Raw genomic sequence first — 57,671 nt, 5'->3', positions numbered from 1 at the left:
TGCTGCCGCGCAATATGGCGGTCTGTGACCAACGTGTGGCACTGGATTACTTCCGTCTCTCGGCCGACAACCGCCTGCTGTTTGGCGGTGCCTGCCACTATTCAGGGCGAGATCCAAAGGACATCGCGGCCTACATGCGGCCAAAAATGCTCGAGGTCTTTCCGCACCTGAGCGATGCTCGCATCGACTTTCAATGGGGCGGCATGATCGGTATCGGCGCCAACCGATTGCCGCAGATCGGGCGGCTGAGCGCGCACCCCAACGTCTACTATGCGCAGGCCTATTCCGGCCACGGCGTCAACGCGACGCACCTTGCTGGAAAGCTCCTGGCGGAAGCGATCGCAGGACAGGCGCAGGGGCGGTTCGATCTCTTTGCCGGCGTCGCGCATCCCACGTTTCCGGGCGGGCGCTACCTTCGCTCTCCGTTGCTGGCGCTGGGGATGCTGTGGTACCGGCTAAAGGAGCTGGTCTAAGCGGGTTTGAGATACCTTCGTCGTTACCAAGCAGGAACACCTGTCGCCTGCCCTCCATACGCGCTCAATAATCTTCTCTATCCGCCCGCCGTTGGCCACATCGGATGGCCACGTTCGGCATGCTGACCACCGGCGGCGCGCGGCAGTCGCCGAACCGCGGCGACTACGTCATCGCCTACGCCCTGCTCGACGAGGAATAACCGCGGTGGTAACGCAGCCCGTTGTCGCCTCCCAGGTGGCAGCGGGCTTTTTTTGCGTTGCGGGCAGCCTAGCGAAACAGTCGCCAGATAGGCACGAGCGCTTCTTTCAAAGCCTGCTCGCGGGTCAAGCCAATGTCCTTTAGCGTGGCATCGTCCATGTTCAACAACGCCCGGCGCGTACTTGCTCGTTGCCGCAGCCGCTGCCAGAAGCCTTGTTTCTTCCAGGGGTTCTCGGAAGCAGGCGAGGTAAGATCGGGCGCTTCGCGGTGGCTCCGGTCGGCGTCCAGCTGGGTGTCCTGGCGTATGCGTCGGTCGCGTCGTTCGTCATATTCCTCATCGAGGCCGCACTGCTGACGCGGGTTCATTCTCTGTGGCTCGCTCTGGCGCGATGCCGGTTTCAAACGTGGGCTCCTGCCGGGAATAACCTCAATCCGCTTGATCGTGCTCGGGGGGGTGGCGTTCATTTGTTTCACCTGTGCAGTTGCGCAGTTTTCTCAATTACGGCCAGCGGTCGGTGGGTGGCAGTGAACGTTGTCCCGGTTCCGTCGCGCGCCCTTGCGTCGCGGCATCTTGCAACACGCCCAAGCGGGTCTCATCATGCCGGACCATACAGATTTCTCTAGATCCTCTACTTTAGTAAATCGCCCATACAGAAACATCGACACGCGATGCGAATAGCTAACCCGAAGCCCGAGCGCATCGCTTCCCGCCGCTGGAGCTGCCGCGAATGACCCTGTACGAAAACCTTGCCGAAGCTATCGAGACACGCATTCGCCAGGGTCTCTACCGACCCGGCGACCGCCTGCCGTCCGTACGTTCGCTTGGTATCGAACATGGAGTCAGCCTCAGTACCGTGCAGCAGGCCTACCGAGTCCTGGAGGACAAACGGCTCGCTGTTCCACGCGCCAAATCGGGCTACTACGTGCCCGAGACGCGCCAGGTACCGGAACTGCCGCAAGCGACTCGCGGAACGCAGCGACCCGTCGATGTCTCGCAATGGGAGCAGGTGCTCGACCTGATGAGCGAAGAACCCAGCGAGCACCTGACCCAATTTGGCCGGGGTCGACCCGATATCGACAGCCCGACTCTCAAGCCGCTGACCCGTGCCCTCTCGCGCTTCGGCCGCCAACAAAGCCTCTCTGGCCTGACGTACGGCAGCATTCAGGGCAACCTGCAGTTGCGTGAACAGATTGCGCGTCTGATGTTGGATTCAGGCTGCCAGACGCCTGCCAGTGAATTGATCATCACCAATGGTTGCCACGAAGCGCTTTCCACCGCGATCCGTGCACTGTGCGTTCCAGGTGACGTCGTCGCTGTGGACTCGCCTGCGTTCCATGGCGTGATGCAGGCGCTCAAGGGCTTCGGGCTAAAGGCCCTTGAACTGCCCACTGACCCCATCGAGGGAATCAGCCTCGAAGCCCTGGAAATGGCCCTGGAGCAGTGGCCCATCAAGGTGTTGCAGCTCACACCGAGCTGCAACAACCCGCTGGGTTACAGCATGCCGGACCACAAAAAGCGGGCACTGTTGGCACTCGCCCAACGTTATGACCTCGCCATCATCGAGGACGATGTGTATGGCGACCTAGCTTATCGATACCCCCGCCCGCGCACGATCAAATCCTTCGATGAGGATGGTCGCGTGCTGTTATGCAGCTCATTTTCCAAGAGCATCGCGCCGGGGTTACGCACGGGCTGGATTGCGCCCGGCCGCTATTACGACCAAGTGCTGCACATGAAGTACATGGGCAGTGGCCCCACCGCGACCCTGCCGCAGCTGGCCATGAGCGCGTTCATCGAAGGCGGCCACTTCGATCCGCACTTGCGCCGCATGCGCCACCTGTACCAGCGCAGCCGGGATCAGATGATTGAGTGGGTTGGCCGTTACTTCCCGGAAAACGCCAAAGCCAGCCGCCCGGAGGGAAGCTTCATGCTGTGGGTCGAGCTTGAAGAGGGGTTCGACAGCCTACGGCTGAACAAGCTATTACGGCCCAAAGGCATACAGATCGCGCCGGGATCGATCTTCTCGGCCGCTGGCAAATACCGCAATTGCCTGCGCATGAGCTATGCGGCGCGGCCCACGCCGCAAATCGAGGCGGCGGTTCGCGAGGTCGGCGAGGTTGCCAAGACGCTACTGACCTCGCACGACTGAGCCGCTGGCCGGGTGTTAGCGGGCCTCCTCCGAGGGCAGCTTGACGACCACTTTGATTTCGAATTGAAACCCGTACAGCCACGTGACGCCGACGCAGGTGATATTTGGGTACGGCGCATCGCCCCAATATTCAGGCACCACCTCCCAGATCGTTTCGAAATTCGCCTCGGGATCGACGATGAATACCGTCACGTCCACGACATCGCCGAAGGACGCATCCGCCGCCTTCAGTACCGCGTTCAGATTCTCGAACGCCAAGCGTACCTGCGCCTGTAGACCCGGCTCGGGTGAGCCATCTTCGCGGCTACCGACCTGCCCGGAAACGAAGAGAAAACCGTTGGCGCGGACGGCGGGTGAATAGCGGTTGCGTTCATAGAGCGCCTGGCGGCCCGCCGGAAAGACAACATCGCGTTGATTCATGATCGATCTCCCGTTGCAAAGGGTCGACGCGAGATAGCGTCGACGACGGGTGCACTGTAGTGACGGCCACGGCGGGGATAAACTCGCAAACGCCGCTATCACTGTTTGTAATAGCCAAACAATCTGGGATGCAGAATGGACCGGTTCGATGCAATGCAAGCGTTCGCAAGGGTGGTGGAAACGGGCAGCTTTACCAAGGCGGCTGAGACGCTCCACTTGAGCAAGACCACCGTTACCCAGTTGATCCAGCAGCTCGAAGCGCGTCTGCGTGTTCGCTTACTCAACCGCACGACGCGCAAGGTGAATGTGACTGCCGACGGTGCCGCCTACTACGAGCGCGTCGTGCGCCTGCTGGGTGACATGGACGATGCAGAGACCAGCCTGTCCAACGCCTCCGCTGTACCGCGCGGGCGCCTCCGTATTGACGTCCCGAGCCCGTTTGCCCGCCTGATCCTGGTACCGGCCCTACCCGCCTTCCATGCCCGGTTTCCCGACATACAGCTCGACATGGGTGTCAGTGATCGCGTGGTGGACCTGATCGGCGAGAACGTCGACTGTGTCGTGCGCGGCGGAGAAATCAAGGAGCAGTCGCTGATCGCGCGTCATGTGGGCGATTTGAAACTCGGCGTTTACGCCGCGCCCCGTTATCTCGAACAGTTCGGCATGCCCTCACATCCACGGGATCTGGAGGACACGCAGCACCGCATCGTCGGCTTCCTCTGGGCCAGAAATGGCAAACCCGTCCCCTATGCCATGCGACTCGACGACCAGAGCGTCAATGTCCGGGGACGTTACATGCTTGCCGTCGACGACGGAAACGCCTATCTGGCGGCGGGGCTCGCCGGGATGGGCATTCTCTGGCTGCCGGATTACATGGCGAACGAACACCGCCAGTCCGGCGAACTGGTGCCACTCTTTACCCAATGGCGGCTCGACTCGATGCCCATGTACGTCGCCTTCCCACCGAATCGGCATGTCAGCGCGAAACTCAGAGTCTTCATCGACTGGATCGTCGAACTCATGGCTCAGCACGCGCCGCTCGAACTGCCTGCCCGGTAACAGAGCCAAATCTAAGGGCTCGCTTACATGCGGAACAACCGCCAAAACGGTCGATAGGCTTCCTCCAGCGCCTGCTGCCGAGTCAGGCCAACGTCACGCAGTGTTGCCGCGTCCATTTCACGCAACGCGTGCCGCGTACTCAGACGCAGCCAGAAGCGTGACCAAGCGGAGCGCGGCAGACGTGACGCGCCAGCGGTTTCGAAGCGCCGCGTTTCGCTCTGCGTCTGACGTTCGAATAGATGTAAGAAGGGTTGGTTGAAATCGCTCATAACGGCTCCGTGCGGTAGTAGTCGCTAGGAACCTATAGTGGGCAACCATACAGACCGATAAAATATTCACGTTCTGTCTTTATGATGCATACAGATCGGGCACTTTTCGAACTGAACGGTGATTTTATTTAGGATCTGTATGCCTGACTGAACCTTGCCGTACAGTTCAGCACAAAAGCAGCGGCACAGTTCGACTGCTTGCGCTTTCAGTGCCCGCGGCCGCGTTCCGCGAACATTATTCAGCACCTGACGTCCAAGCGCTGTTCATTCACAGGAGAAATGCGTTGCCAGTGCTCTTATTGCTGCTACTGGTGCTGCTCAATGGATGCAGCAGCGCGTTACCGGTCCAGCCTTCTTACACCTTGCCCGCCGATGGCACGGTGCTGAGTTCCCACATCGCGCGCCAGGCGGAGCTGCATGCCAAGGGGCTATCTGGCGTAAGACTGCTGCCCAACAGTACTGACGCGTTCACCGCTCGCGCCGAGCTCGCTCGCCAGGCGCAGAGCAGCCTCGATCTGCAGTACTACATCGTGCAGGACGGCTTGAGCACACGCACTTTGCTCAAGGAAGTGCTGGCCGCCGCTGATCGCGGGGTTCGGGTTCGCATCCTGCTGGACGACACCACAGCCGATGGCCAGGACACGCTCATCGCCACCCTGGCTGCACATCCAAACATCAGCGTGCGTCTGTTCAACCCGCTTCATCTGGGCCGCATGAATGGAGTGACTCGCTCACTCGGGCGCTTCTTGAACCTGTCCCAGCAGCACCGGCGGATGCACAACAAGCTGTGGATGGCGGACGGCAAAGTCGGCATCGTCGGTGGCCGCAACATCGGCGATGAATATTTCGATGCCGAGCCGCAGCTCAACTTCACCGATCTCGATCTGCTCACGGTCGGACCGGTCGCCAAGGATCTTGCTGGCAGTTTCGACGAATACTGGAACAGTGCCTTGAGCCTGCCGATCAAGACCTTCGTCTGGACGCTTCCTAGTCGGCGCGACTTGGCCCAGCGTCGCCGAGCGCTGGATCGATCACTGGTCGATGCACAGGCAGCGGATCCTGAGCTGTACCAACGCCTGACCCATTACCAGCGCACGCCACAGTTGCTTAACTGGTTGGATGACCTGATTTGGGTACCTGCTATCGCTATGTGGGATGCGCCAGCCAAGGTGCTGGCCAGTGATATGCCAGGGCCAGAGCTGCTGTTGGCCACCCGGCTCAGCCAAGAAATCGAAGCCGTACAGCACGAATTGATGCTCGTATCGGCCTATTTCGTGCCGACGCAACGCGGTGCGGACTATCTGGCCGAACGCGCGGAGAGCGGCGTATCCATTCAATTGCTGACGAATTCTCTGGAAGCCACCGACGTGCCCGCCGTACACGGAGGGTACGCGCCTTACCGCCACGAATTACTGGCAAGCGGCGTCAAGCTATACGAGCTTAGAAGACAGCCCGAGCAGAAGGTCGCGTTCAGCCTTACCGGGGACTCGGAGTCGTCACTGCATACCAAGGCCGCGATCATGGATCGGCAAAAGGTCTTCATCGGCTCGTTCAATTTCGACCCGCGCTCGATGCTCTGGAACACGGAGGTCGGCGTACTCGTGGACAGCAAGGTACTCGCCGAACGTGTACGACAGTTGACGCTGGAAGGGATGTCACCGGCCTTGAGCTACGACGTTCGCCTGGAGCGCGATGAAACCGGCGAGGAACGCCTGGTATGGTGGACCGAGCGAGACGGCAAGCGTTACCGCCTCTACCACGAGCCCGGTGGGGTATGGCGACGCTTCAATGCCTGGATCGCACGCACCGTAGGCTTGGAACGAATGCTGTGAGGTGTCGATCGACGAGAGAGATACCGTGAGCCAGCCCGATACCTCCATGACCATCGGTGTTATCGCCGATACCCACGGCCTGCTCCGGCCAGAAGCCGTCGACGCGCTGCGCGGAAGCGACCACATCCTCCACGCGGGCGATATTGGCGATCCGGAGATCCTTCGCGTGCTTGAGGCGATAGCGCCCGTTTCTGCGATTCGCGGCAACAATGACGACGCGCCCTGGGCCGCAGGACTGCCCGATGAGCTCCGACTGGAGCTGGCCGGTGTGAGCATTTACCTCCTGCATGACCGCAAGCAATTGGCTATCGACCCAGGGCAGGAAGGTATCGACGTCGTCATCGCCGGGCATTCGCACAAGCCCTTGCTGGAATATCGTGACGGTGTGCTTCACCTGAATCCAGGCGCCGCCGGCCGCCGGCGTTTCAAACTGCCGATCACCGTCGCGCTCATGCGCGTTCACCATCGCCAGGTTGAGGTGGAGCACATCGATCTGCTCGATTAAAAGGCATCTGTAGCGGCACATCCGCTTTGGCCGCGAATGCGGTATCAGCCGCGGCTTTTTGGTGCGCCGTACCGGCGCATTCGCGGCTAAAGCCGCCCCTACAAAAGCCGACGGCAAGACAGCCAGATGTCGCCTGCACGCGATCCCTGTAGGAGCGGCCGGGCGGCGATCCGCGGGGGCGGCCATCCGCCTTGGCCGCGAAAGCGATTTCAGCTTCGGCACGGCGGGTGCTGCGAGCGGCAAGCCTCGGGAACCCTTACAATCCCGCTCCCTCGAATTGTTCACACCTAAACGGAGAACCCGCCATGACCCAGGAAGAACTCAACGCGCTGCCGGGCGTCACCGGCTCGCCTGAAGCGTTCACTCAGGACTACGTGTTCAACCACACGATGCTGCGTGTGAAAGACATCGAGAAATCGCTGGATTTCTACACCCGCATCCTGGGCTTTACCCTGCTGGAAGTCAGCCGCCACCCGGACGCCGAGTTCGATCTGTACTTCCTTGCCTTGATCAAGGACAAAGCGCAGATCCCGACGGATGCCAAGGCCCGCCACCAATGGCGCAAGTCCATCCCCGGCATCGTCGAGCTGACCTACAACTACGGGACCGAGAAAGACCTGGAGTTCGCCTACCACAACGGCAACAGCGATCCCCGCGGCTTTGGCCATTTGTGCGTATCGGTACCGGACATCAAGGCAGCCTGCGAGCGTTTCGAAGCACTCGGCGTCGACTTCCAGAAGCGCCTGACCGATGGCCGCATGCGCAGCATTGCGTTCATCAAAGACCCTGATGCCTATTGGGTCGAAATCATCCAGTTCACGGAAGTGGAATGATCTGCCGGTGAAACGAGAAAGGGGCCCGCGGGCCCCTTTCTGTTTTCCGAATGACGCGCTCAGAAGTCGTAGCGAGTGGTGAGCATGACATTGCGTGGGTCGCCCCAGGAATACGTGTCATAGACATCCCACATCGTGTAGTACTTCTTGTCGAAGACGTTATTGAGGTTCACCGTCGCGGAGAGGTTTTCCGTCACCTGGTAACGCCCCATCAGGTCGGCCACCCAGTACGCGCTCTGTCCGAAATCGACTTCACCCACACCGGGTCGATCCACCGGCATCCAGCTCCGGCTCTGCCAACGCGCACCGCCACCAACCGTCACGGGACTCAAGCGACCGGGCAGCCGATAGCTGGTGTACAGGCTGAAAATGTCTTCCGGCTCGACCGTGGATATCTTGTCGCCTTCAAGACGCGCAACCTTGTGCGTATAGCCCGCCTGCAGTTGCCAGCCAGGCAGCAGCTCTCCAGAGATTTCCGCCTCGTAGCCTTTGGTTTTAACACCTTGCGCAGACCGGTAAGCGGTTTCCAGTTCGTTGCCTTGAACGAAGCCATCCGCAATCCCGTAGTTGTCCTGCTTGACTTCGAAGTACGCAAGGCTCGCGTTCAGGCGTCCATCGAAGAACTCGCCTTTTATACCCACTTCGTAGTTATCGCCTTCCAGCGGATCGAGCGTAGAGCCCTCCGCTGTACGCAGCGTCTGCGGCTTGAAGATGCTGGTGTAGCTGCCGTACAGCGAGAAATTCTCGTTGAGATCGACGATCAGGCCGGCGTAGGGAATGACGACACCTGTTTCCGTCGAGTCGTCACTGCGGTAGTTCGCGAGGCGTGAACCCAGTATCAGCTTGACGTTGTCGTGCAGATTGAGACGCGAGGCGAGATAAAGACCGTTTTCTCGGACTACGAAATTGTCTTTGATCGGCGCGTTCCAAACCGGCTCCGGAACATCGCCGTTCCAGGCGTAGAAATTATCGACGCCAGGGCTCGAGAAACCATAATTTTTCCGGTCGGTATCTCGCCGTGCATAGCTCCCGCCTACGACCAGCTCATGTTGACGTCCGAGCAACTGGAATGGCCCGCTAAGATAGCCATCAAGCGCATCACTTACCGTTTCCCCTACGTATTTACCCTGCCAGATCGACACACCAGAGCCGTCCGCAGGATCGGGATTCCCGGAACTTGCGGACCCAAGCACCGCGTCGTAGCCATTGATCTGGTGATTGAGCTGCAACTTGCCGACCCAGTCGCCGCCAAAATTCTGCTCGATCGTTGCAAAAACGGTCCGCGTGTACTGCTCCCAGTTACTCCACCGCGTCCCAGGGTTGAATGAACGGGAGGTGTCCGTGAAATTGCCTTCGCTATCGAATACAGGAATCGATGCCCAGCTGGAGCCCTTGGGTACGTTGTCCTGGTAGTCGGCGCCGACCGTCAGCAGCGTGTCATCGGCCAAGTCGAACTCCAACACGCCGTAATACACCCGGCTCTTGCGTTCGTAGTGGTCGCGATAGGAATCCTCGTCCTGGAAGGCGGCCACGGCGCGTCCTCGCACATTGCCCGTTGCGGTCAACGGGCCGCCGACATCCAGCTCGGTACGGTAGGTGTCCCAAGAGCCAGCGCCAAGGCTGAAATGCCCTTTGAAGTCCGCGGTCGGCTTCTTACGGATAAGGTTAATCGTCGCGCCCGGGTCACCACTTCCGGTGAGCAACCCCGTCGCCCCCTTGAGCACCTCTATGCGGTCATAGATGGCCATGTCGCTCAACGTATTGCCGGCGGAGTAACCGGCGTCGCGCGTCATCGGGATTCCGTCGTACTGAAAATTGTTAATGGCGAACCCACGGGAATAGTAGGTCGTGCGTTCCGAGTCGGCGGTGGCGATGCTCACGCCCGGCGTATGACGCATGACATCGTCAATACTGGTCAGGTTGAAATCATCCATCTGCTGCCGCGTGACGACGCTAATGGACTGCGGCGTCTCTCGTGGCGTCAGGACAAGACGTGTGGCCGTCGCGATACTGCCCGGGGTATAGGACTGGCTCTCCTCGGTGATGGTACCGAGCTGGTTACTGGTGATCGCCGTCTCGCCTAGCTCGAGCGTATTGCCGTTTACGCCTGCGGCGGTATCGGCGTCCTGTGCCTGACTGGTCAGGGAAAAGCCGCCTGCAACGAGCGCGACGGCGAGCGCCAGACGCGTAGGCACGCCTGGGGAAGCAATGGATTGACGCATGATTGTTATCCTCGGTGTGTGGCCTCGGAGAGGTGCGAGGATGATATACATTCTCAATAATGATAGGAATAAATCACACTTGAGATTTATTCTTCATCAGATATTCAAAGGAGGGCTCGACGTACGACGGCTTCTACTCGCCCTGCTCGCTTCGCGATCCCCAAAACCTGTTCATGATCTTCAGGCGATAGGCCGATTGTGATGGCTGCAAAGTGGCGAACGCAGCCGTATCCCAACCCTGTGGGAGCGGGCCATGCCCGCGATTCTTTTCGCGGGCATGGCCCGCTCCCACAATGATCGCCGTGTCGCTGACACTCCCTATATTGCCGCCCAGCCATTCGTGAAGATCGCGAACAGGCTCTTAGTAAGCCAATCCGGACGCGATTCAGGGCGTTGTACGTTCCCAAACTTCGAAACGATAAGCGGGCTTGTCGTTCTGCGCCTCGCTTTCGCCTTCAACGTCATGCTGCCAACCGGCCTCATCGAAAACCGGGAAGTGAGCATCACCTTCTGGCGCCAGGCCGACGCGTGTCAGGTACAGGCGATCTGCCAGCGGCAAAGCCTGCGCGTATAGCTGCGCGCCGCCGATCAACATGAGTTCAGCGACGCCCTGCGCACGCGCCCATTCATCTGCCCGGTCGAGCGCCGCGTCCAGGGAGGGGAAGACTTCGGCGCCGTCCAGCGCCAACGCAGGCTGCCGACTGACCACGATGTTCAGGCGCCCCGGCAGCGGACGGCCGAGGGAGTCCCACGTTTTGCGTCCCATGATGATGGGCTTGCCAAGGGTCTTGGCTTTGAAATGCTTGAGGTCCTCCGGCAAGTGCCAGGGAAGTGTGTTGTCGCGGCCGATGACGCGGTTCTGCGCAAGCGCCGCGATCAAGGCGAGGGGGAGTCGAGTGCTGTTCATGGCCAGAGGATATCGCAGCGCCGATATCACAGCTATGCACAGGTGCATCGGCCAATGGCGATCGACCGCGCCCTTTTGCTTGTCTGAGGATCTGGCAGTCCTGGCAACGAATGCCGACTTTGCAAGGGCTCGCGTTGCCTGCGATCCTCTGGCGACCCCGACTATCCGCCCATCGAGATATTGCGTGACCAGTACACCAACGCCCCTTTCTATACTCGACCGCCTCTGGCTGACCGAAGCCGTCCGGCTACGGGAAGAGCACACCGGCCCCTTGGACGACAGTGAAGCGAACCGTCATGCCAACGTTGCCGGCGGCCCATTGGCCGAGCGTATCGAGCGGCGAGCACTGTTTCTGGCCGAACGCGACGGGCAACGACGAGCACTCGGGCACTGGCGACAAGGCGCATGGCTTGCACTGCTCGCGCTCATGCTCGTCGCGATCCTGGCGGGTTCAGGTATTGCCTGGTCGTCCCTCGGCGATGGCACGCGCCCCGTCAATGTGTTCGTCACCCTGGGCAGCCTCTTGGGCCTGCACCTGGTGACGCTGATCGGCTGGCTGCTGGGGTCGGTGGTGATCGGTGATAGTGGTGGTGCGCTGGGACGCATCTGGTTATGGCTGAGCGGGAAAGCCGCACGCGATACACAGGCGGTGCAGCTGGCCCCTGCGCTCATGCACGTGCTTCAGCAACGCCGCCTCACGCGTTGGGGCTTGGGCACGTTGGTGCATACCTTCTGGGCGCTGCTGCTCCTGTCCGGGCTGGCGACGGTCCTGCTGCAATTCTCTGCGCGCCGTTACGGTTTCGTCTGGGAGACGACGTTGCTAGACAGCGGAACCTTCGTCAGCCTGACCCAGGCCCTGGGCTGGCTGCCGGCGATGGTTGGGTTTCCCGTGCCGGACATCGATAGCATTCGTGCGAGCGGTACCAACATGCTCGCCGATGAGGGGGTTCGCCAGGCATGGGCGGGTTGGCTCATCGGGGTCGTGCTGCTATACGGTGCCGCTCCTCGGTTGCTGCTCGCACTCTTTTGTTTCTGGCGATGGACGCGTGGCGTATCGCGGCTAAACCTGGATCTGGAACAGCCCGGCTACCGTTTGCTGCGCGAACGTTTACAGCCCTCCAGCGAACGGCTCGGGATAAGCGATGCCGATCCGGGGCTGGCGCCGCTGTCATCGACCTCAGCAACGGTGAGCACCGGTAACGGGGCGGTGCTGGTAGCCATCGAACTCGACAGCTCCCGGCCATGGCCGCCGAAACTGCCCGAGGCGATCGCCGATGCCGGCGTTTTGGATACACGCGAGGAACGACGGCGCCTACTCGATCAGCTCGTTCGCTTCCCCCCAGCGCGACTGGCCATCGCATGCGACCCTCAACGCTCCCCCGACCGGGGAACACTCGCGCTCATTGCCGAGCTGGCTCGAACGGCCGCCAGCAGCCGCGTATGGTTGCTCCCCGCGGCACCCGGTATCGCGATCGACAGCGACCGTCTGAACGATTGGCACCAGGGCCTCGAACGCCTGGCGATCCCGTACCGCGACAGCGCCCCCATGACCTGGCTGGAGACCGGCCATGACTAAGCAAAGACCGCTGACGCTTGCCGTGGTCGGCCATACCAACGTGGGCAAGACCTCACTGTTACGCACGCTGACCCGCGATGTTGGCTTCGGCGAAGTGTCGCACCGGGCCAGCACGACCCGGCATGTGGAAGGCGCGCGGCTGCTCGTCGACGGCGAAGCCTTGCTGGAGCTTTACGACACGCCCGGCCTGGAAGATGCCATCGCTTTACTGGATTACCTGGAGCGTCTGGAGCGCCCTGGCGAGCGCCTGGACGGCCCCGCCCGCATCGCGCGCTTCCAGGACACCAGCGAAGCGCGTCAACGCTTCGAGCAAGAAGCGAAGGTATTGCGCCAATTGATCGCGTCAGACGCCGGCCTCTATGTCATCGATGCGCGCGAACCGGTCCTGGCGAAGTACCGTGACGAGCTCGAAGTCTTGGCGGGCTGCGGCAAACCGTTACTGCCGATCCTGAATTTCGTCGCCCATGAAACCCGCGAAGCAGAATGGCGCGAGGCACTGGCGCGCCTTGGCTTGCATGCACTGGTACGCTTCGACAGCGTCGCGCCACCCCTGGATGGCGAGCGTCGCCTCTACGAAAGCCTGGCGCTGATGCTCGAAACCGCACGCCCCGCGCTCGAACGCCTGCTGGCTGATCACGAAGCACAAGCGGGCGCTCGGCTGGCGCAAGGTCGACAGCTGATTGCGGAGTTGCTGATCGACGCAGCCGCCTGCCGACGCCATGTAGCCAGCCAACCGGAGCAGGAGCGGGAAGCGATCGACGCCCTACGGGCGGCGGTCCGTCAGCGGGAGCAACGCTGCGTCGAAGCCTTGCTGCGCCTGTACGCGTTCCGCCCGGAAGATGCTGCGGCAAGTGACTTGCCGCTGTTGGATGGACGCTGGGGAGATGATCTGTTCAACCCGGAGACGCTGCGTCAGCTCGGTGTTCAGGTTGGCGGTGGTTTTGCAGCAGGGGCCGCCGCGGGCGCAGGGATCGACCTGATGGTCGGCGGCCTGACGTTAGGCGCCGCCACCGTACTGGGCGCCCTTGCCGGCGGCGGCGCGCAGACGGCCCGCCTCTACGGCAATCGCTTGCTTGGCAAGCTGCGCGGCGAACGTGAACTGACCGTCGATGACGCCGTACTGCGGCTGCTTGCCGTGCGCCAACAGCTGCTACTTCAGGCGCTTCTGGCCCGCGGACATGCCGCGGTCGAACGCGTGCAACTCACGGCTCAGCCCGACGAGCGCTGGCGTGACGGAAAGCTACCGGACGCGCTCCGCAATGCTCGGGCGCATCCAGAATGGTCGTCACTCAACCCCGGCGCACGCCTCGAACAAGGCGAACGTCAGCGCCATATCCGTGAGTTGGCCGCATCCCTGCAGAGCGGTCTCTCGAAAGAAACGCCGACTTGAAGGCGTGTTGCGTATCAAACAGGTCTTCGCGGAAAACGGTGGAAGCCCTCCGGGATTCCAACCTACGCATCGTACCGCCCCAATCGCAGCCATGCCCGCGACGAGCGCCGGGCTCTAACGGGGACGAACCACCTGACTTCGCAACCCACCTCACGCGCCTGATACCCTTGCAACGAACACATCCAGGACGGTTCACATGGCTACTTTCGACGCTCCCGCCCCTAACGCCATTGGCAGTGCCCTGCTCGTAATCGACGTCCAGAACGATTTCATACCAGGCGGCGCACTCGCGGTACCGGACGGCGACGCGGTGGTTCCCGTAATCAATGCACTAGCCGGCCGGTTCGAGCACGTCGTGCTGACCCAGGATTGGCACCCAGCGGGTCATGCGTCTTTTGCCAGCAGCCATCCGGGCAAGCGGCCATTCGAACGCACACCGCTTTTCTATGGGGAGCAAACCCTATGGCCCGATCACTGTATTCAGGGATCACCGGGCGCTGCATTCCATCCCGCCTTGCGAACCGATCACGCGCAGTTGATCGTCCGCAAAGGCTGTAACCCCGCCATCGATAGCTATTCCGCCTTTCTCGAGGCCGATAGAAGGACGTCGACCGGCCTGGCCGGCTACCTGCGCGAGCGCGGGATAGACACGGTTTACCTGTGTGGCCTGGCTACCGACTTCTGCGTCGCGTGGTCGGCCCTGGACGCGAAGGCAGCGGGCTTTCATACGTTCATCATCGAAGACGCGTGCCGCGCCATCGACCTTGAGGGATCGCTGGAAGCCGCGTTGCAGACGATGAAAGAGCAGGGTATTGGGATAGTTTCCGCAGCCGCGCTTGAACGCGCATAACACGGACATTTCCAAATTCATCACCATTCGTCGGCTGACGCAGACGGAATAGAATTTAGCGCCGCCCCTATCCCTCCAACCACAACAAGTGGAACAACATGGAAAGGATTTGAAATGCTAACGACTCCCTCGACTCCAGCAGGCAACCGCAGTGCGCCTTCGGTACTGGTAGTGGATGATGAGCCGGTCATTCGCGAATTTGTCTGCGAAATCCTTGAAGGGGAAGGAATGACGGCGGTCCCCATGGAATCCGCCGATACCGCCGCCGCGTACCTCAACGAGCACGTCGAAGACGTCGATATCCTGATCACGGACATTCGCATGCCGGGCTCGATGGACGGCGCTGGTCTGGCCAATCTTGTCGCGAACAAATGGCCGCAGATTCCCATCATCGTGATGTCCGGCTATGAAACCCCCGCGACTGCCAGCATCCGCTGCAAGGTCCGTTTTCTACCCAAGCCATGGTCAATTGGCCAATTGCTGGATTCGGTCAGCGGCGTCGCCTACTCTGCCGTTCCGAGCAATTGACCCGCCCTCGCCTCGCACCGCGAGGCGACTGACGCAGATACCTTCTCAGCCGGCCCCGATACCGCAGACATGTAAGGTGGATTAGCCACGCAGTGGCGTAATTCACCGATCACCGCGTTGCCATCTATGATCGGATGCATGAGTGACAACGCGTGCTAGATGCGCATCACCAGGTGGGCGCCTGAGCGGCCAGCACGTCACTGTTGAGGGGTCAGTCGGATCTTGATCGCCCATGAATGGGCGATCTGGGGAAGACAAGGGAGCACACAGCGCTCGGTCGCGCACGAGCTAACCGCAGCACACCGACTTCTACTGACACCTGACCTTTCTCAACAAACCCTGCGCACAAAAAAAGGGGAAGCCTAAGCTTCCCCTTTTCATCACTTGTCATATCTGCCGGCCATGCGTTGTTGTTATTACCGGCGCTCCCACCGAGGGAGCCAAAAGCAAACGGATTTGTTTGAACGCTGATCTGCCCTAACTTTCGTCCAACTGCCCGAGCTGCTTGATGCAGTCTTGTTCTTCATAGCGGTTGCGGGAAAATCCCGAGGCAATCATCCCCAAATAAATCAGTTAGCTGCGTCTCTGCTTGTTGTCGTTGTTATGCAGAAGCCGTTTCGTGTCGTTCTTATTATGGTCGTTGCTTATTGTTGTTCTTGTCCTTTAACTAAAGCACTCCCCGTGCCAGAAAATTAAAATTGTTGTATATCAGCCACTTATAAAACTCAGCACGGGAAGGTCAAGTAACCGCGCAGCCGTTTGTTACCGTGATACCCGCATAAGCGTTACGGTTGATTGGTCATTGGATGCGGAGATGTGCGATGGGTAACGCCGCGCGCTCTAGCACGACGTTCTGGCAAGAAAAGCGATAAGCGTATGGATGAATTACACACAGCCGGGTGCGAATGTCCCGGCGGGTGCGATCAAACGGCGACCGGCGCCTTGATATGGGGATGCGCTTCGTAGTTGCTGAGCTCGAAGTCCTCGAAGGTGAAGGCGAACAGATCCTTGACCTCGGGATTGAGCGTCATCGAAGGCAACGGTAACGGCGTTCGGGTGAGTTGTAGATCCGTCTGTTCAAGGTGATTGGCATAGAGATGGCAGTCACCGCCCGTCCAGATGAACTCCCCAGGCTGCAAATCACACACCTGCGCCACCATCAACGTCAGCAGTGCATAGCTCGCGATATTGAAGGGTACACCCAGGAAAATGTCCGCCGACCGCTGGTACAGCTGGCAACTGAGCTTACCGTCGGCCACGTAGAACTGGAAAAACGCGTGGCACGGAGGCAATGCCATCTGGTCCACCAGGGCCGGGTTCCAGGCGGACACGATCAGGCGCCGGGAGTCCGGATGGGTGCGGATCATGTTCACGAGCTTGGCGATCTGGTCGATGCTCTCGCCGTTCGGCGCAGGCCATGAGCGCCATTGGTAACCGTAGACGGGCCCAAGATCACCGTTTTCGTCAGCCCACTCGTCCCAGATCGAGACGCCATTTTCCTTCAGATAGCGGATATTGGTTTCGCCCTTCAGGAACCACAGCAGCTCGTGAATGATCGAGCGCAGGTGGCACTTCTTGGTGGTGACCAGAGGGAAACCGTCAGCGAGATCGAAGCGCATTTGATGCCCGAACACGCTATACGTGCCGGTGCCCGTGCGGTCGGTCTTGAAGGTGCCGTGTTCACGCACGAGGCGCATCAGGTCGAGGTACTGTTTCATCAAAAAGCTCGGCTAAGGTCTGCGGGCATGTTAGGGCGGCACCGCAAGTCGCTCAACTCGCGGTGCCAGCCGGTCAGGAAGGATTCGCCGTGTGCAAATACACGCCGCGCTTGTAGGCGTAAACCATCATCGCCACGCCTAGCAGAATCATCGGCACGCAAAGGACCTGCCCCATGGTCAGCCAGCCAAACGCAAGGTAGCCCAACTGGGCGTCAGGTACGCGGACGAATTCGACTGCGAAGCGGAATATGCCGTAGCACACCGCAAACAGGCCGGTTACCGCCATCGTCGGTCGTGGCTTACGTGAATAGAACCAGAGGATCAAAAACAGCGCGACGCCTTCCAGCGCGAACTGGTACAGCTGGGACGGATGGCGCGGCAGCTGCTGCGGATCACTGAACGGCGGGAAGATCATCGCCCAGGGCAGGTCGGTCGGCTTACCCCAAAGCTCGGCGTTGATGAAGTTACCGATGCGCCCAGCGCCCAGACCGATCGGCACCAGCGGCGCGATGAAATCCATCAGTTCGAAGAAGCTTTTGCCATTACGACGGGCGAACCACCAGGTGGTCAGAAGTACGCCGATCATCCCGCCATGGAAGGACATTCCACCCTTCCATATCTCGAAAATCAGTGCGGGATTACCGATGTAAGCGGGCAAATCATAGAACAGCACGTAGCCCAGTCGCCCGCCGGCGATGACGCCGAGCGCGACCCAGAAGACGAGATCGGAGAGCTTTTCCTTCGACCACTCCGGCGCGAACTGCGGCAGGCGTTTCGAGGCGAGCCACCAGGCGCCGCCGATGCCGATCAGGTACATCAGGCCGTACCAGTGGATCTTGAGCGGGCCGATGGCGAGGGCCACCGGGTCTATCTGTGGATAAGGCAGCATTTCGAAACCTCAAAGCAGAAAGTTGATTCCAATGCAGAACAAAAGCAGCGCGAACAGGCGCTTGAGCAGACGTGCAGAAAGCCGATGGGCAAGGCGGGCGCCGAAACGCGCGAAAAACATGCTGGTAAGGGCTATGCCCGCCAACGCCGGCAAGTAGACGAAGCCGGCACTGTACTCGGGGAGTTGCGCATTACCCCACCCTACGAACATGAAGGACAGGGCCCCCGATATGGCGATGGGCAAGCCACAAGCCGACGACGTCGCCACCGCTTGCTGCATTGATACGCTGCGCCAGGTGAGAAAGGGCACCGTCAGCGAACCTCCGCCGATCCCGAATATCGCCGAAGCCCAGCCGATGAAAACACCCGCGCCTGTAAGGCCACCCTTTCCAGGTTCACCGCGCTCCGCTTTGGGTTTGATATCGAGAAGCATCTGAATACAGACGCAGATGGCGAACACACCAATGATCTTTTGCAGTACCGCACCCTGAATCTTGGCGGCCGTAATCGCGCCTAACGCAGACCCGACGACGATGCCCACGGTCATCCAGAGCACCAGATGCCAGCGGACCGCACCCCGCCGATGATGCTCACGAATGGCATTGATCGACGTGAAGACGATGGTGGCAAGCGAGGTGCCCACTGCAAGCTGCGTCAGCACATCGGGGGAAACACCTTGTGCGGTGAACGCGTACACCAGCACCGGAACGATGATCAGGCCGCCACCCACGCCAAAAAGGCCGGCCAGTACACCGGCGCAAGCGCCAAGCACGAGGTAGATCAAAAACGTCATGAACGCGCTCGCCAAAAAGCCGGATTCTAGCGAAAACCGCCCGCGGCAGCACCTTCAACGGCCCGGAGGCGAGCTCGTTTACGACTGGCGTACGAGATATGCCATGATCGCGGGCATCTACCGCCATACGCCTCCTGTTATGTGCCTCATCGTCTTCGCCTGGCAACTCGACCCCGAATGGCCCCTTATCATGGCAGCCAATCGTGACGAATTTCATGCCCGTCCCGCGCTGCCATTTGCCGCCTGGCAGGATCTTCCAACGGTTCACGCCGGCCGCGACCTCGAAGCGGGCGGGAGCTGGATGGGTGTCGGGGCAAACCAGCGCTTCGCGGCACTGACCAACATACGCGACCCGTCACAAACGCCAGGACAGCGCTCCCGTGGTGAGCTGGTGGCGGCCTATCTGACCGGATCGAGCCGACCCGAGACTTATCTCAAAGACATCATGAACCGCCCGGAGGACTACACCGGTTTCAACCTGCTGGTGGGGGATGACCACGAACTCTGGCACCTGAACTCGGCCCGTCGATCGCTTCACCGGCTGGAGCCGGGCCTATATGGCGTTTCCAATGACGATCTAGACACGCCTTGGCCAAAGCTGGAACGCAGCAAGGCCGCCTTTCAAGAGGCCATTGACGGGCATGAGTGGAGCGCGTTGTTCGCACTGTTGCAGGATCGTTCTTGCCCAACGGACGAAGCACTGCCCATGACGGGTGTCCCGCTGGAGACCGAGCGCTTGCTGAGCAGCACCTTCATCGTCAGTCCGCGATACGGCACGCGCGCCAGCACCGTGCTGCTCATGGACCACCTGGGTCAACGCCACGTCGAAGAACGGGCCTTCGACCCGGAAGGCAACGTCACCCACGTGGTCGAGTGGGTCGGTTGAGGCCTGGCCTCCTGTAAAAACCCTAGGCCTGGATCGTCGCGGCCGGGTTGATGACGCGGCTCAAGCCGAGATTACGCAGCGCCAGGTTCAACGCGCTGTGAATCACCTGAGGATTATCGATCCGCATCAACTGCTCCAGCAGTTCCTTCGCTTTGGCCAGGCTGACCTGACGCAGCAGCCACTTCACTTTGGGCAAGTTGGTGGCGTTCATTGAAAGGCTATCGAAGCCCATCGCCATCAGCAGCACCGCCGCAGCAGGATCGCCCGCCATTTCGCCGCAGATGCTCACCGGCTTGCCTTCGGCGTGTGAGCCATCCACCACGATACGCAGGGCCTGAAGCACGGCGGGATGAAGGAAGTCGTAAAGGTCGGCGACACGAGGGTTGTTGCGGTCGACGGCCAAGAGATACTGGGTGAGGTCGTTCGAGCCAACGGAGACGAAATCGACCTGGGCGGCCAGATCGCGGATCTGATACACCGCGGCAGGAATTTCCACCATCATGCCCACCGGCGGCATGGGTATATCAACGCCCTCATCGCGCACTTCGCCCCAGGCACGATGGATCAGATGCAATGCCTCTTCCAGTTCATGCGTTCCCGAAATCATCGGCAGCAAGATACGGAGATTGTCATAGCCCTCGCTCGCCTTGAGCATCGCCCGCACCTGCACCAGGAAAATTTCCGGGTGATCGAGGGTTACACGGATGCCGCGCCAGCCAAGGAAAGGGTTTTCCTCCTTGATGGGGAAGTACGACAGTGCCTTGTCGCCGCCCACATCGAGCGTTCGCATCGTGACCGGCAGGGGATGGAAGGCAGCGAGCTGCTCACGGTAGATCGCCAGCTGCTCTTTTTCGCTCGGGAAGCGCTCCTTGGTCATGAAGGGGACTTCGGTGCGATACAGCCCCACCCCTTCGGCGCCCCGCTCTTGCGCGCGGGTGACATCTGCCAAAAGGCCAGTGTTGACCCACAGGGGCATCCGATGGCCATCGAGCGTGACACACGGCAACGCCCGCAGCGCATCGAGTCCACGGGTAAGTTGGCGCTCTTCTTCCACCACATCGGCGTACTGGCGGCGCAACAGCTCGCTGGGGTTGGTGAATACCTCGCCGTGGTAACCATCGATGATCAGGTCGATGCCATCGATCTTGGAATACGGCAGGTCCACCGCGCCCATGACCGTAGGGATGCCCATGGCCCGCGCGAGGATGGCGACGTGCGAGTTACCCGAACCCAATACCGATACCAGGCCGACCAACTTGCCTTCAGGCACCTCGCCGAGCATGGTCGGTGACAGCTCTTCACTGACCAGAATGGTGTTGTCGGGATACGTCAGGGTGGTCTGGTGGGCCTGCTGTAGATAGGCCAGCAGGCGACGACCGATATCGCGAATGTCCGACGCGCGTTCACGCAGATAGGCATCGTCCATCAATTCGAAACGCCGCACGTGATCGGTGACCACCTGCCGCAACGCGCCCTGCGCCCATTGGCCGCTTTTGATGATCGTGGTCACCTCGCCTGCCAGCGAGGCATCCTCCAGCATCATCAGATAAACGTCGAACAGCGCGCGCTCTTCGGGGCGTAGTTGATTTTCCAGCCGCGACGACAGCGAGCGCATGTCACCGCGCACGCCTTCGAGCGCCCGCTGAAAGAGTGCGAGCTCCGCTTCGATGTCCGCGACTGCGCGGTCCGGAACCACTTCGAGATCGGCGGGCGGCAGCACGACGACCGCCTTGCCGACCGCGGCACCTGGCGCACCCGGTACACCGACGAAACGGGCCTCGGCGATGCCCTTGCCCTGACGACCAAGCCCGCGGATGCTCCCCGTGGCTTCGGCGTGAGCAATGACGCCTGCAAGCTGCGCACTCATGGTGACGAGGAAGGCTTCCTCGCCTTCGTCGAATTGACGGCGCTCTTTCTGCTGGACGACCAGAACACCCATCACCCGACGGTGGTGGATGATCGGAGCTCCCAGGAACGATGCGTAACGTTCCTCGCCCGTCTCGGCGAAATACCGATAACGCGCATGGCTGGCGGCGTCTTCGAGGTTCAGCGGTTCTTCACGGCTACCGACAAGGCCGACGAGGCCTTCGTTGGGTGCCATGCTGACGCGGCCGATGGAGCGCTTGTTAAGGCCATCGGTAGCCATGAGCACGAAGCGATCGGTTTCGGGATCGAGCAGGTAGACGGAGCAGACCTGGCTGCCCATCGCCTCCTTCACGCGCTGCACAATGATGGTCAACGCCGTCTTGAGATCCTTGGCGGAGTTGACTTCCTGGACGATCTTGCGAAGCGTGCTCAGCATGCTCGGGTCTCAGTTCCCAACAGGGAGGCGCGGGGCCAGTTCCTTGAGTGCGCGGCGATAAACCTCGCGCTTGAATGTCACCACCTGCCCCAGCGGGTACCAATAACTGACCCAACGCCAGCCATCGAATTCGGGCTTGCCGGTCAGATCCATCCGGACGCGTTGCTCGTCACCCGTCAGCTTGAGCAGAAACCACTTTTGTTTTTGGCCGATGCACAGCGGTTGGCTGTGCGTCCTGACCAGTCGCTGCGGAAGGCGATAACGAAGCCATCCGCGCGTGCAGGCGAGGATGCGGACATCCCGCTCCTCCAAACCTACTTCTTCATTCAATTCGCGATACAGCGCCTCTTCGGGGGATTCGCGATCATGGATGCCGCCTTGCGGAAACTGCCAGGCGTCCTGATTGATACGCCGCGCCCACATCACCTGTCCAGCATCGTTGGCAAGGATGATGCCGACGTTGGGACGAAAACCATCAGGATCAATCACGGCGCTCCCCCTAAAGATCTGTTGATGTTTCGTTCGTGGCCGCGCTAGGGCCTGTAGGTTACGCGGGAAACGACCTTGGCTGACGAGACAGAACAAGGCGTGATCCAGACAGCCTGGCTGGCCATTTGGTCATCCCCTCCATTCGACATCCCCGAGGACCGTCCCTCTCGGCAACGCGGCTCGCGACAAACCGTCACCAGACCCTAACAAACGCATGCCTCGGCATTGTTCCATAAAGGTCGCGAAACCGGCAAACCCGCTCGCCGGGACCATGGGCAGCTTCGATAAAAGTCGCTAGGCTAGCGGATTTACGGCGCTGCCGCGCCGTTCCACCTACCGCATTCATGGAGCGCTCACACGTGGCCCTGGCTCTTTTCGATCTTGACAATACCCTCCTCGGCGGCGACAGCGACCATGCCTGGGGCGACTGGCTGTGTGAGCGGGGCATTCTCGATGGTGACGCTTACAAAGCGCGCAACGATCAGTTCTACGAGGACTATCTGGCAGGCCGGCTGGATATACAGGCCTACCTTAATTTCAGCCTCGAAATTCTGGGCCGGCATCCGCAGGCGCAGCTGGATGAGTGGCATCTGCAATTCATGCGGGAATGCATCGAGCCGATCATTCTTGCCAAGGGCGAAGCCTTGATTGCTGAACACCGCGATGCGGGCGATCAGTTGGTGATCATTACCGCGACGAACCGGTTCGTGACCGGCCCGATCGCTAAGCGGCTGGGCATCGATACGCTTTTGGCAACCGAATGCGAAACGGCCGACGGCAGGTATACCGGCCGTACGACCGACGTGCCCTGCTTCAAGGAGGGTAAGGTCACGCGCCTGGAGCGCTGGTTGAGCGAGACGGGGACAAGCCTGGCGGGCAGCTACTTCTATAGCGATTCGCGCAACGACCTGCCGCTGCTGGAAAAGGTCGACCACCCAGTCGCAGTCGATCCTGACGACACCCTGCGCGCGGAAGCGGAGAAACGCGGTTGGCCAATTCTCAGCCTGAGAGCCTGACGCAGGCAGCACGGAACAACAAACGCAACCGGGCCGTCATCGTGGTGGCCCTGGCGACCGCGCTCAGCCTACTGGGCGATTCGATGCTCTACATCGCGCTGCCGGTGTACTGGCAAGAAGCTGGACTCGAGTCGCTCTGGCAGGTCGGTGCGCTGCTTGCTGTCAATCGCTTCGTGCGCTTGCCCATCAACCCTCTGATTGGCTACCTCTACCGCCGCATCAGCCTGCGCACGGGTCTGCTCGCCGCGATTTTACTGGGAGCCATTAGCACCATCGGCTACGGTTTCGCCGATACTTTCGTCGTCTGGCTAGTGCTCCGTGCGCTGTGGGGCATGGCGTGGTCGCTGTTTCGCATTGGCGGCCTCGCGGCAGTGGTGCGCTGCGCAGCGGAGAACGAACGCGGCCGGATCATGGGGCTCTACAACGGTCTCTACCGCCTTGGCAGCCTGGCCGGCATGCTACTCGGCGGTGTGTTCGTTGCCGTCTGGGGCCTGCCCGCGCTGGCTTGGACATTTGGCGTGCTGTCGCTACTGGGCGTTCCATTGATCCTGCTCGGTTTCACGTTACCGCCCAGTCACGATGAACCGCCCTCAGAAGCAACCCAAGAAGCACGGCTACAAGACACACCAAACCGGGAGTGGCCAGTCATCCTTACCGGCCTGGGCATCGCAATGCTGATTCAAGGCGTATTCGCCTCTACCTTCAGCGCGCTCATTGAAGACCAATTCGGCACCTCGCTGGATCTGTTCGGCTTCGTGATCGGCGCGACAGCACTATCGGGTGCCTTGCAAGCGTTGCGCTGGAGTTGGGAGCCGTGGCTGGGAAGTCGTTTCGGGCATTGGTCCGACGGCCCACGCGGGCGGCGCCCTTACCTGCTAGGCGCCCTGTCGATTGGCGCGGTGGGCTTCGTCCCAATGGCCGTCGGACTGCCGCTCGCGGCGTGGCTTGTTTGCACGCTGGTATTGCTGCTCGCCTCGACGGCCCTGACGACGATCGCCGATGCCAGCGCTGCGGACACCGCCCGGCGGGTCGGCGCGATCGGTTTCATGACACGCTACTCGATCGCCCAAGACCTCGGGGCCGCAAGTGGTCCGATCCTCGCCTACCTCATGCTGAACGTGACGGGCGGCTTCACGCTGCTCTACGCCGCCAGCGGCATGCTCTTACTGGCCATGGGCGGCTTCTGGCTGAAGCCGCACGGCCGGTTAACCTACTGACGGCTGGCGACTTGGGCCGGTAGGATTTCAGGCATCGCAGAGGAATGGTGATTCAGGATTCGCCACTGACCATCGACCTTCGAATAGAGGAAGGTGTAACGCGCCTGCACGGTACTGGATTTGCCTGCGGCATCGGTGACATGGAAGGAGTAAACGCCGCTGTCCAAGGCGGTGTCCGGGCCCAGATGGCGAATCTCGCGATAGTTGATCTCGCCAGACGGTTTCAGTGCCAAGAAGTGATCGAAGTAGTCCTGTATGTCAGCGGAAGTCGCGCGTACCCGGTTGGAAACCGTCGGCTGCAACACGGCATTCGAACTGTAAAGCGCAGTAACCTTCGCCGCGTCGCCCGTTATCAGCGCCTGGTTCCAGCGATCGAACAGACCGGCAATTTCCTTGTCAGCGGCATCCGTGGGTGCCGTGACGACCGACGTGTAGGCGAAGGGCGTCACAGGCTCGGCAGCCGAGGCCAGCGGCATGGCGAGGGCGAACAACAGACCGAGCGCGATGGAGTGCTTTTTCATAGGGATGACCTTCAAGGCAAGTGGAGACGACGTCACTTTGCCAACGCTCGAGAATGCCGCCATCGGCCACCTGGCGATACCGGACTATGCCGATCGGCAGATAGGGCGCCACGGTTACAACCCGCTTTAATGAGGTTAAACCTCTGCATACCGAAGTGAACGATGCCTACGCCCTCGACGCCCGATAATGCGCGCGCCCTGCGTAACCAATACCGACAATGGGAAAGCCGCGCTGCACGTCTTAGCCTGCTCACCGATACCGGGCGGGAGCTTGCCGCCCTGCCGCCAGACGCCAAATGCGAACGTGTTCTGCAGCGGGCGGCGGCGTTTTGCGCGATGGACCTGGGCGCAGTGCTGCTTGGCTTCGACGCGCCTTGGCGGATCGTCACGACAAAAGGCGCCCTCGCCCCGCGCCAGTGGCTGGAATCCACCGATCAGGAAACACGCGAGGTGCGCTGCGACGCGCGCACCGAGATCGGCGTACCACTGCTGTTGCAGCTCCCGCTGATGAGCGCCAACGGTACGCCCCTCGGCGCCCTGATGCTCGCCAGTAGCCAGCCGATCAATCCACCCGATGCCGAAGACCTCGAGTCGCTCCGCTTGCTGGCGGCGCTTCTGGCAACGCAACTGGAAAATGATCGTCTTCATGGTGCCCTGCGCACCCGGGAGAGGGCCATGTCGGAGCTGGTGCACCGGTTACTGACGGCCCAGGAAGAGGAACGCAGGCGTGTCGCCTACGACCTGCACGACGGACTTGCGCAGACGCTTGCCGGGCTTCACCAACGCTTGCAGGGATATGCCGCACGCCACTCTCGGCAGACCGAAGAAGATGTCGCGGATTTCGGCGCTATCCTCGACTTGGCTCGCCGCTGCGTACGTGAAACCCGTGACGCGATGGGTGGCCTGCGACCACAGTTGCTCGATGATTTCGGCCTCGGCCAGGCCATCGACCGGGAAGCTGATCGCCTGCGTGATGTCGGCATCGACGTTCGCTGGCAGATTCGCAGTGACGATCGACTCTTCCCGCCCGGAGAAATCGCCTTGTTCCGAATCGCCCAGGAAGCCATCAACAACATCCTCAAGCACGCCCATTGCTCACGTGTACTCATCAGCCTGGATGTTGGCCCTTCGTCTGCCGTCCTTGCATTGGAAGACGACGGCGTCGGATTCGATTGCCAGCCGGTTCTGCACGCCGACGGAGGACACCATCTTGGGTTGGTCGCCATGCAGGAACGTGCAAGCTTGCTCGGCGGTGAAGTCGCCTGCACCAGCCGAGCGGGTGCCGGAACCCGGCTGATCGCGAGCCTTCCGGCTACAGGAGCCTTCACATGACGCCCCTTCGGTTGATTCTTGCCGATGATCATGAGGTCACACGCGCGGGCTTTGTCGCGATGCTTGCGGGGTGCACCGAGTTCGATGTCGTCGGCCAGGCCCCGGATGGGGAAACCGCGCTCGCATTGTGCGAAACGCTGCAACCGGATATCGCCATCATCGACATCCGCATGCCGGGCATGAATGGGCTGGGCGTTGCGCGTTTGCTACAGCAGCGCATGCCTGCGCTCAAGACCGTCATGTTCACCATGTACGACAGCCCCGAACACCTCGAAGCCGCGATCGCGGCGGGCGCCGTCGGCTATTTGCTGAAAGATGCCACGCGTGAGGAAGTCATCCAGGCACTACGCCGTGTTGCCGCGGGTGAGGAGGCGCTCAACAGCGCCGTCAGCGCGCGACTGCTGCGACGGATTGCCGAGCGTACCGCCAGCGGTGCTACGCCGAGCGATGCATTGACCAAACGCGAGCGCCAGGTGCTTGGCCTCGTGGCGGGCGGTTTCAGTAATCGCGAAATCGGGGAAAAGCTCGGCATCGCCGCGGGCACCGTGAAGGCGCACGTCGAGCGACTGATCGGCAAGCTCGGTGTAGCGGATCGTACACAGGCCGCCGTGCGCGGGATCGCCCTCGGACTGGTCGCACAACCTGACGGAGACTGGTCGGACTTACGCTCATGAAACGTCGGATTCAAGGACGCTGGGCCGATTTACCGCTACGTGGGAAAGCGCTGGTGGTCATCTCCCTGCCGCTGGTGATTCTGCTGCTCTCCCTCGTCTTGATCTACACCACCGAGCGACAGAGCGCTCGCGCCGAGGCGGATGTCCGGCGTGTACTGCAAGTTCAGGGTGATATCCAGGCGGTACAGACCTCACTGGCGGAAGGCGCTGCCAGCGTACGTGGCTACCTGCTGACCCGGCGTCGGGACTTCCTGCCGAGCTACCTGGCTGCGATCCCACGGATCGAAGCGGCCTTGAATCGCCTGGACGCGAATATTCGGGACGCCGAAGTGCGTGCTCACCTCGATCGCATCCGGCCCCTCATCGCGGGCAAGCTGGCGGGTTTGGAAATTCTCAGTCAAGGCGACATGCGCGAGGATGCGGCAGAGCTGACCGACGTCCTCGTCGAGAACAAGCAAATGCTCGACAGTCTGCGTCTGGCGATCGGCGAAATGCGTGTCCGTGAAGACGCGTTGCTGGCGGAACGAACAGCGCAGGCTGCGGCAACCCGGCAGCATCTATTGTTCGCGACCGTCCTGGCCGCCTGTTGCGGACTGATCGGAGCCATCGTGGCGGTATTACTGCTCTCGCGCGGGATCGTCAGCCGTGTCCAGCAGGTGCAGCACTCCGCGCGCCAGCTGGCCTCGGGGAAACCGCTCGACCCTCGCCATCAAGGCCGTGACGAGATTGGTCGGCTCGGCACCAGCCTTGAAGAGGCCAGTCAGTTGCTGGCCCAGCGTGAGCGCGCCCTGCGGGACAACGAAGAGCGCCTACGCCTCATCATCGAAGGCGTCCGCGACTATGGCATCTTCGCCCTCGACCCCGAAGGCCGGGTCACCAGCTGGAACGCAGGTGCCGAGCGCATCAAGGGTTACCGCGAAGCCGAGATCGTCGGTCGCAATTTCGCCTTGTTCTACCCTCCCGAAGAATGCCCAGAGCACCCACGACGTGCGCTGCAATTGGCCGCCCGCATGGGGCGCTACGAAGAAGAAGGCTGGCGACAACGGCGTGACGGCTCGCGATTCTGGGCCAACGTCGTCATTACCGCCCAATACGACGCGACCGGCACGCTGCGGGGCTTCTCCAAGATCACCCGGGACATCACCGAGCGTCGGGCTGCGGACATCGAACTCCGCGCCGCACGCGAAGAGGCGGAGAACGCCAGCCAGGCGAAAAGCGAGTTCCTGTCCCGCATGAGTCATGAGCTGCGTACACCGCTCAATGCGATTCTCGGCTTCGCGCAACTGCTCGACCTCGAATCTCCTCGCCCGCAGGTCACGCATATCCTGCGCGCGGGCGAGCACTTGCTCACACTGATCAACGAAGTGTTGGACATCGCGCGCATCGAGGCCGGACGCCTGCCGTTATCGCTCGAGGCCATCGAACTGCGAGGCGTACTCCAAGAAGCGATGACGCTCATCTCGCCGCTGGCGAATGAGGCGGATGTCACGCTTGAGCCGTTGCCGGTCATCGCCGCTGGCACGGGCGTCTGTGCGGACCGGCAGCGATTGATCCAGGTGTTGCTGAACCTGCTGTCCAACGCCGTGAAATACAACCGGTCGCATGGACGCGTATGCATGGAGGTCGAACAGGCCGGCCCGGACATGGCGATCACGGTAAGCGATACGGGCCAGGGGATTTCAGCGGAAAACATCGAACAGCTGTTCAAGCCCTTCGAACGTCTTGGTGCGGACCCACATATCGAAGGCACCGGGCTCGGCCTTGCGCTCAGCCGCAATCTTTTGCAGGCGATGGAGGGCAGGCTCGAGGTGATTAGCACCCTCGGCGAGGGCAGCCGCTTCGTGTTCATGCTGCCCTTCACACCTGTAGAGCCGGCAGCCCTCGACGCCCGCCCGTGGTCCCTGCCCTCCCCCAACCTCGACCGCCTATCCCCTACCCCTGGGCCGATCCACAAGGTGCTGTGCATCGAGGACAATCTCGCGAGCCTTGCACTGATCGAAACACTCATGCAGCGCCGTGCCAGCATCACCCTGCTATCCAGCATGCAAGGCCAGCTGGGGCTCGATCTGGCACGCAAGCACCTGCCCCAGGCCATCTTGCTCGACGTGCATCTACCGGATATTGCTGGCGTCCAGGTGCTCGAACGCCTGAAGGAAGACCCCGCAACCCGCACAATACCGGTGTTGATGATCACCGCTGACGCCAGCGCCAGCGGTGAGCGCGCCTTACGGGATGCAGGCGCAACGGCAGTTCTCACCAAGCCAATCCACATCCCGACCTTCCTGGCGCTACTTGACCAGCATTTGCCGGAGCCTGCATGAACGAAGACTTCCGCATCCTCATCATCGATGACCAGCGTCCCAACCTCGAATTGATGGAACAGCTCCTCGCGCGCGAAGGCCTGAGCAACGTACTTAGCAGTACGCAGCCGACCAAGGCGCTCGAGCTCTACAACAGCTTCGAACCGGACCTCGTGATACTTGACCTGCACATGCCCGCGTTCGACGGCTTCGCCGTGCTCGAGCAGTTCAATCGACGGATTCCAAGCAACGACTACGTCCCCATTCTCGTGCTCACCGCCGACGTCACGCGCGACACTCGCCTGCGCGCGCTTTCCCTAGGCGCCAAGGACTTCATCAGCAAGCCGCTGGATGCGCTGGAAACGATGCTGAGGGTCTGGAACCTGCTGGAGACACGCGCCCTGTACAAAGCGCTGCGCGGGATGTTGTCGCCCGAGGCGCTGGAGACGGTGCTCAGCTCGCTTGCGGCACAACGTGGGGCAAAGCGCTGAGGAAATGTCAGCGGATCGTTAAAGCGTTCCTGGGTTATCACCCGGGCGGCGATCCGCTTAACGGGGCTCAAGCCAGAAACAGCCGATAAGCCGGGTTATCCGTCTCATCCCAATACGGATAGCCGATCCCATCCAACGCCGTCGGCACCAAATGGCGCTCTTCTTCGGGAACCTGAAGGGCGGCCACCACGCGGCCATCTGCGGAGCCGTGGTTACGGTAATGGAACATGGTGATGTTCCAGTGCCCACCCAGTTTCGCCAGGAAGTTGAACAGGGCCCCAGGCCGCTCGGGAAACTCGAAACGCAATACCATTTCTTCGCTCACGGCGTCGGAATGGCCGCCCACCATATGGCGAATATGCAGCTTCGCCAGCTCGTTATCCGTCAGGTCGAGCACCGGAAAACCTTGCTCGCGGAGACTGGCAACCAGCGCATCGCGTGGGTCGCTTTCAGGGTGAGTCTGCACGCCAACGAAAATATGCGCGTCCTTATCCGTGTGGTAGCGGTAATTGAACTCGGTGATCTGGCGTTTGCCGATGGCCTCGCAGAATGCTTTGAAACTACCAGGGCGTTCGGGAATGGTGACGGCGATGATGGCCTCGCGCTTCTCGCCCAGCTCCGCGCGCTCGGCGACGTGGCGCAGACGGTCGAAATTGACGTTGGCCCCGGAGTCGATTCCCACCAGCACCTGCCCGCTGACAACTTCCCGCTTCACGTAACGCTTGATACCCGCCACGGCCAGTGCACCCGCAGGCTCGGTGATCGAGCGGGTATCGTCGTAAATATCCTTGATCGCCGCGCAGATTTCATCGCTGCTGACCGTGATGACTTCATCGACGTAATGCTTGCAGAGGTCGAACGTATGCTGGCCGATCTGTGCGACCGCGACACCATCAGCGAAGATGCCTACCTGCGGCAGTACCACGCGCTCACCTGCTGCAAGCGCTTGCTGCAGGCAATTGGAATCCTCCGGCTCGACGCCGATGACCTTGGTTTCGGGGTGCAGGTACTTCACGTAGGCCGCGATCCCAGCGATCAGGCCACCGCCACCGACCGGTACAAAAATGGCGTCGATAGGGCCTTGATGCTGCCTGAGGATCTCCATCGCCACCGTGCCTTGTCCGGCAATCACGTGGGGATCGTCAAACGGGTGGATATAGACCAGGCCTTTCTCTTCGACGAGCTTGAGCGAATGGGCCAGCGCTTCGGGGAATGCATCGCCGTGTAGCACGACCTTGCCGCCCCGCGAACGAACACCCTGGACCTTGAGTTCCGGCGTGGTGCGCGGCATCACGATCGTCGCCTTGACGCCCATGTGTTTAGCCGCCAATGCCAAGCCCTGTGCGTGGTTGCCCGCAGACGCAGTGACGACGCCGCGCGCAAGCTCTTCAGGACTCAATTGCGCCAGCTTGTTGTACGCACCCCGAACCTTGAACGAGAAGACTGGCTGCAGATCCTCGCGCTTGAGGAAAATCTCGTTGCGCAAACGCTCGGAGAGCTGGCGGGCAGGCTGCAGGGGTGTTTCCACCGCGACGTCGTAGACGCGCGAGGTGAGGATTTTCTTCACGTATTGTTCGAGCATGGCGGGCACTGCGATCGATCGGCTGGGCCGCCGAGTGTAACGTTCTGGGGCGTGGGGGGCCATGGTGGACCGGCCCTCGGGCTGAGATCGAACCGGCGCCTGCTGCGAGCGCGGCGCGGCTTGGCATAGACCCGCGTTTACCGGATGCGATCGACGTAAATGAACTGGACGCCCAAGCGCTTCGCCAGCAAGTTGGCTCCTACAAAAGCTCGTCCGGCGTGCCATTCAAATATCAGCACCTTTAAATGGAACGAAAGCGTGCTGCGCGAATGACGCCACTCCAACGCGCAACACGGTCTGTGTAGGAGCGACCTTGGTCGCGAATGCGATCGCAAGGTCACCACCCTTTCACAAGCTGAATTCAATATTGCAGGCAGCAGACCGGCAATCAGAACGCACTAGGCAGGATAAGGGCCGCTGGGCCACACGTCCTAAAAGAATGTAGGGTGGAAAACGGCGAAGCCTTTTCCACCAGGCAGCGGTGAACACCAAAAAATCATCGGTGGATAATCGCTTCGCGAGTTATCCACCCTACCGGCTGGGCCACACTTTCCAAAAGCATCGTCAGCAAGCTAGCTCCTACAAAAAGCTCGCTTGCAGGCGATTTCAACTGAGAGGCCTGTTACGTCACGGGCGCCGGATTGAACAGCACCAGGTCGTTGTGCAGCCGATGTTTCTCGGCCCAGGTTTGCTTCTTGCCGCTCGCCACATCGAGGTACAGCTGGAATATCTCCCATCCCAGCTCTTCCAGCGAAAGACGCCCTGATGTCACGCGTCCAGCATCGACATCGATCAAGTCCGGCCAGCGCTCGGCCAACTGAGTACGTGTCGCGACCTTGATCACGGGAACCATCGCCAGTCCATACGGCGTACCCCGACCAGTGGTGAAGATGTGCAGGTTCATCCCAGCTGCAAGCTGAAGCGTCCCGCAGATGAAATCGCTGGCCGGGGTGGCGCAGTAGTACAAGCCTTTGCCACGCACGCGTTCGCCTGGAGCGACCACGCCTGCAATCGGACTGGACCCCGATTTGGCGATCGAGCCCATGGCTTTTTCAACGATATTGTTCAGCCCGCCCTTCTTGTTGCCCGGCGTGGTATTGGCGCTGCGATCGGCCATGCCACGTTCAAGGTAGCGGTCGTACCAATCCATTTCCCGCACCAATGCTTCTGCGACCTCGGTGTTGGCCGCACGTGGCGTCAAGAGATGGATACCGTCCCGCACTTCGGTGTTTTCGGAAAACATCACCGTCGCCCCCGCGCGCACCAGCAAGTCGGACGCAACCCCGAGCGCCGGGTTGGCGGTGACGCCGGAAAACGCATCGCTCCCGCCGCACTGCATCCCGACGACGAGCTCCGAGGCCGGACAGGTTTCCCGCCGCCGCTCATTCAGGACCTTCAGGCGCACTTCGATCATTTCCATGATTTGCTCGACCATCCCGGCGAAACCGGCACTGGAGTCTTGCAGGCGGAACAGCCAATCCTCTTCGTCCATGCCATTGGTGAGCGAGTCGCCGTCCATCAGCTGCGTGGCCTGCAGCTTCTCGCAGCCCAAGCTAATCACCAGGGCTTGGCCGCCCAGGTTGGGGTTCCGACTGATGTTGTACAAGGTACGAATGGGCACCACGGCGTCGGGCGCATTGATGGCGACGCCGCAGCCATAGCTGTGCGTGAGCGCCACCACATCGTCGACATTCGGGTACTTCGGCAGCAGTTCTTTACGCACGCGCTCGACACAATGTTCGAGCACCCCGGTCACACACTGCACCGTCGTGGTCACACCGAGGATATTGCGCGTGCCCACCGTGCCGTCCGGATTACGAAATCCTTCGAACGTGTAGCCCTCGAGGGGCTCCGCCACGGGCGTTTTCAGCGTGGCCATGGGCAAGCCATCCAACAGCGGCGCTTCAGGAATGTTGATCAATTGCTCGGTGACCCAGGTGCCCTGCGGAATGCGCTTGAGCGCATAACCGATGACCGTGCCGTAACGCAGCACGGCGCCACCTTCGGGGATATCCACCAGCGAAACCTTGTGGCTTTGCGGGATTGCCTCGACAGTGACCAGCCCATCCGGGAACTGGCCGCCCGCAGCCACCCCCTGCTCGTTGATGACGATCGCGACGTTGTCGTCTGGATGCAGGTGGATGTAGCGGGGTGAATCCTGATGTTCGATCAACTGCATGAGGCTAATCCTTTCTTGTTATGTGATGGTTTCAAGCTGATACGGGCGATGCCGACGATTGCTCGGAAATCTTGTTGCCACTTTCATCGCGCAATTCGACGCGTTGGATCTTGCCAACGATGAACAGGTAGCTGAACACCGCGACCAATGCGTTCGCACCGACGTAAACCAGCGCCCAACGGAACGAGCCGGTTGCACTGATGATGTACCCGATAATGATCGGTGTGGTGATGGATGCAATGTTGCCGAATGTATTGAACAGTCCACCCGACAAGCCGGCGATTTGCTTCGGTGACGCATCGGACATTACGGCCCAGCCCAAGGCGCCCAGGCCTTTGCCGAAGAAGGCAAGGGTCATGAAGCCTACGACCATCCACTCAGCGTCGACGTAGTTACAGAACACCATTGTCGTCGACAACAAAAGACCGCAGACGATGGGGAGCTTGCGCGAGAGCGTCAGGCTGTTGCCGCGGCGCAGCAGCCAGTCGGAAATGATGCCGCCCAGCACGCCACCGACGAAGCCCATGATTGCAGGGAGCGACGCGATGATGCCGGCTTTCAGGATCGTCATGCCGCGCTCTTGCACCAGATACACCGGGAACCAGGTCAGGAAGAAGTAGGTGATCGCATTGATGCAGTACTGGCCAAGGTAGATGCCGACCATCATGCGGTTTTTCAGTAACTGCCCGATATAGTGCCACTTCGGGCCATTGTTGCCTTGGTTGGATTGATCCATATCGACCAGTCCCCCATTCGCTTCGATGTGGGCGACTTCGGCAGCATTGGCCTTTGGGTGATCCTTCGGGTTATAGATCGTTTTCATCCAGATACCGGCGAAGACGATACCGAGCACACCCATCACCACGAACACGTGCTCCCAGCCGTAAGTGAATACCAGCCAGCCCATGAAGGGTGCGAACAACGCGGTTGCGAAGTACTGCGCCGAATTGAAGATGGCCGAAGCCGTACCCCGCTCCGCAGTGGGGAACCACGCCGCCACGATACGCGCGTTACCTGGGAAGGACGGTGCTTCGGCGAACCCGACACAGAAGCGCAGGACGAACAGCGTCACGACTGCCCACGCCATCGGCATCATGCCGACGAAGCCTTGCAGCAACGTGAAGAAGGACCAAATGAAAATGCCACCGGCATACACCCGCTTCGAGCCGAAGCGGTCGAGCAGCCAGCCACCCGGAATTTGGCCGAGTACATACGCCCAGCCGAACGCGGAGAAGATATAGCCGAGCGTTACCGCATCGATGCCCAAGTCCTTCTGCATGCTCGAACCGGCGATGGAGATCGTTGCGCGGTCGGCATAGTTGATCGTTGTGACGAGAAACAACATCAGCAATATCAAATAGCGGACGCGAGTCTGCCGTACGTCATTCATAACCTTTCACCTTGAAACTTGTTTTTGTGGATGAACGGGGCTGCCGCACGTGGACGGAACGTACGGACCAGAGCTTGCTGTTGGGAATGATTAGCCTGGGGAGGCGCCGTTATGCCGGCTCAGCGCGCCTGCGCGTTGCGAGCTGGAAAGGATCAATGAAGGGCGAGCTATCACTGCGGGTACGGATCGGCTATTCACATTGTTGTCCTTTTTATGGTGTTCGCATCGGCGCGCATAGAAGCAGATGATTGCGCAATCAAGCGCAGGCCAGAGCGCGCCGTGCATTAGAGGTCGACGCCCTTACTTTACGCTGATTGCGCAATCATTCAAGAGGTACGATGTCTGAAAACACGACATTCGTCAGGTGGTCTCGCGATCGATGATCCGAAAACCCGTGTCCACGCTGACCGGCGATGCGACGGGCGCTTCGTCTCGAAGACGTTGCAGCAGCGCTTCGGCGACCCGCGTCCCGATCCGGACGCCGTCGACGCTGACCGTAGAGAGCGGCGGATGGACATGCGCTGCGGAGGACAAGTCACCGAAACCAATGATCGCCAGCGAAGCAGGCACCGGAATTTGCCGACTAGCCGCTTCGGCCAATACCCCTTGCGCGACGGTATCCGAACTGCAAACGATCGCATCTGGGCATTCGTCCCGCGCCAGCATTTGACGAAGCCCTTCTCGACCACTCAACAACGTTGCCGGTGCTTTTAGCGTCTCGAATGGCACGTTTTCGATGCCCTTTGCATGAAGCTGATCAATCACCGCACGGGCGCGCTTCAATGCTCGCGCGTCATCGACCGACACAACGCCTATGTTCTGGTATCCACGATCATGCAGGTGATTGGCGACGGATCGACCTACGGCCTCATGGGAAAAGCCGACCTGCATGTCGATCGGCTCGCCTCCAAGGTCCCAGGACTCCACCACCGGAATCCCCGCCTGGACCAGACGCTGGCGACTCTCTTCCGTGTGCAGCGTACCGGTCAGCACGATACCGTCCGGACGCCGGCCGAGTACCGCGCCGAGCAGGCGTTCCTCCTGCTCGGCAGAATAGCCGGTCAAACCGATCATCGTCTGATACCCGGCCGATGCTAGGCGATCCATCAGTGCTTGTACGGTATCGGCAAAGATCGAGTGCGCGATGGTTGGAACGAAGATCGCGATTAGGCGGCTTCGGTTCGAGGCAAGACCACCCGCCAGCATGTTTGGTACATAGCCGGTCGCCTTGACCGCTTCGAGTACCTTCGCGCGCGCCGCGTCGCTAACAATCTCGGGCCGATTGAGGGCACGCGAGACGGTGATAGGCGAAACGCCCGCGAGCTTGGCTACGTCGATCAAGGTCGGTGCTGCGTGGCCCCCTGGCAAACAGGGCGAGGACAATTCCTTGCTAGGTCGTTTTGCCATGGCCAACAGCTGCGCCGTTCAGAGAGAAGGCCCACATCTTAACGGGTGTGCCGATTTTGTGTAGGCGTAGGCAGCCACGGCCAGTGTGGTGGCCATGAGGCCGCATTCGCGGGCAAGCCGAGCGCGGCCCGGCCCGCCCCTACAAAAAGCCGTGTGAGCTAACGCGGGATACTGACGATACTCGGTACCCTGTAGGAGCGGGCCGGGCGGCGATCCGCTTGCCCGCGAATGCGTTCGAATGCTCAACACCGCGGTTTGGGTAACAACTGCATTCTTAGGCCAACAGCCCCTACGCCACATCGTCACCCACAAAAAAGGCCGGGGTTTATCCCGGCCTTTCATCATCGTTACGACCTAGCGCTTACTGCGGGCCGAGCTTCTTCATCAGCGCGGCAAGCATTTCGACTTCTTCGCCGGTCAGGTCGGCCAACGGCGCGCGGACAGGGCCCGCGTCGTAGCCAGCGATCTTGGCGCCCGCCTTCACGATGCTCACCGCGTAGCCGCCACGGCGGTTACGGATGTCGAGGTACGGCAGGAAGAAATCGTCGATCAGACGGCCAACGGTTTCATGGTCGTCTTTCGCGATAGCGTTGTAGAAGTCGATCGCGGTCTTCGGAATGAAGTTGAACACAGCGGACGAATAGACAGGGACGCCCATAGCCTTGTATGCCGCTGCATAGACTTCAGCCGTTGGCAGGCCACCCAGGTACGTGAAGCGGTCACCCAGGCGACGACGGATGGCGACCATCGGCTCGATGTCACCGACACCGTCCTTGAAGCCGATCAGGTTCGGGCAACGCTCGGCGAGGATTTCAAGGCTCTCGGGCGTCAGCTTGCAAACGTTACGGTTGTAAACGACGACACCGAACTTGACGGACTTACATACCGCCTCGACGTGGGCGATCAAGCCTTCCTGGCAGGTTTCGGTCAAGTAATGTGGCAGCAACAGGATACCGGCTGCGCCTTGGCGCTCAGCCTCTTGAGCGAAAGCAATTGCGGTACGGGTCGGGCCACCGGCGCCGGCGAGAATCGGCACTTGCCCTTTGCAGGTGTTGACCGCGACGCGGATGATGTCGGAGAACTCTTTCTGCTCCAGCGAGAAGTACTCACCCGTGCCGCCTGCGGCGAACAGCGCACTGGCACCATACGGCGCCAACCAATCCAGGCGACGGGCATAGGTGTCGGCGCGGAAATCACCATTTTGGTCAAAGTCGGTGATTGGGAAAGACAGTAGGCCGGAAGACAGGATGGACTTCAGTTCTTGTGGGCTCATTGTGCGAAGACCTTTTTTTGCTGGTGAGTGAACGTGGCGACAGTTATACGTCATCGTACAACTGCACGCAAACCCCTTTTTGGCGGAAACAAATACCTTTCGCCTGATTACGACCATAGTCGTATCGCGACAGTCGCGCCTTTCGAATTTTATAGCCACTTAGCTGCGATGGATGTCGAAGGCCCTGATCCTTGTTGACAGGTCAGAGCCTGACGCCACACTATCTTTCGCTCGTCATATGACGACAGATAACAACAATAAGTCGAGGGTTTCGCCATGACGGATAGCAATGACGGCGTCGTATTCGAGCGTCTTCTGCTGACAGGGGCCGCCGGAGGCTTGGGCAAGGTGTTGCGTGAGCGCTTGCGCCCCTTCACTCGGATCCTGCGCCTTTCCGACATCGCCGACATGGCCCCGGCGAAAGGGCCGCACGAAGAAGTCGTTATCTGTGATCTGGCCGATAAGCAAGCGGTCGACCGGCTGGTCGAAGGCTGCGATGCGGTCCTGCATTTCGGCGGCGTGTCCACCGAGCATTCGTTCGAAGACATCCTCGGGCCGAACATCTGCGGCACCTACCATATCTACGAAGCCGCGCGCCGCCATGGGGTGAAGCGTGTCGTATTCGCCAGCTCTAACCACGTCATCGGTTTCTACAAGCAAACCGAAACGATCGATGCCAACGCGCCGCGTCGTCCCGATGGCTATTACGGATTGTCCAAATCCTACGGTGAGGATCTCGCCAGTTTCTATTTCGACCGCTACGGGATTGAGACCGTCAGCATCCGTATTGGCTCGTCCTTCCCGGAACCGCAGAACCGCCGGATGATGCACACCTGGCTAAGCTACCGGGACCTGACCGAACTTCTCCGTTGCGCACTCACCGCGCCAAACGTCGGCCATACGGTTGTCTATGGGATGTCGGATAACGACGGCGTCTGGTGGGACAATCACCTGGCTCAGTCCCTGGGTTTCACACCGCAGGACAGTTCCCGGCCTTTTCGCGAGAACGTTGAAGCCCAGCCGGAGCCGGCGGCGGATGATCCCAACAGGATCTATCAGGGAGGGGCGTTTACCGCCCAAGGGCCTTTCGAACGTTGATCGGCAGCGTACGCGCTACTGAACGCACCTCCAGGACGTTTGCATGCACGCAGAATTGATCCTCGACGCCCGCAACGCGACCGGTGAAAGCCCGGTCTGGTCGGCCAGCGAGCAAGCGCTTTACTGGGTAGACATACCGGCGGGTCGCCTGCATCGCTGGGACACCTCGACACACACAACCTGGCAGGCGAGCGAGATGCTCGCCTGCATCGCCCGCCACCCAGACGGTGGCTGGATCGCCGCCATGGAAAGTGGGATGTTTCAGCTCAAGGCCGGTAAGGATGGGCACCTTGCGGAAACACGGCTCGTGGACGTCGAACACGCCCGCCCTGGAATGCGCTTCAACGATGGTCGCTGCGACCGGCAGGGCCGCTTCTGGGCGGGCACGATGCACACCGACATGAGTGCGGGCCATCGGGTCGGCGCGTTGTACCGCTACCGCCCGAGAGACGCCAAGCTATCAGTCAACCTCGATGGTTTCATCGTCCCCAACGGCCTCGCCTTCAGCCCGGACGGCAAGACCATGTACCTGTCCGATTCACACCCCAGCGTTCGCAAGATCTGGGCGTTCGACTATGACGTCCAACACGGCACGCCCCACCAGCGGCGCCTGTTCGTTGACATGAACGCCTACCCCGGCCGTCCCGACGGCGCAGCAATCGACGAGGATGGGTGCTATTGGATCTGCGGCAATGATGCCGGTTTGATCCACCGCTTCACCCCAGCCGGCAAACTGGACCGCTCCCTCGAAGTACCGGTGAAGAAACCCGCCATGTGCGCCTTTGGCGGCGCCCACCTGGACACGTTGTTCGTCACGTCCATTCGCCCGGCAGGCGACGTCTCGGACCAGCCACTGGCAGGCGGCGTATTCGCGCTACGCCCCGGCGTACGCGGCCTGGAGGAACCCTCCCTCAGCCATTGATTTCCACCGCAGTTCATACGGATCCACACAACAACAATATTGGAGATGCCCTATGTTCCTGAAACGCACCCTCATGGCCACCTTACCGCTCGCCTTCTGCATGGCCACAACGGCCCAGGCACTTACGCTGAAAATCGCCGAGATCCATCCCACGGGCTACCCCACCGTCGTGGCGATGGAAAACATGGCCAAGAAACTGGACGAGGCCACGGACGGTGAAATCAGCTATCGCATGTTTGCCGGCGGTGTCCTTGGCTCGGAAAAGGAGGTGGTCGAACAGACCCAGATCGGCGCCGTGCAGCTCACCCGGGTCAGCCTAGGATCAGTTGGGCCGGTAGTACCGGACACAAACGTCTTCAATATGCCGTTCGTGTTCCGCGATGTGGAGCACATGCGCAAAGTGATCGATGGCGAAATCGGCCAGGAGATCCTCGACAAGATCACCAATTCGCAATTCAACATGGTCGGTCTGGCCTGGATGGAAGCCGGCAGTCGCAGCCTTTACACCAAGAAGCCAGTCCGTAGCATCGACGACCTCAAGGGAATGAAGATCCGCGTGATCGGCAACCCGTTGTTCATCGACACGCTCAACGCCATGGGCGCCAATGGTATCGCCATGAGCACGGGTGAAATTTTCAGCGCCCTGCAAACCGGGGTCATCGATGGCGCAGAGAACAATTCCCCTACCCTGCTCGAGCACAACCACTATCAAGTGGCCAAGTACTACACCCAGACGCATCACCTGATCCTGCCCGAACCCCTGATGATGTCGAAGACCACATGGGATTCGCTCACACCTGACCAGCAGGCCCTGGTGAAGAAATTCGCCCGTGAAGCACAGATGGAAGAGCGCCAACTGTGGGAAGCGAAAGAAAAGGCCAGCGACGAGAAGCTCAAAGCGGCGGGCGTGGAGTACATCGAAGTGGACACCAAGCCGTTCTATGACGCGACCGCGCCTGTGCGCGAGAAGTACGGCGCTCCCTATGCCGATCTCATCAAGCGCATCGAAGCCGTTCAGTAACCTCTGAAGACGAGATGCGGCGGCGATCCTGCCGCATCCGCGGTGAATGTCATGAAAAATGCCGTATTGCGCTTCAACGATGGGGTCTACACGACCTGCACCTGGGTGGCCGGACTGTCGTTGACGGTCATGGCGCTGATCATTCCGGTAGGGATTTTCTACCGCTACGCGCTCAATTCGGGGCTGGGCTGGCCCGAGCCCGTTTCGATCCTGCTGATGGTGGTGTTCACCTTCGTCGGCGCGGCCGCAAGCTACCGCGCGGGTGCGCACATGGCGGTGGCGATGATCACCGACCGACTGCCCGCCGGGCTGCAGCCGGTGATCACCTGTTTCGTGCGTATCGCCATGGGCGTAATCGCACTGTTCATGACGATCTGGGGCATCAAGCTGTGCATGGCGACCTGGTACCAGTTCATGGACTCGCTGCCTTTCATTCGAGTCGGTATTTCCTACGCGCCCATTCCGGTCGGTGGCGCAGTTACCCTGCTGTTCGTCCTTGAACAGCTCCTTTACGGCGACCAGAGCAAGCGCCGCGTGGTCGACTATGAAGCCGATGACAGCAAGGAGGCCGTGTAATGGACGCGTTGATGCTTGTCGGTAGCTTCGTCTTGCTGATCGCGCTGCGGGTGCCGGTCGCCTATTCCCTGGGCTTGGCGACCTTGATCGGCGCCTGGTGGATCGAAATCCCCTTCCACGCCGTGATGATCCAGATCGCCGGCGGCGTTAACAAATTTTCCCTGTTGGCAATCCCGTTCTTCGTTCTCGCAGGCGCGATCATGGCCGAAGGCGGCATGGCCCGACGGCTGGTGGCCTTCGCCGGAGTCTTGGTCGGCTTCGTGCGCGGCGGACTGTCACTGGTGAACATCACCGCGTCCACGTTCTTTGGCGCAATTTCCGGCTCCTCACTCGCCGACACGGCCTCGGTCGGCTCGGTGCTGATTCCAGAAATGGAAAAGAAGGGTTACCCGCGGGACTTCTCTACCGCCGTCACGGTCTCCGGCTCGGTACAGGCGTTGCTGACGCCTCCCAGCCACAACTCGGTGATCTATTCGCTCGCGGCCGGCGGCACGGTGTCCATCGCCGCGTTGTTCATGGCGGGCATCGGCCCCGGCCTGCTGCTCAGCGCCGTGATGATGGGCATGTGCCTGCTCTTCGCCCGTCGACGTAATTACCCGAAAGGGGATGTGATTCCGCTGAAGCAGGCTTTGAAAATCTGCGTCGATGCCCTTTGGGGGCTGATGGCGATGGTGATCATCCTTGGCGGCATCATCTCGGGCGTCTTCACCGCGACCGAGTCGGCAGCGATCGCGGTGCTCTGGTCGTTCTTCGTGACGATGTTCATCTACCGCGACTACAAGTGGCACCAGCTGCCAAAGCTCATGCACCGGACGGTACGCACGCTGTCGATCGTGATGATCCTCATCGCCTTCGCGGCGAGCTTCGGCTACATCATGACGCTGATGCAGATCCCATCGAAGATCACCACGCTGTTCCTGACCTTGTCGGACAACCGCTACGTGATCATGATGTACATCAATGGGATGCTGCTGATACTGGGCACGTTGATGGACATGGCGCCGCTGATCCTCATCCTCACGCCGATCCTGCTACCCGTGGTCACCTCCATCGGGGTCGACCCCGTGCACTTCGGCATGATCATGCTGGTCAACCTAGGCATTGGGCTCATCACCCCGCCGGTGGGCGCGGTGCTGTTCGTAGGGGCAGCGGTCGGCAAAGTGACCATCGAGCAAACGGTGAAGGCACTCCTGCCGTTCTACGTGGCGTTGTTCATGGTGCTAATGGCAGTGACCTACATTCCGGCGATTTCGCTGTGGTTGCCGAGCGTCGTGTTGTGATCATTCATTGAAGGGCGGTTGCCGCCCTTCGTTGATACACATCGATCGCCAGCAAGCTGATCGCTCACAAGCTGACCGCAGCCCGGTGGGCTCCTACAGAAAAGCACGGACGGTGTAGGAGCCCACTTGTGGGCGATCAGCTTCTAAACCGCACCCATGATCACGGCGCTGCTCTATCACCGAGTTCGCTTTAGGAAAGCCCCCCTCCATGCCCTCTCCCCCCGCCCACTTCCCGCGCCATATCGCGATACTGCTGCTCGCCTTGCTGGCCAGTAGCTTCGCCGGCAATCACATCGCGGCACGTATCGCGTTCGACAACGACACGGGTCTCTTACTGGCCATTCTCTGCCGCTCCGGCGTGACGATGCTCGTCCTGATCGGCCTTGTGCTTTGGCAGCGCCAACCGCTCGGCCTTCCCGATGGTGCATGGCGCTGGCAGTTATTGCTTGGCCTGCTGATCGCGACGCAGAGCCTCTGCCTTTATACCGCCGTGGCGCGTATACCCGTGGCGCTGGCGCTGCTCATCAACAACACCTTTCCCATCATGCTGGCGTTGCTGACGTGGCTGCTGGGCGGCCCGGCACCAACGCGCAGCGCCGCGGGTGTGATGGGCCTCATCCTGATCGGCCTCGTGCTGGCGCTGGACATTCCGAGTCGATTGGTCGCAACCGAATCCGCGGGGCCGGAATGGGCGCTCGGGATTGCTGCGGCGTTCTTTGCCGCGTTCGTTTTCGCGGTGGCAATCTGGGTCACCGACAAGAAGCTGGCCGCACTGCGTGGCTCGGTCCGAAGCATGCTGACGTTGATCATCGTGTTCAGCAGCATGACCCTTGCAGGCACGGCGGATCTCGTTCCCGGCGGTATGTCGATGCCGGCGAACAGCACCGGTTGGATTGCCTTGGCGACACTGGTGGTTCTGTATGGAGCGGCCTTCTCGTTGCTGTTCGTCACCGTTCCCCGCTTGAACATGGCGAAGAATGCCCCGGTGATGAACGTCGAGCCGATCGTGTCCCTGCTACTTGGCTGGCTGCTGTTGGACCAGTTGCTCAGCGGCATGCAGCTGGTCGGTGGCGCAGTCGTGTTGACGGGGATCGTGATTCTTGCGCTGCGTAGGGATCGATAAGGTGATCGACACGCGCCGCTGATTCGCGCGTTGATCAGTAGGGTGGATGGCCGAGGCCATCCACCGGTACCTCGACCAGAACCGCTACACACAGTGATAGGAGTGGTCCAGCGAGCGCCAGCAAAAGCCTTGTCGGCAATTCCGCCCTACGATCAGCTCTGGGCTTCGACTTCCGCCGACTCGTGCGCCTGGCGCAAGCGCTCACGGCTATTGGTCAGGTGCAAGCGCATCGCCGCGCGGGCAGCGTCCGCATCACGGCGCGCGATGGCTGCGAAGATCTGCTCATGTTCGTTCGCCAAGCGCAGCACATACTGCTGCTGGTCGGCATGGGCGATATGCGCCGAATTCAATCGGGTACGCGGAATGATGCCAGTCCCGAGGTGACTCAAAATGTCCGTGAAATAGCGATTGCCGGTCGCCTTGGCGATGAGCAGGTGGAATTGGAAGTCCGCGGAAACGGCGTCGCTGGCGTGCTCGGCGCCTTCGTTCATCACGTCCAATGCCTCACGGATCGCCTGCAGCTCGTCACTCGAATGCCGTTGCGCGGCCAGCCCTGCCGACTCGATCTCGATGCTGATGCGAAACTCCATCACCGCCAGTACGTCTCGTAGGGTGACCACTGTCGCGGGATCGATCCGAAATCCGCTCGGGCTCGGCACATCCAGTACGAAAGTGCCGATACCGTGGCGCGTCTCCACCAGGCCTGACGCCTGTAGGCGAGAAATGGCTTCCCGCACGACAGTACGGCTCACGCCTTGTTCTTCCATGATCGCCGATTCGGTGGGCAGCTTTTCGCCACGCTTGATCTCGCCATCCCGGATGCGCTGGGACAGTTCCGCCACCAACTCCTGAGCGAGACTGCGATGTTTTTTGCGCGGACGCGCCGGGGAGACCTGACGTTGCATGCTAGGCATTCTTTGGGAAGAAGACGGCGTATGGTACCCCAAGCCAGACTTGTACGACGACCCGCAGCTGTGACACTTCGTCTCGCTACCTTCGGGCGACAGGCCCTGCCAGCGGCAACACGGCAACGGCCGCCCCGACTATACTTCGCGGCTTTCACTCGCTGCGGATACGATCATGACCCAGGACCAGCTCAAGCAGGCCGTTGCCCAAGCCGCCGTCGACCACATTCTTCCCAAACTCGACAGCAAGAGCATCGTCGGCGTCGGGACGGGATCCACGGCAAACTTCTTCATCGATGCCCTGGCACGCCACAAAACCGAGTTCGACGGTGTCGTTGCCAGCTCCGAGGCCACCGCGACGCGATTGAAGCAACACGGCATCCCCGTCTATGACCTGAACAGCACCAGCGAACTGGAATTCTATGTCGATGGCGCCGATGAGGCCGACCATCATCTCCACCTGATCAAGGGCGGCGGCGCGGCGCTCACCCGCGAGAAGATCGTCGCCGCGGTCGCACGGACGTTCGTGTGCATCGCCGACGCCAGCAAGCGGGTTCCCGTGCTGGGTGCCTTTCCCCTCCCCGTCGAAGTCATCCCCATGGCCCGCAGCCACGTAGCGCGCCAGTTGGTAAAGCTCGGCGGCGACCCGGTGTATCGCGACGGCGTCACCACCGACAACGGCAATATCATCCTCGACGTCTACAGCCTGTCGATCACCGACCCGGTGAAACTCGAAGCCGATATCAATGCGATCGTGGGCGTCGTGACCAACGGGCTGTTTGCGGCGCGCCCAGCTGACCTGCTGTTGCTCGGCACGGAAAACGGCGTGGAGACGCTGACACGCTCGTAACCCGTGCGGTATGGCGGATGGTGAGTGACCGCTGACGTGGAAGGCAGCTCATACCGCAGGCGTGTAGGGGCGACTTCCGGCTCGCCTTTATCAAAAGCCGCGGTAACAACGCCAAGCCTCCACCGGTGTAGGGGCGACTTCAGTCGCCTTGGCGGCTAAAGCGGATGGCCGCCCCGCGGATCGCCGCCCGGCCGCCCCTACAAAAAACAGGGGCGCCTGGAAATCCGCTGCTGAACAACAGGCTAGCCCGCCCACATCAAAACTCATCGAGCATCAGCGGTCTATCTTCTCGAACCGATAGAACAGGTTCGGCTCGCTGATTACGTACAGCGTGCCATCACGGTCGGTGGCGACGCCCTCCGCCTGGGGGATCGACGCCTCGAGCCCCTGGCTGCCTTTGAGCAGCGACAGCGAACTGATGGGTTCACCGTCCGCGTTCAATTCCAGCAGCAAGTGGGACTCGTCCGACAGCACCAACAGATGGCCCGTCTTCTCGTCGAAATCCAGACTCGACAGGTCGCGGACGAAAAGTCCCTTGTCGCGGTCGAGATCCTGGCTGACGTTCACCGAGGCCGGCCCTTCGTCGTCAGCAAGCCGCGGAAAGCCGGTCACCTCGTAGATCCGCACGGGGTCACGCTCTTTGGCCACGAGCAGGCGCTTGCCTTTCGTATCGTAGGCCAGGCCTTCGAAGCCCTTGTTGCCATTCGTACCGATGCCGATGCCAAGCTGTTCACCGTCATCCGCGTCGATGACGGTCGTGTCCTCGTCGAGCTGTACCGCGACCAACCGTTGATAACGCTCATCAGTAATCACATAGCGACCGGGCGCGATGTATTCGATGGCTTCCGGGTCCTGAAAGCCTCGCAATTCGATGCTGCGCAGCAGTTTTCCGTCGAGGGACAGCTCCACCAGGCGCGTCGGCCCCGCATTGGTCACGCTAAACAGCGTGTTGCGCTGTGCATCGTACGCCAGCGCCGACAGATTGCGCTCGATGCCCTCCACGGGCTGCGCTTCGATCGTCACCCGATAATCTGGCAGCCATAGTGATCGGCCACGCCACCTGTCGGCATTGCCGCTCTCGGTGACGGTGAACCATGCGCGCTCGAACAGGCGGAAGGATTGTCCTGCAACGGCGGCAACAGCGAGCGCGACGGCCAATGCAGCGATCAGAAGGCGTTTGGGAGTAAAGAGAACCGGCATTGACTGCAACCAGGAACGAAAGAGAAATGGGATGAAAGCATGCCGAGATGAAGCGATGCTTAAGCGTCGCGACTCGTTACAAAAGCACGACCCGAAGCCATGATGCCGAATGAGCCTAGGCTTCTTGGTGTAGGAACGGGCCCGATCCAGCAATGAGCCCGCTTTGATACCGGAAAACGGCTACCGGCTAAGCTTCGGCAGTGTCACAGCCAGCAGCGTCGCTTTCCCTCCTATCGCTTGGCGTTTTACAGCACCTGGCTTTCATGGGGCTGTTGGCCCGCGAGCTCCAGCACGATCTTGTCACCCACATTCAAGGGGCCCACGCCCACGGGCGTACCGGTCAAGATCACGTCACCTGGCTGCAGCGAGAAATGCGCACTGATGTGCTGGATGAGGGGCAGGATCGGGTTGATCATGTCGCGGCTGTTGCCGTCCTGGCAAACCTTGCCATTGATGGTCAGGCGAATGCCGATGTCAGTCAGGTCGGCATAGGTATCGCCCGGCACGAATGGCCCAAGCACGCAGGCGCCATCGAACGATTTCGCAAGTTCCCAGGGGTAACCTTTCTCCTTGAGCTTGCTCTGCACGTCGCGCAGCGTCAGGTCCAAGGCCGGAGCGAAACCGGTGATGGCATCGCGCACTTCTTCCTCGGTGGGCTTGCGCGACAGGGGCTTGCCGATGAGTACAGCGATTTCCGCTTCGTAATGAACGGAACCTTGATCCTGCGGGATGCTGAAGCCGCTATTCAGCGGCACCGTGCAACTGCCAGGCTTGATGAACAGCAATGGTTCGGTGGGCACGGCATTGTTGAGCTCCTTGGCATGCTCGACATAATTACGGCCGATACACACGACCTTGCCCAACGGATAGTGAATGCGGGTACCGTCTGCGTACTGGTGCTGGTAACTCATGGCGACTCCTTCGATGGGTTCACGAAAATCCTGGCCAGGCCGAGGAATGCCGGCGCTTGGCCCTTTTCAGACAATCCTTGGCGCGCTCGACTCTACCGGATCGCGCGACGATCAGTGGAAGATCTTTCCGGGGTTCATGATGCCATTGGGGTCGAACACGGCTTTGATGGCTTTCATGTAGGCTATCTCGGCTTCGGAGCGACTGTACGTCAGGTAATCCCGTTTGGTCATACCGACGCCGTGCTCCGCGGAGATCGAGCCGTTGTATCGCTCGACGGTCTCGAACACCCATTTGTTGACGTTGGCGCATTTGGCGAAGAACGTGTCCTTCGACAGGTTTTCTGGCTTGAGGATATTCAGGTGCAGGTTGCCGTCACCGATATGGCCATACCAGATCACCTCGAAGTCGGGATAGTTGGTGGTTACGATGGCGTCGATGTCCGCAAGAAACGCCGGCACCTTCGAAACGGTGACCGACAGGTCGTTCTTGTACGGCGTGAACGGTGCGATGGTTTCTGACAGGTCTTCCCGCAGCCGCCAGAGATTGCGCAGCTGGGTTTCGCTCTGACTCATCACGCCATCGATCACCCAGCCCTGCTCCACGCAGTGCTCGAAGGTTGCCAGCGCCTGCTCGGCTCGGGTTTCGGTGGTGGCTTCGAATTCCAACAAGGCATAGAACGGCGTACGCGTCTCGAACGGCGCGGGGATGTCACCACGGGCCAGCAGCTTGTCCAGGCCCTGGTCGGAAAAGAACTCGAATGCCGTTAAGTCCATCTTGTTTTGAAAGGCATGCAGCACCGGCATGATCGAATTGAAATCGGGCGTCCCCAGCACCATCGCCGTCAGGTTGTTAGGCTGGCGCTCGAGTCGCATGGTTGCTTCTACGATGAAACCCAACGTGCCCTCGGCCCCGATGAACAGGTGCCGCAGGTCATAGCCCGTGGCGTTCTTGAGCAGGTCTTTGTTGAGCTCGAGGACGTCGCCCTTGCCGGTCACCACCTTGAGGCCCGCAACCCAGTTGCGCGTCATGCCATAGCGGATGACCTTGATCCCACCGGCGTTGGTACCGATGTTGCCGCCAATTTGGCTCGAGCCTGCGGATGCGAAGTCGACGGGGTAATAAAGCCCTTTGCCTTCGGCGAAATTCTGCAACTGCTCGGTAATGACGCCCGGTTGGCAAACGACGGTGCGGTCGGTCCCATTGAAGTCGAGAATTTGATTCATGTAATCAAACGCGACGACTACTTCGCCATTGGCCGCGACAGCCGCCGCCGAGAGCCCGGTACGACCACCCGAGGGGACGAGCGCAATCGTGTGCGCGTTCGCCCAACGCACGATCGCCTGTACTTGCTCGACCGTTTTCGGAAACACGATGGCGCTTGGCGCGGGCGGGTAATGCTTGGTCCAGTCGCGACCGTAGGTTTCCAATGAAGCCGGGTCCGTCAGGACTTTTCCGGGCTCCACCAGCGTCATGAGTTCGTCGAGCAGTGTTTGTTGGATCATTTTTCTCTCTCGAATAATTCATAGTCGCCCTGAGAACGATTCAGGTCGCACCCAAGCATTGAAAAAGCCAAGCATGCTAGCATTCGTCCCCCGTGGAACATGCTTATCTACGGGCCACGGCCGGCATGTCACGCTGTGAGTATCATCCTTTTACCACCGACAAGGTTTTCACGCAGATGAGCAAGACCTCCCTCGACAAGAGCAAGATCAAGTTCCTTCTTCTCGAAGGCGTCCATCAAAACGCCGTGGACACGCTCAAAGCGGCTGGCTACAGCAACATCGAGTACCTCAAGACAGCCTTGTCGGGCGACGAACTCAAGCAGAAGATCGCGGATGCCCACTTCATCGGGATCCGATCGCGCACCCAGTTGACCGAAGAGGTGTTCGACTGCGCGAAAAAGTTGATCGCGGTCGGTTGCTTCTGCATCGGTACCAACCAGGTCGATCTGGAAGCGGCCCGCCAACGCGGCATCACCGTCTTCAACGCCCCCTACTCCAACACCCGTTCGGTCGCCGAACTCGTGCTGGCTCAGGCGATCCTGCTACTGCGCGGCATTCCGGAAAAGAACGCTTCCTGCCATCGCGGCGGCTGGATCAAGAGTGCGGCCAACTCCTTCGAGATCCGTGGCAAGAAGCTCGGCATCATCGGTTATGGCTCCATCGGCACGCAGCTCTCCGTCCTCGCGGAAAGTCTCGGTATGCAGGTCTTCTTCTACGACACCGTGACCAAGCTACCGCTGGGCAACGCTACCCAGATCGGTTCGCTTTACGAACTGCTTGGAATGAGTGACATCGTCACCCTGCACGTGCCGGAATTGCCTTCTACGCAGTGGATGATCGGTGAGAAGGAAATCCGCGCGATGAAGCCTGGCTCCATCCTGATCAACGCCTCACGCGGTACCGTGGTGAAGCTGGACGCGCTGGCTGAAGCCATCAAGGACGAACACCTCATCGGCGCGGCCATCGACGTCTTCCCGGTCGAACCCAAATCCAACGACGAAGAATTCGAAAGCCCCCTGCGCGGTTTGGATCGCGTCATCCTGACGCCTCATATCGGCGGCTCCACGGCAGAAGCCCAGGCGAACATTGGCCTGGAAGTCGCCGAGAAGCTGGTCAAGTACAGCGACAACGGTACGTCCATCTCGTCCGTCAACTTCCCGGAAGTGGCGTTGCCGGCACACCCTGGCAAGCACCGCCTGCTGCACATCCACGAGAACATCCCCGGCGTGATGAGCGACATCAACCTGGTATTCGCGCAGAACGGCATCAACATTTCAGGCCAGTTCCTGCAGACGGACGACAAGGTCGGCTACGTGGTGATCGACGTCGACGCCGAGTATTCGGATCTGGCACTGGAGAAGCTGCAACACGTCAAGGGCACGATCCGCAGCCGCGTGTTGTTCTGATCTTCGAGTGTTATAGGAAAGGGAGACTTCGGTCTCCCTTTTTTGTGGATGGGCCTTCCAATTTTGTAGGGTGGATAACCGCAACGCGTTATCCACCGGGGTGCCCCGCGTGGATGGCTTCGGCCATCCACCCTACGACTCCCTTCCTATGAATGCGCACTTGTAGGAGCCAGCTTGCTGGCGATCCGCCTTAAAGGCATCGCCAGCAAGCTGGCTCCTACAGGATGAGCGTCAGGCCACCGACGGATGTGGGCCGTTCTGCCATTGGATCTCCAGACCTTCTTCGCCGGAAAAGCGAAAAAGGTGGTCGTCGATGACATGGCGCATTCGCCCCGATGCTTCTTCGTTGGCGGTGGCGCAATCGATCAGGAGCCTGTCCTCCAACGCCCTCATCTCGCAGCGACCAAAAGGAAAATCCCCATAGGCGGCATGTTGGTCGTAGTTCACCTCGACCTTGTGCCGAAAATGTTTGAACAGGCGGATCATGTTTCGCGAGGCGCGTACCGTCCGCACGGTCGCGTGAAATCGTAGGGCGTTCGAATCGCTCACGCAGGCTCCACGGTCTTTTCTGGTTATGAAAAAGCGCACCGCGAATACCGCGGTGCGCTTCGAGAAAAGCGATCAGAACGATGTGCTGATGCTGGTAAAGAAGGTACGACCGGGCTCGTTGTAGGTATACGCGCCCGCTTGGATCGCGTTGCCCTCTCGATAGAGTCGCTTGTCGAAGAGATTGTCGATGCCCGCCGTCACGTTCAGGTTCTTCGTGATGTCGTACGTCCCACTGGAGCCAACGAGGGCGTAGGGAGATACCTCGCGCCGCGCATCGCCGGTGAGGACATTGCCTTGGTAGTCGTACTTGCCGGGCTTCTGACGGCCGTACCAAACGACCGTGGTACGCAGCGAAAGTGGCTCGGTGACCTGCCAATCCAGGTTCGAGTTAACGGTGTACTCCGGAATGATGGAGAGCGGCTCTCCCGTCTCTTTGTTTTTCGACTGCAGCATGTAGGTGAAGTTGGTGTTCCAGCCCAACGTATCCGTCACCGGCACATTGAGCGTACCTTCCAATCCCTCGACAACCGCCTTCGGCACGTTTTCCCACTGGAAAACATCGGCACTCGCGTATTGCCCGACAGAACCCCCTACCGCGCTGCCGGCTACATCGCGGCCCGCTTCGATCTTGTTCTTGTAGTCATTGCGGAAGTACGTGATACCCGCTACCCAACCGTCACGCTTGAACTCGATGCCCAGTTCCTTGTTGACGCTGGTTTCGGCGTCAAGCGAATCATTTCCTTGCAGATAGCAGGAGCCACCGGCACCCCAGCAGCCATTGCCGCGGCTGTAGAGCAGATAGTTGGGATTGAGCTGGTAGAGGTTGGGCGCTTTGTAGGCGCGTGCGATACCGGCTTTCAAGGTGAAATCCGAGCCCAGGTCCTGGGAGAGGTTCAGCGACGGGCTCCAGTTCGTGCCGACCATGCTGTGATGATCCACACGCAAGCCGGGTGTCAGGATCGTGCCTGGGCGCAGCTCGATGTTGTCCTCGAGAAACACGGACGCAATACGTGTCGAGAAGTCCGTCGCACGGTTGGTATCGCTGATGCCAGGGACCGAGCCGGCTTCCGTCGTCGTCTGCGTGTTGGAGAAGGGGTCTTCCATCTTCTGCTCGACCCATTCAGCACCGACCGTTAGCACCTGATCGACACCCCAGGACAGCGGCAGGTTGACCTCGCTGTGCGCTGTGGTGCTTTCGAGCTCGATGGTGCCGAAGTCGCTACTGGCGGTGATATTGCCTTCGGGGCCGCCGGCAAGCCCTTCCTCCAACCGGCGGTTACGGGTCTTCTCGTATTGCAGGTAATTGAGTGTGGTACCGAAGGCCCAATCCCCGTGATGCGTTAGCGCCAGCGTCTGCCGGTATGTCTTGTTGGTGGAACGGCCCAGCCAAGGCGCGCGGTAGGACGACAAGGCCGCCGAGCCGCTGTTGTTCATGTTGTCGCCCGCATAGATGTTGCCCTGCCGACTAAAACCCGCCTCCAGATCGACCGTCTGTTCGTCGTTCAGGCGCCAGGACAACAAGCCGTTAATGTCCTTATTGCGAACACCTTCGCGGCCGACCGGCGAACGAGCGCCGGGGTCAATCACATGACCTTCGTTGATGTCCTCGTCATCCATGTCGGTCTTGTTCAGGTTGCCGTACAAACGATAGGACACGCTGTCGGTCAACGGGCCACTCAGACCGAAGTTGATGCGCTTACTCGCGCCCTCTTCGCTGTGTTGCGGCATGTTCATGTAGACGGTTGCATTGCCATGCTGTTCGCCCGTCGGGGCCTTGGTGATGATATTGATCACCCCGCCCGCCGCACCATTGCCGTATCGCGCCGCCGCAGGCCCGCGCAGGACTTCGATTCGCTCGATCTGATCGGCAGGTACCCAGTTGGTATCGCCGCGGGTGTCGCGATCGCCGCGCCAGCCGTAGCGCACGGCATTACGCGAGGTGACCGGCTTGCCGTCGACGAGAATGAGCGTGTTTTCGGGCCCCATGCCGCGGATATCGATCTGCCGGTTGTTCCCGCGGGCGCCCGAACCGCTGTTGCCGGTCAGGTTCACCCCAGGCTGCTTACGGATGATCTCCGAAATATCGTTCGCTGGCGGTGATTTCTTGATGTCTTCCGCGGTGATGATCGAGACGCCTGGCGCCTGTTTCAGCTCCTCTTCCGCTGTCCCTAGAACCCGGGTTTCCTGCAGCTGGACGGCCTCGTCCGGCAGGTCGAGCTGCAGCGTATCGTCAGCGGCAAAACATGCTGATGCGCCGACGATGTTCGCGATGGCGAGGGCTAAAGGGAGACCGATGAATGTCGATCGACGTTGCATGACGCTACCCCAAGATGTGTGTATGACAAATGCGCAACTGATAATGATTTGCAACAAGATTTCAGCGGCGGTAGTCTTCCACAAACGCCGTAACATTTGGTTTGCGCAATCAAGCAAAAACTTTGCGAAAGCGATTCTTCTGGGAGCCCTCATGTGTCAGCCCTCGAACGTCATGCGTGCCGCCGATCTCAGTGAACGGAGCCATGGGCGCATACGCCTGATCGGCCGGGAGGTGGCGGACACACCGCTGTTCGAGGGGCGAGTGAATTGGATACGGCTTCGGGCAGGGCTGACACTGCATTGCTCCGATTGCGTCGAGTTGCAGAGTTTTACGACCGAAAGCCGGATGGAGCCCAGGCTGAGCTTCGTGCTGTTCATGGCGGGAGACAACCAGGTGCGCTACGGCGACCGCTCCGTCGCGTTCAAGGCGCAGCGTGCCCATGAGCAGGATTTCCAAGGGCTTGCGCTATCCGTGAAGGAACCCGTCGTCTTCAGTCGCCGCTCCCGGCAAGGCACGCACATTCGCAAAATCGCCATCAACCTGGGACCTGAATGGTTCGAGTCCGGCGGACTCGATGATCAGCCTTACCAAGACGTCCTGCGGTTTACCGAGCAGCATTTGGCCGCACAGCACTGGCAGCCTTCACCACGATTGAAAGCGATTGCGGAGCAATTGCTGAACCCGCCCGATCACGCGCCGATGCTGCAACGGTTGTATTTGGAAAGCCGCGTACTGGACATTGCTGCAGAAGCGCTCTCCGGCATTACCCACTGCGCGCCCTTGAAACGCATGACGCTGCGCCCGCACGAACACCAGCGCATGCGCCAGGTGGCCGCGCTGCTGGAAAGCGGCGAGGCAGACGATTGGACGCTGGAAATGATCGCCCGGAATGCGGGTATCAACGTGAACTCGCTGCAACGGCAATTTCGCCAATTCAAGGGCATGACCGTGTTCGAGTACCAACGCAGCCGCAAACTTGAAACCGCACGGCAAGCACTGGAGCGCGAGGGTATGTCGGTCACGCAGGCTGCGTGGTTAGCCGGCTACACCAGCCCAGCCAACTTCTCGACCGCCTTCAAGCGCCACTTCGGTATGACGCCGAGACAGGCGATGTGCCGGGTTTGAGGGTGACGGGCAGCGCAACTCCCTGCAACAGCCCTCCATCTTGTTACGCGCGAGTTGTTACGCGCGAGGGTGGAAGCCCTTCGGGATTCTCCCTGCATCACTGACGTAGCAAGCCGGTGCCGTAGGGCGGGTGCACCCGCGTAAACCCGCTCCCGGGTTTCACCCGGTCTACGTCTATCCCATGGAAGCGAACCATGCTGTGGGAACGAGCAATGCTTGCGATGGCAGTGGCCCGACCAACCCCCTTACGCTAGATGCACAAATCCATCGCGAGCATGGCTCTCTCCCACAATATGAGCGGTGCCCAAACTCAAGCCCCGCCCCACCCCCACCGCCCGTGGGAGCGAGGGAGTATTCACCGATATATCATCACCAGAAACTGACTACCTGACGCTCAGTACCGGCATGCTCAGACGCTCCAGCAGGGTCGTCTGCGAGTTGCGCGTGTTTTGGTTGCCAGCCGGCGTTTGGTGCTCGTAGCTACCGTCAGGTTGCAGCACCCAGGCGAGCGTATTGTCGCTGAGGTGCATTTCCAGTTCCTTCTTCACCCGTTGGGTCAGCTTCTTGCCTTCCACTGGGAAGCAGGTCTCCACGCGGTTATCCAGGTTGCGCTCCATCCAGTCGGCGCTCGAGAGGTACAACTTCTCGTCGCCACCGTTGAGGAAATAGTAGATCCGGCTGTGTTCCAGGAACCGACCAATGATCGAGCGCACATGGATATTGTGGGAAACGCCCGGTACACCCGGACGCAAGCAGCACATGCCGCGCACGACGAGGTCGATCTTCACACCCGCCTGGCTGGCCTTGTAGAGCGCACGGATCACCTTTGCATCGGTCAGGGAATTGACCTTAGCCATGATCTGCGCTGGGCGCCCTTCGGTAGCGGCCGCGGCTTCGCGGTTGATCATCTCTAACAGGTTCTTTTTCAGCGTGAATGGCGCATGCAACAGCTTCTTCATGCGCAACGTCTTGCCCATGCCGATAAGCTGGTTGAACAGCTTGTGCAAGTCCTCGCAGAGCGCGACATCGGCAGTCAGCAAGCTGTAGTCGGTGTACAGCTTGGCGTTACCGGCGTGGTAGTTACCTGTTCCCAAATGCGCGTAACGACGCAACTCGGCACCTTCGCGACGCAGGATCAGCATCATCTTGGCGTGCGTCTTGAAGCCGACCACACCATAGATCACCACCGCCCCTGCCGCCTGCAAACGGCTGGCGAGCTGGAGGTTGGACTCTTCGTCGAACCGCGCGCGCAGCTCGATGACCGCCGTGACTTCCTTGCCATTACGCGCGGCTTCCACCAGCGCATCCACGATCTCGGAGTTCGCGCCCGAGCGATACAAGGTCTGCTTGATCGCCAGGACGTTCGGGTCCTTCGCGGCCTGGCGCAGCAGGTCGATCACCGGCGTGAAGGATTCATACGGGTGCAGGAGCAACACGTCGATCTTCGCCAGGACACCGAACAGGTTTTCCTTCTTTTGCAGCAGCTTGGGAATCGTCGGCGTGAACGGCAGGTGCTGCAATTCGGGATGGCTGTCGAGGCCGGTAATGCTGAACAGGCGGGTCAGGTTCACCGGCCCGCTGACCTTGTAGAGTTCCGGCTCCCCAAGGCCGAACTGCTTCAGCAAATAATCGGTCAGGTGCTTGGGGCATTGATCGACGACTTCCAACCGCACCGCATCACCGTAACGACGCGAGAACAGCTCACCCCGCAGCGCTCGGGCCAAGTCATCGACATCTTCGGTATCCACCGACAAGTCGGCGTTACGCGTCAGACGGAACTGATAGCACCCCTTCACCTTCATGCCATTGAACAGGTCATCGGCATGCGCGTGGATCATGGACGACAGGAACACGAAGTTATCGCCCGCGCCAGCAATCTCTTCCGGCACCCGAATCACACGCGGCAGCAGCCGCGGCGCCGGGATGATCGCCAGACCCGAGTCACGGCCGAATGCGTCGATGCCTTCGAGCTCGACGATGAAGTTCAGACTCTTGTTGACCAACAGCGGGAACGGGTGCGTTGGATCGAGCCCGATCGGCGTGATGATCGGCGCGATTTCTTCGCGGAAATACTTGCGCACCCACAGCTTGAGCTTGGGCGTCCAGTAGCGACGACGGATGAAGCTGATCTGGTGCTTGGCCAGCTCCGGCAGCAGCACATCGTTCAGGATGCGGTACTGCCGATCCACCTGCTCGTGAACCTGTTCGCTGATGCGCACCAAGGCTTGGCTCGGCTGCAGACCATCAGCACCGGCCTGCTCGCGGGCGAAATTGATTTGCTTCTTGAGACCAGCGACGCGAATCTCGAAGAACTCGTCCAAGTTGCTGGAGAAGATCAGCAAGAACTTCAGCCGCTCCAACAACGGATAGGACTCATCCAGCGCTTGTTCAAGCACGCGGATGTTGAACTGCAGCTGCGACAGCTCGCGGTTGAGATACAGGCTGCTGTCGTCCACGCTCGGCAAGACGATCAGAGGCGCTTCCGGCAATGCCGGAGGCGGCACCTCCACGAGTGTTTCGACCTCGGCCAGGCTCTGTTGCAGCGTAGTTTCGCTAAGTCCTTCGGTATTCATTACAGGTCCCGTAGGGCTCACTGCCCCTCTTTGATCAGTTCAGCCGCACGCACGGCGAAATAGGTGAGGATGCCATCGGCACCCGCTCGTTTGAAGGCTGTCAACGACTCCAGGATCACCGCTTCGCTGAGCCAGCCGTTCTGGATCGCGGCCATGTGCATCGCGTATTCGCCGCTGACTTGGTAGACGAACGTCGGCACCTTGAATTCTTGCTTTACCCGCCACAGCACGTCGAGATATGGCATGCCGGGCTTGACCATGACCATGTCAGCGCCTTCGGCCAAGTCCGCCGCCACTTCATGCAGGGCCTCGTCCGTGTTGGCGGGATCCATCTGGTAGTTGAACTTGTTGCCCTTGCCCAGGTTGCCTGACGAGCCGATCGCATCGCGGAACGGACCGTAGTAGGCACTCGCGTACTTCGCCGAATACGACATGATGCGAGTATTCACGAATCCTGCGACTTCCAGCGCCTCACGAATCAGCTGGATACGGCCGTCCATCATGTCGGACGGCGAAATCACCTGCGCGCCCGCCTCGGCGTGGGACAGAGACTGCTTGATCAGCGCTTCGATAGTGATGTCGTTCTGAACGTAACCCTCGTCATCGATGATGCCGTCCTGGCCGTGGGTGGTGTAGGGGTC

At 60.5% G+C, this 57,671-nt stretch carries 51 protein-coding genes (2 of these 51 running past the window's edge); 27 read left to right on the top strand and 24 right to left on the bottom strand.

Annotated elements, in window-relative coordinates:
• Positions 1-473, top strand: the end of a protein-coding gene (locus tag IEY47_RS11620; RefSeq protein ID WP_188983388.1) for an NAD(P)/FAD-dependent oxidoreductase. The gene continues 832 nt to the left of window position 1, outside the view; the window shows 473 of its 1,305 coding nt (coding positions 833-1,305); its start codon lies beyond the left edge, outside the window; it ends in the stop codon at positions 471-473.
• 268 nt (positions 474-741) lie between these two features.
• Here the strand turns inward: IEY47_RS11620 and IEY47_RS11615 are convergent, their stop codons facing one another.
• Entirely contained in the window at positions 742-1,137 is a 396-nt protein-coding gene (locus IEY47_RS11615; protein WP_229779384.1) for a DUF1127 domain-containing protein, read from the bottom strand.
• A 263-nt stretch (positions 1,138-1,400) separates the two neighbouring features.
• Here IEY47_RS11615 and IEY47_RS11610 point away from each other — a divergent pair, with 263 nt between their 5' ends.
• On the top strand, positions 1,401-2,822 hold the full coding sequence (locus IEY47_RS11610) for an aminotransferase-like domain-containing protein (RefSeq protein ID WP_188983387.1): 1,422 nt from the start codon (positions 1,401-1,403) through the stop codon (positions 2,820-2,822).
• A gap of 15 nt (positions 2,823-2,837) precedes the next feature.
• Here IEY47_RS11610 and IEY47_RS11605 read toward each other — a convergent pair whose 3' ends face one another.
• Entirely contained in the window at positions 2,838-3,242 is a 405-nt protein-coding gene (locus IEY47_RS11605; RefSeq protein WP_188983386.1) for a RidA family protein, read from the bottom strand.
• Between the two features lie 135 nt (positions 3,243-3,377).
• On the opposite strand from IEY47_RS11605, the gene IEY47_RS11600 reads away from it, so the two are divergent.
• On the top strand, positions 3,378-4,301 hold the full coding sequence (locus IEY47_RS11600; RefSeq protein ID WP_188983385.1) for a LysR family transcriptional regulator: 924 nt from the start codon (positions 3,378-3,380) through the stop codon (positions 4,299-4,301).
• Between the two features lie 23 nt (positions 4,302-4,324).
• Here the strand turns inward: IEY47_RS11600 and IEY47_RS11595 are convergent, their stop codons facing one another.
• Positions 4,325-4,570: a DUF1127 domain-containing protein gene (locus tag IEY47_RS11595; RefSeq protein WP_188983384.1), complete on the bottom strand. Its 246-nt coding sequence runs from the start codon at positions 4,568-4,570 to the stop codon at positions 4,325-4,327.
• 266 nt (positions 4,571-4,836) lie between these two features.
• Here IEY47_RS11595 and IEY47_RS11590 point away from each other — a divergent pair, with 266 nt between their 5' ends.
• From IEY47_RS11590 to gloA, 3 genes are all read left to right on the top strand, one after another.
• Complete coding sequence (locus tag IEY47_RS11590) at positions 4,837-6,402, top strand: phospholipase D family protein (RefSeq protein ID WP_188983420.1); 1,566 nt, start codon at positions 4,837-4,839, stop codon at positions 6,400-6,402.
• Positions 6,403-6,448: 46 nt separating this feature from the next.
• On the top strand, positions 6,449-6,907 hold the full coding sequence (locus IEY47_RS11585; protein WP_188983419.1) for a metallophosphoesterase family protein: 459 nt from the start codon (positions 6,449-6,451) through the stop codon (positions 6,905-6,907).
• Positions 6,908-7,212: 305 nt separating this feature from the next.
• Positions 7,213-7,740, top strand: a complete 528-nt coding sequence (gene gloA / locus IEY47_RS11580; protein ID WP_188983383.1) for a lactoylglutathione lyase — start codon at positions 7,213-7,215, stop codon at positions 7,738-7,740.
• A 59-nt stretch (positions 7,741-7,799) separates the two neighbouring features.
• Here the strand turns inward: gloA and IEY47_RS11575 are convergent, their stop codons facing one another.
• Complete coding sequence (locus IEY47_RS11575) at positions 7,800-9,962, bottom strand: TonB-dependent siderophore receptor (RefSeq protein WP_188983382.1); 2,163 nt, start codon at positions 9,960-9,962, stop codon at positions 7,800-7,802.
• A gap of 385 nt (positions 9,963-10,347) precedes the next feature.
• Positions 10,348-10,869: a dihydrofolate reductase gene (locus tag IEY47_RS11570; protein ID WP_188983381.1), complete on the bottom strand. Its 522-nt coding sequence runs from the start codon at positions 10,867-10,869 to the stop codon at positions 10,348-10,350.
• A gap of 184 nt (positions 10,870-11,053) precedes the next feature.
• On the opposite strand from IEY47_RS11570, the gene IEY47_RS11565 reads away from it, so the two are divergent.
• The 4 genes from IEY47_RS11565 (at position 11,054) to IEY47_RS11550 (ending at position 15,213) form a co-directional block, all read left to right on the top strand.
• A complete protein-coding gene (locus tag IEY47_RS11565) occupies positions 11,054-12,445 on the top strand; it encodes a DUF2868 domain-containing protein (protein ID WP_229779379.1) in 1,392 nt (463 codons plus the stop codon).
• Positions 12,438-13,835, top strand: a complete 1,398-nt coding sequence (locus IEY47_RS11560) for a DUF3482 domain-containing protein (protein WP_188983379.1) — start codon at positions 12,438-12,440, stop codon at positions 13,833-13,835. Before IEY47_RS11565 ends, IEY47_RS11560 begins: the two co-directional genes overlap by 8 nt.
• 196 nt (positions 13,836-14,031) lie before the next feature.
• On the top strand, positions 14,032-14,685 hold the full coding sequence (pncA, locus tag IEY47_RS11555) for a bifunctional nicotinamidase/pyrazinamidase (protein WP_188983378.1): 654 nt from the start codon (positions 14,032-14,034) through the stop codon (positions 14,683-14,685).
• A gap of 114 nt (positions 14,686-14,799) precedes the next feature.
• Positions 14,800-15,213, top strand: coding sequence for a response regulator (locus tag IEY47_RS11550; protein WP_188983377.1), 414 nt, complete (start codon positions 14,800-14,802; stop codon positions 15,211-15,213).
• 923 nt (positions 15,214-16,136) lie between these two features.
• On the opposite strand, the gene IEY47_RS11545 is transcribed toward IEY47_RS11550, so the two are convergent.
• From IEY47_RS11545 to IEY47_RS11535, 3 genes are all read right to left on the bottom strand, one after another.
• Positions 16,137-16,931: a thymidylate synthase gene (locus IEY47_RS11545; protein WP_188983376.1), complete on the bottom strand. Its 795-nt coding sequence runs from the start codon at positions 16,929-16,931 to the stop codon at positions 16,137-16,139.
• Between the two features lie 73 nt (positions 16,932-17,004).
• Positions 17,005-17,820: a prolipoprotein diacylglyceryl transferase gene (lgt, locus tag IEY47_RS11540; protein WP_188983375.1), complete on the bottom strand. Its 816-nt coding sequence runs from the start codon at positions 17,818-17,820 to the stop codon at positions 17,005-17,007.
• Positions 17,821-17,829: 9 nt separating this feature from the next.
• Entirely contained in the window at positions 17,830-18,612 is a 783-nt protein-coding gene (locus IEY47_RS11535) for a sulfite exporter TauE/SafE family protein (protein ID WP_188983374.1), read from the bottom strand.
• Between the two features lie 139 nt (positions 18,613-18,751).
• Between IEY47_RS11535 and IEY47_RS11530 the strand changes: the two genes are divergently transcribed.
• Positions 18,752-19,498: an NRDE family protein gene (locus IEY47_RS11530; RefSeq protein ID WP_188983418.1), complete on the top strand. Its 747-nt coding sequence runs from the start codon at positions 18,752-18,754 to the stop codon at positions 19,496-19,498.
• Positions 19,499-19,520: 22 nt separating this feature from the next.
• On the opposite strand, the gene ptsP is transcribed toward IEY47_RS11530, so the two are convergent.
• Both ptsP and IEY47_RS11520 read right to left on the bottom strand, forming a co-directional pair.
• Entirely contained in the window at positions 19,521-21,800 is a 2,280-nt protein-coding gene (gene ptsP, locus IEY47_RS11525) for a phosphoenolpyruvate--protein phosphotransferase (RefSeq protein ID WP_188983373.1), read from the bottom strand.
• A gap of 9 nt (positions 21,801-21,809) precedes the next feature.
• Positions 21,810-22,289: an RNA pyrophosphohydrolase gene (locus IEY47_RS11520; protein ID WP_188983372.1), complete on the bottom strand. Its 480-nt coding sequence runs from the start codon at positions 22,287-22,289 to the stop codon at positions 21,810-21,812.
• Positions 22,290-22,648: 359 nt separating this feature from the next.
• On the opposite strand from IEY47_RS11520, the gene IEY47_RS11515 reads away from it, so the two are divergent.
• Entirely contained in the window at positions 22,649-23,305 is a 657-nt protein-coding gene (locus tag IEY47_RS11515) for a histidinol-phosphatase (protein WP_188983371.1), read from the top strand.
• An 83-nt stretch (positions 23,306-23,388) separates the two neighbouring features.
• Positions 23,389-24,522 (top strand): MFS transporter, encoded by a 1,134-nt coding sequence (locus IEY47_RS11510; protein WP_373293571.1) that lies wholly within the window; start codon positions 23,389-23,391, stop codon positions 24,520-24,522.
• Here IEY47_RS11510 and IEY47_RS11505 read toward each other — a convergent pair.
• Positions 24,516-25,043 (bottom strand): SgcJ/EcaC family oxidoreductase, encoded by a 528-nt coding sequence (locus IEY47_RS11505; RefSeq protein ID WP_188983370.1) that lies wholly within the window; start codon positions 25,041-25,043, stop codon positions 24,516-24,518. The two genes, IEY47_RS11510 and IEY47_RS11505, sit on opposite strands and share 7 nt — an antisense overlap.
• 4 nt (positions 25,044-25,047) lie before the next feature.
• Between IEY47_RS11505 and IEY47_RS20595 the strand changes: the two genes are divergently transcribed.
• From IEY47_RS20595 to IEY47_RS11485, 5 genes are read left to right on the top strand one after another with little or no spacing between them, the layout of a single operon-like run.
• Positions 25,048-25,173: a hypothetical protein gene (locus IEY47_RS20595; protein ID WP_268240457.1), complete on the top strand. Its 126-nt coding sequence runs from the start codon at positions 25,048-25,050 to the stop codon at positions 25,171-25,173.
• A gap of 32 nt (positions 25,174-25,205) precedes the next feature.
• Complete coding sequence (locus tag IEY47_RS11500; protein ID WP_188983369.1) at positions 25,206-26,375, top strand: sensor histidine kinase; 1,170 nt, start codon at positions 25,206-25,208, stop codon at positions 26,373-26,375.
• Positions 26,372-27,049 (top strand): response regulator, encoded by a 678-nt coding sequence (locus IEY47_RS11495; protein WP_188983368.1) that lies wholly within the window; start codon positions 26,372-26,374, stop codon positions 27,047-27,049. The genes IEY47_RS11500 and IEY47_RS11495 overlap by 4 nt, the downstream gene beginning before the upstream one ends.
• Complete coding sequence (locus IEY47_RS11490; protein ID WP_188983367.1) at positions 27,046-29,370, top strand: ATP-binding protein; 2,325 nt, start codon at positions 27,046-27,048, stop codon at positions 29,368-29,370. Before IEY47_RS11495 ends, IEY47_RS11490 begins: the two co-directional genes overlap by 4 nt.
• Positions 29,367-29,840 carry a response regulator gene (locus tag IEY47_RS11485; protein ID WP_188983366.1) on the top strand — a complete coding sequence of 158 codons (474 nt, stop codon included), beginning with the start codon at positions 29,367-29,369 and terminating at the stop codon, positions 29,838-29,840. The genes IEY47_RS11490 and IEY47_RS11485 overlap by 4 nt, the downstream gene beginning before the upstream one ends.
• A 67-nt stretch (positions 29,841-29,907) precedes the next feature.
• On the opposite strand, the gene ilvA is transcribed toward IEY47_RS11485, so the two are convergent.
• The 5 genes from ilvA to kdgD all read right to left on the bottom strand — a co-directional run bounded on the left by ilvA (position 29,908) and on the right by kdgD (position 37,671).
• Complete coding sequence (gene ilvA, locus IEY47_RS11480) at positions 29,908-31,485, bottom strand: threonine ammonia-lyase, biosynthetic (protein ID WP_268240456.1); 1,578 nt, start codon at positions 31,483-31,485, stop codon at positions 29,908-29,910.
• A gap of 559 nt (positions 31,486-32,044) precedes the next feature.
• Positions 32,045-33,601: a galactarate dehydratase gene (gene garD, locus IEY47_RS11475; RefSeq protein ID WP_188983364.1), complete on the bottom strand. Its 1,557-nt coding sequence runs from the start codon at positions 33,599-33,601 to the stop codon at positions 32,045-32,047.
• A gap of 31 nt (positions 33,602-33,632) precedes the next feature.
• Positions 33,633-34,991 (bottom strand): MFS transporter, encoded by a 1,359-nt coding sequence (locus IEY47_RS11470; protein WP_188983363.1) that lies wholly within the window; start codon positions 34,989-34,991, stop codon positions 33,633-33,635.
• 360 nt (positions 34,992-35,351) lie between these two features.
• Positions 35,352-36,398: a LacI family DNA-binding transcriptional regulator gene (locus IEY47_RS11465; RefSeq protein WP_188983362.1), complete on the bottom strand. Its 1,047-nt coding sequence runs from the start codon at positions 36,396-36,398 to the stop codon at positions 35,352-35,354.
• 361 nt (positions 36,399-36,759) lie between these two features.
• Complete coding sequence (kdgD, locus tag IEY47_RS11460; RefSeq protein ID WP_188983361.1) at positions 36,760-37,671, bottom strand: 5-dehydro-4-deoxyglucarate dehydratase; 912 nt, start codon at positions 37,669-37,671, stop codon at positions 36,760-36,762.
• 276 nt (positions 37,672-37,947) lie between these two features.
• Here kdgD and IEY47_RS11455 point away from each other — a divergent pair, with 276 nt between their 5' ends.
• From IEY47_RS11455 to IEY47_RS11430, 6 genes are all read left to right on the top strand, one after another.
• The gene (locus IEY47_RS11455; protein WP_188983360.1) at positions 37,948-38,769 is read left to right on the top strand and encodes an NAD-dependent epimerase/dehydratase family protein; all 822 of its coding nucleotides are present in this window, start codon (positions 37,948-37,950) and stop codon (positions 38,767-38,769) included.
• A 43-nt stretch (positions 38,770-38,812) separates the two neighbouring features.
• The gene (locus tag IEY47_RS11450; RefSeq protein ID WP_188983359.1) at positions 38,813-39,691 is read left to right on the top strand and encodes a glucurono-1,5-lactonase; all 879 of its coding nucleotides are present in this window, start codon (positions 38,813-38,815) and stop codon (positions 39,689-39,691) included.
• A gap of 52 nt (positions 39,692-39,743) precedes the next feature.
• Positions 39,744-40,712, top strand: a complete 969-nt coding sequence (locus IEY47_RS11445; protein ID WP_188983358.1) for a TRAP transporter substrate-binding protein — start codon at positions 39,744-39,746, stop codon at positions 40,710-40,712.
• A gap of 51 nt (positions 40,713-40,763) precedes the next feature.
• Positions 40,764-41,288, top strand: a complete 525-nt coding sequence (locus IEY47_RS11440; RefSeq protein WP_188983357.1) for a TRAP transporter small permease — start codon at positions 40,764-40,766, stop codon at positions 41,286-41,288.
• The gene (locus tag IEY47_RS11435) at positions 41,288-42,568 is read left to right on the top strand and encodes a TRAP transporter large permease (protein ID WP_188983356.1); all 1,281 of its coding nucleotides are present in this window, start codon (positions 41,288-41,290) and stop codon (positions 42,566-42,568) included. The genes IEY47_RS11440 and IEY47_RS11435 overlap by 1 nt, the downstream gene beginning before the upstream one ends.
• Positions 42,569-42,776: 208 nt before the next feature.
• Entirely contained in the window at positions 42,777-43,691 is a 915-nt protein-coding gene (locus IEY47_RS11430; protein WP_188983355.1) for an EamA family transporter, read from the top strand.
• A gap of 152 nt (positions 43,692-43,843) precedes the next feature.
• Here the strand turns inward: IEY47_RS11430 and IEY47_RS11425 are convergent, their stop codons facing one another.
• A complete protein-coding gene (locus IEY47_RS11425; protein WP_188983354.1) occupies positions 43,844-44,596 on the bottom strand; it encodes a FadR/GntR family transcriptional regulator in 753 nt (250 codons plus the stop codon).
• Positions 44,597-44,771: 175 nt separating this feature from the next.
• On the opposite strand from IEY47_RS11425, the gene rpiA reads away from it, so the two are divergent.
• A complete protein-coding gene (rpiA, locus tag IEY47_RS11420; RefSeq protein ID WP_188983353.1) occupies positions 44,772-45,446 on the top strand; it encodes a ribose-5-phosphate isomerase RpiA in 675 nt (224 codons plus the stop codon).
• Positions 45,447-45,719: 273 nt separating this feature from the next.
• Here the strand turns inward: rpiA and IEY47_RS11415 are convergent, their stop codons facing one another.
• From IEY47_RS11415 to IEY47_RS11405, 3 genes are all read right to left on the bottom strand, one after another.
• Positions 45,720-46,646 (bottom strand): SdiA-regulated domain-containing protein, encoded by a 927-nt coding sequence (locus IEY47_RS11415; RefSeq protein WP_188983352.1) that lies wholly within the window; start codon positions 46,644-46,646, stop codon positions 45,720-45,722.
• Positions 46,647-46,891: 245 nt separating this feature from the next.
• Positions 46,892-47,557 carry a fumarylacetoacetate hydrolase family protein gene (locus IEY47_RS11410; RefSeq protein ID WP_188983351.1) on the bottom strand — a complete coding sequence of 222 codons (666 nt, stop codon included), beginning with the start codon at positions 47,555-47,557 and terminating at the stop codon, positions 46,892-46,894.
• Positions 47,558-47,668: 111 nt separating this feature from the next.
• Positions 47,669-49,060, bottom strand: a complete 1,392-nt coding sequence (locus tag IEY47_RS11405) for a D-2-hydroxyglutarate dehydrogenase (protein WP_188983350.1) — start codon at positions 49,058-49,060, stop codon at positions 47,669-47,671.
• 176 nt (positions 49,061-49,236) lie between these two features.
• On the opposite strand from IEY47_RS11405, the gene serA reads away from it, so the two are divergent.
• Positions 49,237-50,466: a phosphoglycerate dehydrogenase gene (gene serA / locus IEY47_RS11400; RefSeq protein WP_188983349.1), complete on the top strand. Its 1,230-nt coding sequence runs from the start codon at positions 49,237-49,239 to the stop codon at positions 50,464-50,466.
• A 231-nt stretch (positions 50,467-50,697) separates the two neighbouring features.
• Here the strand turns inward: serA and IEY47_RS11395 are convergent, their stop codons facing one another.
• Together IEY47_RS11395 and IEY47_RS11390 are read right to left on the bottom strand one after the other, a co-directional pair.
• Positions 50,698-50,979, bottom strand: coding sequence for a DUF2218 domain-containing protein (locus IEY47_RS11395; RefSeq protein WP_268240461.1), 282 nt, complete (start codon positions 50,977-50,979; stop codon positions 50,698-50,700).
• A gap of 108 nt (positions 50,980-51,087) precedes the next feature.
• Complete coding sequence (locus IEY47_RS11390; RefSeq protein WP_188983347.1) at positions 51,088-53,331, bottom strand: TonB-dependent siderophore receptor; 2,244 nt, start codon at positions 53,329-53,331, stop codon at positions 51,088-51,090.
• A gap of 151 nt (positions 53,332-53,482) precedes the next feature.
• On the opposite strand from IEY47_RS11390, the gene IEY47_RS11385 reads away from it, so the two are divergent.
• Complete coding sequence (locus tag IEY47_RS11385) at positions 53,483-54,457, top strand: helix-turn-helix transcriptional regulator (protein WP_188983346.1); 975 nt, start codon at positions 53,483-53,485, stop codon at positions 54,455-54,457.
• Between the two features lie 383 nt (positions 54,458-54,840).
• Here the strand turns inward: IEY47_RS11385 and ppk1 are convergent, their stop codons facing one another.
• Positions 54,841-57,030, bottom strand: coding sequence for a polyphosphate kinase 1 (ppk1, locus tag IEY47_RS11380; protein WP_188983345.1), 2,190 nt, complete (start codon positions 57,028-57,030; stop codon positions 54,841-54,843).
• 17 nt (positions 57,031-57,047) lie between these two features.
• Positions 57,048-57,671, bottom strand: partial view of a porphobilinogen synthase gene (hemB, locus tag IEY47_RS11375; RefSeq protein WP_188983344.1) — the 3' portion only. It continues 390 nt past the right edge of the window; only the last 624 of its 1,014 coding nucleotides appear in the window; its start codon lies beyond the right edge, outside the window; it ends in the stop codon at positions 57,048-57,050.

The organism is Pseudomonas matsuisoli, from assembly GCF_014647635.1.
Classification (GTDB): Bacteria; Pseudomonadota; Gammaproteobacteria; order Pseudomonadales; family Pseudomonadaceae; genus Pseudomonas_P; species Pseudomonas_P matsuisoli.
Note: the sequence above shows the minus strand (reverse complement) of the source record. Positions and strands in the feature narration are given on the sequence as shown.

Bases quoted from the DNA above. Each gene is read 5' to 3' on its own strand.
- IEY47_RS11605 (WP_188983386.1), bottom strand. From the start codon at position 3,242: ATGAATCAACGCGATGTTGTCTTTCCGGCGGGCCGCCAGGCGCTCTAT.
- IEY47_RS11595 (WP_188983384.1), bottom strand. From the start codon at position 4,570: ATGAGCGATTTCAACCAACCCTTCTTACATCTATTCGAACGTCAGACG.
- IEY47_RS11585 (WP_188983419.1), top strand. From the start codon at position 6,449: ATGACCATCGGTGTTATCGCCGATACCCACGGCCTGCTCCGGCCAGAA.
- IEY47_RS11445 (WP_188983358.1), top strand. From the start codon at position 39,744: ATGTTCCTGAAACGCACCCTCATGGCCACCTTACCGCTCGCCTTCTGC.
- IEY47_RS11495 (WP_188983368.1), top strand. From the start codon at position 26,372: ATGACGCCCCTTCGGTTGATTCTTGCCGATGATCATGAGGTCACACGC.
- rpiA (WP_188983353.1), top strand. From the start codon at position 44,772: ATGACCCAGGACCAGCTCAAGCAGGCCGTTGCCCAAGCCGCCGTCGAC.
- IEY47_RS11455 (WP_188983360.1), top strand. From the start codon at position 37,948: ATGACGGATAGCAATGACGGCGTCGTATTCGAGCGTCTTCTGCTGACA.
- IEY47_RS11490 (WP_188983367.1), top strand. From the start codon at position 27,046: ATGAAACGTCGGATTCAAGGACGCTGGGCCGATTTACCGCTACGTGGG.
- gloA (WP_188983383.1), top strand. From the start codon at position 7,213: ATGACCCAGGAAGAACTCAACGCGCTGCCGGGCGTCACCGGCTCGCCT.
- IEY47_RS11450 (WP_188983359.1), top strand. From the start codon at position 38,813: ATGCACGCAGAATTGATCCTCGACGCCCGCAACGCGACCGGTGAAAGC.
- IEY47_RS11425 (WP_188983354.1), bottom strand. From the start codon at position 44,596: ATGCAACGTCAGGTCTCCCCGGCGCGTCCGCGCAAAAAACATCGCAGT.
- IEY47_RS11410 (WP_188983351.1), bottom strand. From the start codon at position 47,557: ATGAGTTACCAGCACCAGTACGCAGACGGTACCCGCATTCACTATCCG.
- kdgD (WP_188983361.1), bottom strand. From the start codon at position 37,671: ATGAGCCCACAAGAACTGAAGTCCATCCTGTCTTCCGGCCTACTGTCT.
- IEY47_RS11535 (WP_188983374.1), bottom strand. From the start codon at position 18,612: ATGACGTTTTTGATCTACCTCGTGCTTGGCGCTTGCGCCGGTGTACTG.
- IEY47_RS11615 (WP_229779384.1), bottom strand. From the start codon at position 1,137: ATGAACGCCACCCCCCCGAGCACGATCAAGCGGATTGAGGTTATTCCC.
- IEY47_RS11440 (WP_188983357.1), top strand. From the start codon at position 40,764: ATGAAAAATGCCGTATTGCGCTTCAACGATGGGGTCTACACGACCTGC.
- IEY47_RS11600 (WP_188983385.1), top strand. From the start codon at position 3,378: ATGGACCGGTTCGATGCAATGCAAGCGTTCGCAAGGGTGGTGGAAACG.
- IEY47_RS11545 (WP_188983376.1), bottom strand. From the start codon at position 16,931: ATGAAACAGTACCTCGACCTGATGCGCCTCGTGCGTGAACACGGCACC.
- IEY47_RS11485 (WP_188983366.1), top strand. From the start codon at position 29,367: ATGAACGAAGACTTCCGCATCCTCATCATCGATGACCAGCGTCCCAAC.
- ptsP (WP_188983373.1), bottom strand. From the start codon at position 21,800: ATGCTGAGCACGCTTCGCAAGATCGTCCAGGAAGTCAACTCCGCCAAG.
- IEY47_RS11560 (WP_188983379.1), top strand. From the start codon at position 12,438: ATGACTAAGCAAAGACCGCTGACGCTTGCCGTGGTCGGCCATACCAAC.
- IEY47_RS11465 (WP_188983362.1), bottom strand. From the start codon at position 36,398: ATGGCAAAACGACCTAGCAAGGAATTGTCCTCGCCCTGTTTGCCAGGG.
- IEY47_RS11470 (WP_188983363.1), bottom strand. From the start codon at position 34,991: ATGAATGACGTACGGCAGACTCGCGTCCGCTATTTGATATTGCTGATG.
- IEY47_RS11435 (WP_188983356.1), top strand. From the start codon at position 41,288: ATGGACGCGTTGATGCTTGTCGGTAGCTTCGTCTTGCTGATCGCGCTG.
- IEY47_RS11530 (WP_188983418.1), top strand. From the start codon at position 18,752: ATGTGCCTCATCGTCTTCGCCTGGCAACTCGACCCCGAATGGCCCCTT.
- IEY47_RS11430 (WP_188983355.1), top strand. From the start codon at position 42,777: ATGCCCTCTCCCCCCGCCCACTTCCCGCGCCATATCGCGATACTGCTG.
- garD (WP_188983364.1), bottom strand. From the start codon at position 33,601: ATGCAGTTGATCGAACATCAGGATTCACCCCGCTACATCCACCTGCAT.
- IEY47_RS11505 (WP_188983370.1), bottom strand. From the start codon at position 25,043: ATGAAAAAGCACTCCATCGCGCTCGGTCTGTTGTTCGCCCTCGCCATG.
- IEY47_RS11385 (WP_188983346.1), top strand. From the start codon at position 53,483: ATGTGTCAGCCCTCGAACGTCATGCGTGCCGCCGATCTCAGTGAACGG.
- IEY47_RS11570 (WP_188983381.1), bottom strand. From the start codon at position 10,869: ATGAACAGCACTCGACTCCCCCTCGCCTTGATCGCGGCGCTTGCGCAG.
- IEY47_RS11415 (WP_188983352.1), bottom strand. From the start codon at position 46,646: ATGCCGGTTCTCTTTACTCCCAAACGCCTTCTGATCGCTGCATTGGCC.
- IEY47_RS11405 (WP_188983350.1), bottom strand. From the start codon at position 49,060: ATGATCCAACAAACACTGCTCGACGAACTCATGACGCTGGTGGAGCCC.
- IEY47_RS11550 (WP_188983377.1), top strand. From the start codon at position 14,800: ATGCTAACGACTCCCTCGACTCCAGCAGGCAACCGCAGTGCGCCTTCG.
- IEY47_RS11510 (WP_373293571.1), top strand. From the start codon at position 23,389: ATGCTCTACATCGCGCTGCCGGTGTACTGGCAAGAAGCTGGACTCGAG.
- IEY47_RS11500 (WP_188983369.1), top strand. From the start codon at position 25,206: ATGCCTACGCCCTCGACGCCCGATAATGCGCGCGCCCTGCGTAACCAA.
- IEY47_RS11610 (WP_188983387.1), top strand. From the start codon at position 1,401: ATGACCCTGTACGAAAACCTTGCCGAAGCTATCGAGACACGCATTCGC.
- IEY47_RS11575 (WP_188983382.1), bottom strand. From the start codon at position 9,962: ATGCGTCAATCCATTGCTTCCCCAGGCGTGCCTACGCGTCTGGCGCTC.
- ilvA (WP_268240456.1), bottom strand. From the start codon at position 31,485: ATGGCCCCCCACGCCCCAGAACGTTACACTCGGCGGCCCAGCCGATCG.
- serA (WP_188983349.1), top strand. From the start codon at position 49,237: ATGAGCAAGACCTCCCTCGACAAGAGCAAGATCAAGTTCCTTCTTCTC.
- IEY47_RS11390 (WP_188983347.1), bottom strand. From the start codon at position 53,331: ATGCAACGTCGATCGACATTCATCGGTCTCCCTTTAGCCCTCGCCATC.
- pncA (WP_188983378.1), top strand. From the start codon at position 14,032: ATGGCTACTTTCGACGCTCCCGCCCCTAACGCCATTGGCAGTGCCCTG.
- IEY47_RS20595 (WP_268240457.1), top strand. From the start codon at position 25,048: ATGACCTTCAAGGCAAGTGGAGACGACGTCACTTTGCCAACGCTCGAG.
- ppk1 (WP_188983345.1), bottom strand. From the start codon at position 57,030: ATGAATACCGAAGGACTTAGCGAAACTACGCTGCAACAGAGCCTGGCC.
- lgt (WP_188983375.1), bottom strand. From the start codon at position 17,820: ATGCTGCCTTATCCACAGATAGACCCGGTGGCCCTCGCCATCGGCCCG.